The 56,267-nt window shown below is 63.4% G+C and carries 52 protein-coding genes, 2 tRNA genes and 1 pseudogene (2 of these 55 cut by a window edge); 19 read left to right on the top strand and 36 right to left on the bottom strand.

Translation table 11 applies throughout. The annotated features are described in order from the left end of the window. Together VIL88_RS08470 and VIL88_RS08475 are read left to right on the top strand one after the other, a co-directional pair. Positions 1-238: the 3' end of a class I SAM-dependent methyltransferase gene (locus VIL88_RS08470; protein ID WP_331987752.1), read on the top strand. It extends 359 nt beyond the left edge of the window; 238 of the gene's 597 nt are visible here — the last part of the coding sequence; its start codon lies off the left edge, out of view; it ends in the stop codon at positions 236-238. A 70-nt stretch (positions 239-308) separates the two neighbouring features. Beyond that, the gene (locus VIL88_RS08475; RefSeq protein ID WP_331987755.1) at positions 309-869 is read left to right on the top strand and encodes a dihydrofolate reductase family protein; all 561 of its coding nucleotides are present in this window, start codon (positions 309-311) and stop codon (positions 867-869) included. 55 nt (positions 870-924) lie between these two features. Here VIL88_RS08475 and VIL88_RS08480 read toward each other — a convergent pair whose 3' ends face one another. From VIL88_RS08480 to VIL88_RS08540, 13 genes are all read right to left on the bottom strand, one after another. Continuing rightward, positions 925-2,208, bottom strand: a complete 1,284-nt coding sequence (locus VIL88_RS08480; RefSeq protein ID WP_331987757.1) for a branched-chain amino acid ABC transporter permease — start codon at positions 2,206-2,208, stop codon at positions 925-927. Beyond that, entirely contained in the window at positions 2,205-3,209 is a 1,005-nt protein-coding gene (locus VIL88_RS08485; RefSeq protein WP_331987759.1) for a branched-chain amino acid ABC transporter permease, read from the bottom strand. The genes VIL88_RS08480 and VIL88_RS08485 overlap by 4 nt, the downstream gene beginning before the upstream one ends. A 3-nt stretch (positions 3,210-3,212) precedes the next feature. After that, positions 3,213-3,917 (bottom strand): ABC transporter ATP-binding protein, encoded by a 705-nt coding sequence (locus tag VIL88_RS08490; RefSeq protein WP_331987761.1) that lies wholly within the window; start codon positions 3,915-3,917, stop codon positions 3,213-3,215. Next, positions 3,917-4,687 carry an ABC transporter ATP-binding protein gene (locus VIL88_RS08495; protein ID WP_331987763.1) on the bottom strand — a complete coding sequence of 257 codons (771 nt, stop codon included), beginning with the start codon at positions 4,685-4,687 and terminating at the stop codon, positions 3,917-3,919. Before VIL88_RS08495 ends, VIL88_RS08490 begins: the two co-directional genes overlap by 1 nt. Before the next feature lie 107 nt (positions 4,688-4,794). After that, positions 4,795-5,157, bottom strand: coding sequence for a methylglyoxal synthase (locus VIL88_RS08500; RefSeq protein ID WP_331987765.1), 363 nt, complete (start codon positions 5,155-5,157; stop codon positions 4,795-4,797). 11 nt (positions 5,158-5,168) lie between these two features. Beyond that, positions 5,169-7,604 (bottom strand): methyl-accepting chemotaxis protein, encoded by a 2,436-nt coding sequence (locus VIL88_RS08505; protein WP_331987766.1) that lies wholly within the window; start codon positions 7,602-7,604, stop codon positions 5,169-5,171. 157 nt (positions 7,605-7,761) lie between these two features. Next, positions 7,762-9,795 (bottom strand): methyl-accepting chemotaxis protein, encoded by a 2,034-nt coding sequence (locus tag VIL88_RS08510; protein ID WP_331987768.1) that lies wholly within the window; start codon positions 9,793-9,795, stop codon positions 7,762-7,764. A gap of 329 nt (positions 9,796-10,124) precedes the next feature. Continuing rightward, positions 10,125-12,200, bottom strand: a complete 2,076-nt coding sequence (locus VIL88_RS08515) for a methyl-accepting chemotaxis protein (RefSeq protein WP_331987769.1) — start codon at positions 12,198-12,200, stop codon at positions 10,125-10,127. Positions 12,201-12,322: 122 nt separating this feature from the next. Continuing rightward, on the bottom strand, positions 12,323-14,824 hold the full coding sequence (locus VIL88_RS08520) for a methyl-accepting chemotaxis protein (protein ID WP_331987771.1): 2,502 nt from the start codon (positions 14,822-14,824) through the stop codon (positions 12,323-12,325). Between the two features lie 229 nt (positions 14,825-15,053). Then, a complete protein-coding gene (locus tag VIL88_RS08525; protein WP_300277500.1) occupies positions 15,054-15,443 on the bottom strand; it encodes a response regulator in 390 nt (129 codons plus the stop codon). Positions 15,444-15,557: 114 nt separating this feature from the next. Then, entirely contained in the window at positions 15,558-16,607 is a 1,050-nt protein-coding gene (locus VIL88_RS08530; RefSeq protein WP_331987775.1) for a chemotaxis response regulator protein-glutamate methylesterase, read from the bottom strand. After that, on the bottom strand, positions 16,604-17,449 hold the full coding sequence (locus tag VIL88_RS08535) for a protein-glutamate O-methyltransferase CheR (protein ID WP_331987777.1): 846 nt from the start codon (positions 17,447-17,449) through the stop codon (positions 16,604-16,606). The genes VIL88_RS08530 and VIL88_RS08535 overlap by 4 nt, the downstream gene beginning before the upstream one ends. Positions 17,450-17,589: 140 nt before the next feature. Beyond that, entirely contained in the window at positions 17,590-18,180 is a 591-nt protein-coding gene (locus tag VIL88_RS08540) for a hypothetical protein (protein ID WP_331987779.1), read from the bottom strand. A gap of 165 nt (positions 18,181-18,345) precedes the next feature. Between VIL88_RS08540 and VIL88_RS08545 the strand changes: the two genes are divergently transcribed. Further along, positions 18,346-18,699, top strand: a complete 354-nt coding sequence (locus VIL88_RS08545; RefSeq protein ID WP_331987781.1) for a hypothetical protein — start codon at positions 18,346-18,348, stop codon at positions 18,697-18,699. A 128-nt stretch (positions 18,700-18,827) separates the two neighbouring features. Here the strand turns inward: VIL88_RS08545 and VIL88_RS08550 are convergent, their stop codons facing one another. The 4 genes from VIL88_RS08550 to VIL88_RS08565 form a co-directional block, all read right to left on the bottom strand. Continuing rightward, on the bottom strand, positions 18,828-19,319 hold the full coding sequence (locus VIL88_RS08550) for a chemotaxis protein CheW (protein ID WP_331987782.1): 492 nt from the start codon (positions 19,317-19,319) through the stop codon (positions 18,828-18,830). A 77-nt stretch (positions 19,320-19,396) separates the two neighbouring features. After that, the gene (locus tag VIL88_RS08555; protein WP_331987784.1) at positions 19,397-21,757 is read right to left on the bottom strand and encodes a chemotaxis protein CheA; all 2,361 of its coding nucleotides are present in this window, start codon (positions 21,755-21,757) and stop codon (positions 19,397-19,399) included. Positions 21,758-21,794: 37 nt separating this feature from the next. Beyond that, on the bottom strand, positions 21,795-22,163 hold the full coding sequence (locus tag VIL88_RS08560; RefSeq protein WP_331987786.1) for a response regulator: 369 nt from the start codon (positions 22,161-22,163) through the stop codon (positions 21,795-21,797). Further along, positions 22,160-22,450, bottom strand: coding sequence for an STAS domain-containing protein (locus VIL88_RS08565; RefSeq protein WP_331987788.1), 291 nt, complete (start codon positions 22,448-22,450; stop codon positions 22,160-22,162). Before VIL88_RS08565 ends, VIL88_RS08560 begins: the two co-directional genes overlap by 4 nt. Before the next feature lie 193 nt (positions 22,451-22,643). Between VIL88_RS08565 and VIL88_RS08570 the strand changes: the two genes are divergently transcribed. Further along, positions 22,644-23,960 carry an NAD(P)H-dependent oxidoreductase gene (locus VIL88_RS08570; protein ID WP_331987790.1) on the top strand — a complete coding sequence of 439 codons (1,317 nt, stop codon included), beginning with the start codon at positions 22,644-22,646 and terminating at the stop codon, positions 23,958-23,960. On the opposite strand, the gene VIL88_RS08575 is transcribed toward VIL88_RS08570, so the two are convergent. Continuing rightward, positions 23,951-24,472 carry an HPP family protein gene (locus VIL88_RS08575; protein WP_331987792.1) on the bottom strand — a complete coding sequence of 174 codons (522 nt, stop codon included), beginning with the start codon at positions 24,470-24,472 and terminating at the stop codon, positions 23,951-23,953. The two genes, VIL88_RS08570 and VIL88_RS08575, sit on opposite strands and share 10 nt — an antisense overlap. 252 nt (positions 24,473-24,724) lie before the next feature. Between VIL88_RS08575 and VIL88_RS08580 the strand changes: the two genes are divergently transcribed. Next, positions 24,725-25,534 (top strand): siderophore-interacting protein, encoded by an 810-nt coding sequence (locus VIL88_RS08580; protein WP_331987793.1) that lies wholly within the window; start codon positions 24,725-24,727, stop codon positions 25,532-25,534. A 42-nt stretch (positions 25,535-25,576) separates the two neighbouring features. Here the strand turns inward: VIL88_RS08580 and VIL88_RS08585 are convergent, their stop codons facing one another. Then, the gene (locus VIL88_RS08585; protein WP_331987795.1) at positions 25,577-26,548 is read right to left on the bottom strand and encodes a zinc-binding dehydrogenase; all 972 of its coding nucleotides are present in this window, start codon (positions 26,546-26,548) and stop codon (positions 25,577-25,579) included. A gap of 97 nt (positions 26,549-26,645) precedes the next feature. Between VIL88_RS08585 and VIL88_RS08590 the strand changes: the two genes are divergently transcribed. Together VIL88_RS08590 and VIL88_RS08595 are read left to right on the top strand one after the other, a co-directional pair. Beyond that, entirely contained in the window at positions 26,646-27,683 is a 1,038-nt protein-coding gene (locus VIL88_RS08590; protein WP_331987797.1) for an aldehyde reductase, read from the top strand. 51 nt (positions 27,684-27,734) lie between these two features. Continuing rightward, positions 27,735-27,810 (top strand) — tRNA-Ala (locus VIL88_RS08595). An 8-nt stretch (positions 27,811-27,818) separates the two neighbouring features. On the opposite strand, the gene VIL88_RS08600 is transcribed toward VIL88_RS08595, so the two are convergent. Further along, positions 27,819-28,583, bottom strand: a complete 765-nt coding sequence (locus tag VIL88_RS08600; RefSeq protein WP_331987799.1) for a FadR/GntR family transcriptional regulator — start codon at positions 28,581-28,583, stop codon at positions 27,819-27,821. 126 nt (positions 28,584-28,709) lie between these two features. Between VIL88_RS08600 and VIL88_RS08605 the strand changes: the two genes are divergently transcribed. Then, a complete protein-coding gene (locus VIL88_RS08605; RefSeq protein ID WP_331987801.1) occupies positions 28,710-30,095 on the top strand; it encodes a M20/M25/M40 family metallo-hydrolase in 1,386 nt (461 codons plus the stop codon). 43 nt (positions 30,096-30,138) lie between these two features. On the opposite strand, the gene VIL88_RS08610 is transcribed toward VIL88_RS08605, so the two are convergent. After that, positions 30,139-30,636, bottom strand: a complete 498-nt coding sequence (locus VIL88_RS08610) for a hypothetical protein (RefSeq protein ID WP_331987803.1) — start codon at positions 30,634-30,636, stop codon at positions 30,139-30,141. Between the two features lie 69 nt (positions 30,637-30,705). Continuing rightward, positions 30,706-31,653: a pseudouridine-5'-phosphate glycosidase gene (locus VIL88_RS08615; protein ID WP_331987805.1), complete on the bottom strand. Its 948-nt coding sequence runs from the start codon at positions 31,651-31,653 to the stop codon at positions 30,706-30,708. A gap of 410 nt (positions 31,654-32,063) precedes the next feature. Here VIL88_RS08615 and VIL88_RS08620 point away from each other — a divergent pair, with 410 nt between their 5' ends. The 5 genes from VIL88_RS08620 to purU all read left to right on the top strand — a co-directional run bounded on the left by VIL88_RS08620 (position 32,064) and on the right by purU (position 37,278). Then, positions 32,064-33,146, top strand: a complete 1,083-nt coding sequence (locus tag VIL88_RS08620) for a polyamine ABC transporter substrate-binding protein (RefSeq protein WP_331987806.1) — start codon at positions 32,064-32,066, stop codon at positions 33,144-33,146. 62 nt (positions 33,147-33,208) lie between these two features. Continuing rightward, the gene (locus tag VIL88_RS08625; RefSeq protein ID WP_331987809.1) at positions 33,209-34,357 is read left to right on the top strand and encodes an ABC transporter ATP-binding protein; all 1,149 of its coding nucleotides are present in this window, start codon (positions 33,209-33,211) and stop codon (positions 34,355-34,357) included. Then, complete coding sequence (locus tag VIL88_RS08630) at positions 34,354-35,307, top strand: ABC transporter permease subunit (protein ID WP_331987810.1); 954 nt, start codon at positions 34,354-34,356, stop codon at positions 35,305-35,307. Before VIL88_RS08625 ends, VIL88_RS08630 begins: the two co-directional genes overlap by 4 nt. A 1-nt stretch (position 35,308) precedes the next feature. Continuing rightward, entirely contained in the window at positions 35,309-36,118 is an 810-nt protein-coding gene (locus VIL88_RS08635; protein WP_331987812.1) for an ABC transporter permease subunit, read from the top strand. Between the two features lie 305 nt (positions 36,119-36,423). Continuing rightward, on the top strand, positions 36,424-37,278 hold the full coding sequence (purU, locus tag VIL88_RS08640; RefSeq protein ID WP_331987814.1) for a formyltetrahydrofolate deformylase: 855 nt from the start codon (positions 36,424-36,426) through the stop codon (positions 37,276-37,278). A 3-nt stretch (positions 37,279-37,281) separates the two neighbouring features. On the opposite strand, the gene VIL88_RS08645 is transcribed toward purU, so the two are convergent. The 5 genes and pseudogenes from VIL88_RS08645 to VIL88_RS08665 form a co-directional block, all read right to left on the bottom strand. Then, positions 37,282-37,710 carry an Rrf2 family transcriptional regulator gene (locus VIL88_RS08645; protein WP_331987816.1) on the bottom strand — a complete coding sequence of 143 codons (429 nt, stop codon included), beginning with the start codon at positions 37,708-37,710 and terminating at the stop codon, positions 37,282-37,284. A gap of 748 nt (positions 37,711-38,458) precedes the next feature. Continuing rightward, a pseudogene (locus tag VIL88_RS08650) lies at positions 38,459-40,279 on the bottom strand (cation:proton antiporter); the annotation flags it as partial. Positions 40,280-40,461: 182 nt separating this feature from the next. After that, on the bottom strand, positions 40,462-41,550 hold the full coding sequence (locus VIL88_RS08655; protein WP_331987818.1) for an ATP-dependent DNA helicase: 1,089 nt from the start codon (positions 41,548-41,550) through the stop codon (positions 40,462-40,464). Next, positions 41,550-42,233: a fumarylacetoacetate hydrolase family protein gene (locus tag VIL88_RS08660; protein WP_331987819.1), complete on the bottom strand. Its 684-nt coding sequence runs from the start codon at positions 42,231-42,233 to the stop codon at positions 41,550-41,552. Before VIL88_RS08660 ends, VIL88_RS08655 begins: the two co-directional genes overlap by 1 nt. Continuing rightward, a complete protein-coding gene (locus tag VIL88_RS08665; protein WP_331987821.1) occupies positions 42,226-43,287 on the bottom strand; it encodes an aldo/keto reductase in 1,062 nt (353 codons plus the stop codon). Before VIL88_RS08665 ends, VIL88_RS08660 begins: the two co-directional genes overlap by 8 nt. A gap of 99 nt (positions 43,288-43,386) precedes the next feature. Between VIL88_RS08665 and VIL88_RS08670 the strand changes: the two genes are divergently transcribed. Next, a complete protein-coding gene (locus tag VIL88_RS08670) occupies positions 43,387-44,268 on the top strand; it encodes an EamA family transporter (RefSeq protein ID WP_331987823.1) in 882 nt (293 codons plus the stop codon). A gap of 63 nt (positions 44,269-44,331) precedes the next feature. Next, positions 44,332-44,715, top strand: coding sequence for a YciI family protein (locus VIL88_RS08675; protein WP_331987825.1), 384 nt, complete (start codon positions 44,332-44,334; stop codon positions 44,713-44,715). Here VIL88_RS08675 and VIL88_RS08680 read toward each other — a convergent pair. From VIL88_RS08680 to VIL88_RS08710, 7 genes are all read right to left on the bottom strand, one after another. Continuing rightward, a complete protein-coding gene (locus VIL88_RS08680) occupies positions 44,681-45,412 on the bottom strand; it encodes a copper homeostasis protein CutC (protein ID WP_331987827.1) in 732 nt (243 codons plus the stop codon). The genes VIL88_RS08675 and VIL88_RS08680 overlap by 35 nt on opposite strands. Continuing rightward, positions 45,409-46,320 carry an ROK family protein gene (locus VIL88_RS08685; RefSeq protein WP_331987829.1) on the bottom strand — a complete coding sequence of 304 codons (912 nt, stop codon included), beginning with the start codon at positions 46,318-46,320 and terminating at the stop codon, positions 45,409-45,411. The genes VIL88_RS08680 and VIL88_RS08685 overlap by 4 nt, the downstream gene beginning before the upstream one ends. Positions 46,321-46,327: 7 nt before the next feature. Continuing rightward, a complete protein-coding gene (locus tag VIL88_RS08690; RefSeq protein ID WP_331987831.1) occupies positions 46,328-47,143 on the bottom strand; it encodes a bifunctional allantoicase/(S)-ureidoglycine aminohydrolase in 816 nt (271 codons plus the stop codon). Positions 47,144-47,170: 27 nt separating this feature from the next. Then, positions 47,171-48,589, bottom strand: a complete 1,419-nt coding sequence (puuE, locus tag VIL88_RS08695) for an allantoinase PuuE (RefSeq protein WP_331987832.1) — start codon at positions 48,587-48,589, stop codon at positions 47,171-47,173. A gap of 84 nt (positions 48,590-48,673) precedes the next feature. Then, positions 48,674-49,465 carry an ABC transporter ATP-binding protein gene (locus VIL88_RS08700; RefSeq protein WP_331987834.1) on the bottom strand — a complete coding sequence of 264 codons (792 nt, stop codon included), beginning with the start codon at positions 49,463-49,465 and terminating at the stop codon, positions 48,674-48,676. Beyond that, the gene (locus VIL88_RS08705; protein WP_331987835.1) at positions 49,455-50,489 is read right to left on the bottom strand and encodes an iron ABC transporter permease; all 1,035 of its coding nucleotides are present in this window, start codon (positions 50,487-50,489) and stop codon (positions 49,455-49,457) included. The genes VIL88_RS08700 and VIL88_RS08705 overlap by 11 nt, the downstream gene beginning before the upstream one ends. Beyond that, positions 50,486-51,514, bottom strand: coding sequence for an iron ABC transporter permease (locus VIL88_RS08710; RefSeq protein WP_331987836.1), 1,029 nt, complete (start codon positions 51,512-51,514; stop codon positions 50,486-50,488). The genes VIL88_RS08705 and VIL88_RS08710 overlap by 4 nt, the downstream gene beginning before the upstream one ends. An 87-nt stretch (positions 51,515-51,601) precedes the next feature. Here VIL88_RS08710 and VIL88_RS08715 point away from each other — a divergent pair, with 87 nt between their 5' ends. From VIL88_RS08715 to VIL88_RS08725, 3 genes are read left to right on the top strand one after another with little or no spacing between them, the layout of a single operon-like run. Continuing rightward, entirely contained in the window at positions 51,602-52,522 is a 921-nt protein-coding gene (locus VIL88_RS08715; protein WP_331987838.1) for an iron-siderophore ABC transporter substrate-binding protein, read from the top strand. 20 nt (positions 52,523-52,542) lie between these two features. Then, positions 52,543-53,460, top strand: a complete 918-nt coding sequence (locus VIL88_RS08720; RefSeq protein ID WP_331987839.1) for an iron-siderophore ABC transporter substrate-binding protein — start codon at positions 52,543-52,545, stop codon at positions 53,458-53,460. Next, positions 53,461-54,327, top strand: coding sequence for a sucrase ferredoxin (locus VIL88_RS08725; RefSeq protein WP_331987840.1), 867 nt, complete (start codon positions 53,461-53,463; stop codon positions 54,325-54,327). Positions 54,328-54,334: 7 nt separating this feature from the next. Here the strand turns inward: VIL88_RS08725 and VIL88_RS08730 are convergent, their stop codons facing one another. Both VIL88_RS08730 and VIL88_RS08735 read right to left on the bottom strand, forming a co-directional pair. Beyond that, positions 54,335-54,904, bottom strand: coding sequence for an alpha-ketoglutarate-dependent dioxygenase AlkB (locus VIL88_RS08730; RefSeq protein WP_331988651.1), 570 nt, complete (start codon positions 54,902-54,904; stop codon positions 54,335-54,337). A 380-nt stretch (positions 54,905-55,284) separates the two neighbouring features. Further along, positions 55,285-55,374: transfer RNA gene (locus tag VIL88_RS08735), tRNA-Ser, on the bottom strand. 205 nt (positions 55,375-55,579) lie between these two features. Here VIL88_RS08735 and VIL88_RS08740 point away from each other — a divergent pair. After that, on the top strand, positions 55,580-56,267 hold the 5' portion of the coding sequence (locus tag VIL88_RS08740; protein WP_331987842.1) for an MBL fold metallo-hydrolase. 86 nt of this gene lie beyond the right edge of the window; only the first 688 of its 774 coding nucleotides appear in the window; the start codon lies at positions 55,580-55,582; the stop codon falls past the right edge of the window.

Raw genomic sequence — 56,267 nt, forward strand, 5'->3', positions numbered from 1 at the left:
CATCTTCCGCGCCCTGCGTTCTGGCGGGCACCTGATGGCCAGCTTCAAGGCCGGAAGCAGCGAAGGGCGGGACACGTTCGGACGCTACTACAATTACCTCGATGAGGAGCAGCTTCGTACCCATGCGGCAGATGCAGGTGCCTGGAAGAGCATCGAAATCACCGAACAGGATGGATCGGGCTACGACAACCTGCCCACACGCTGGCTCTGGCTGCATGCGGTGAAACCAGAAGCCTAGCTGCCGCAGATTGCAAAACGCCGCTGTGCGGCTATGTTCATCTAGTTGCACAATGCAAGTGGAGGAATGTATGCGGCGGCTGCGGTATTCGATCAATGTAACGCTGGATGGGTGTTGCGATCATCAAGCGGTGAGTCCGGACGCGGAACTGCATCGGTTCTGGGGCGAAGCCATCAGCCAGGCCGATGCGCTGCTTTATGGCCGCGTGACCTACCAGATGATGGAGGCGGGCTGGCGTGAGGTGGCGCGGACCGGCCGTGCGCATGAGGGCATGCCCGATTGGGTCGTGCCCTTTGCCCAGGCCATCGACAAGGCGCGAAAATATGTGGTTTCCGACAGCCTTGCCGCTGCCGACTGGAACAGCGAGATCATCCGTGGCAAGGACCTGAGGGAGGCCGTCGAGGCGCTCAAGGCGGAGCCCGGCGGTTTAATCGCGACCGGCGGCGTCACCCTGCCCCTGGCTCTCAGCACGCTTGGGCTGATCGACGAGTATCAGTTCGTCATCCACCCTAACTTAGCCGGACACGGCCCGACGCTGCTGGCGGGCCTGCCGCAACCCGTCGACCTTCGGCTGGTCGACCGGCGCGAGTTCAACTCGGGTGCCGTGGCCATGCTTTACGAGCGCCGCTAACAAGAAGGCCCCGCGCATGAGCGCGGAGCCTTCGGTTCTTGTTGATTAAGGCAGGTCAGCCTTCGCGGCGCACCACTTCGGGAAGAAGCCCCTTGGGCGCATAGCGCAGGGCGATGGTTATCACGAGGCCAAGCACAAAGACGCGCATCTGGGCCGACCGGGACTCGATCTCCGGAATGGCGCCCCAGCCAACATTGCTGGACCAGTAGCTGACGAAGTCGAAGATCACCTTGGCCAGCGGCTCGGACACGACCCAGACCAGCCAGATCAGCACGGCGCCAAAGACGGCACCCCAGTTGTTGCCGGCACCGCCGACGATGATCATGACCCAGATCAGGAAGGTGTGGTTGATCGGCTGATAGCTCGAGGGATCGAATATCTGGGTGAAGCTGACCAGCATGGCGCCGCCGATGCCCATCAGCACCGAGCCGAAAACAAAGATCTCAAGCTGCCGCGAGGTCACGTTCTTGCCCATGGACGCGGCCGCGATGTGGTTGTCGCGGATGGCGCGCATCATGCGGCCCCAAGGGCCGGAATAGGCGCGCGATATCAACCAGAGCGCGATGGCTAGAACAGCCAGCGCCAGGAGGAGAAAGCCGCCACGCGCCAGAAGCAGTGACGAGAACCCATCATTGCCGGCGGCCTGGTATGCCTGCGGCAGCGGCGTAGGCCACGGAATGGGCGAGACGGTGAGCGTGCCGCGCGTCAGCCAGTCCATGTTCTTGATCAGCGCGCGGATAATCTCGGAGATGCCGATGGTGGCGATGGCGAGATAATCGGTGCGGAGGCCAAGCGCGATCTTGCCGACAATGAAGGCGACTGCCGCTGCAAGGAGGCCGCCAAAGAGCCAACCAAGCACCGGATGGGCACCAAGACCGCCGACAAAGCCGGCATTGGCTTCGATATAGGCGGCGGCCGGATCGATCTGCGAGCGATAGATGCAGTAGGCGACGAACCAGGCAAGGACCGTCACAAGGGTCTTCCAGCCGCCACGGACACCCAGGCGGTCGCTCTTGCGGGCGCCGTAGACGAGGAGCGCGCCGGCCGCAAAGGCGATCAGGGCGCGGCCCAGCATCCAAGGCCCATCGGAGCCCCAGAACTGCGGGTTGACCGGGTAGGAGATAAAGGTGACGGCAAAGCCACCCAGCATCAGGAAACCCATGATGCCGAAGTTGAAGAGCCCGCCATAGCCCCACTGGATGTTGAGCCCCAGCGCGATCAGCGAATAGGCCGCCGCTTCCACGAGGCGCGAGGAGGTAAAGGGCAGGCCCATGGCCCAGCCGACCACGAGGATCAGGACGAAGAGGCCGGCAAACAGCGTGAGAGAACGCCGGATCATGACGAAGCTCCCTTGAAGATTCCGGTCGGCCGCACAAGGAGCACGACGACAAGGATGACGAAGGCGACGGTGAGCTTGTATTCGGTGGGCACCAGCGACAGCGTCGCCGGCAGTTGTGCCCATTCCGGCAGGACGCCGTTGAGTGGCCGCAGCAGCATGGTCCAGTTAAAGACCGCTAGCGATTCCGCAAAACCAATCAACAGACCGCCGGCGATGGCACCATAGGCCTGGCCGAGACCGCCGACGATGGCGGCGGCAAAGATCGGGATGATGATGTTGAAGGCCAGATCAGGCTTCAGCGTCACGTCCAAAGCCAGCATCGTGCCGGCCATGCAGGCGAGCGCGCCGGCAACGATCCAGGTCACCCGTACCACAAGGGCGGTGTTGATGCCGGAAACCTGGGCCAGGTCGGCATTGTCGGCCATGGCACGCATGGCCTTGCCCAGACGCGACCGCGTCAGGAAGAAGTGGAGCGCAAGGACGCTGATCACGGTGACGACGATCATCAGCAGCTGCGGTTCGGTGATCACCAGCGGGCGGGTGGATCCCAGGAAGGCCGTGTCGATACGAAACACGTCCTTGGTTTCGGTTTCAAAGAACGACCAGGTGCCCGCGCCGAAGAACAGGCGGATCAGGCCCTGCACCATCAGCGTGACGCCGATGGAGGCGATCAGCAGAATGACTGGCCGCGCGCCGCGTTTGCGCAGCGGAGCATAAAAGCCCTTGTCGATGCCGAGGGCGAAGACGGCCGACAGCACCATGGCGATGGGCAGGACCACAAAGCCTGTAGGAATGGGCGTGACGATGCCCCACTGCGTGAACAGCATGGCGAGGAGAAACGCGAAGAACGCGCCGGAGGTCATAAGCTCGGAATGGGCGAAGTGGGCAAAGCGCAGGATGCCGAAGATCAGCGTAATGCCCACGGCACCCAGCGCGTAGATGCAGCCCAGCACGGCGCCTGCGATGACCACCTGGTTGAAGAAGAAGATGAGTTCGGTCACAGCTTAGCCCCCGAGGAAACTTTTGGCGACTTCGGGATCGGCGATGAGTTCGGGACCCGTGCCGGTGAAGCGGTTCTGGCCCTGTGCAAGCACGAAGCCCTTGGAGGCGAAAGCCAGCGCCTGGCGGGCGTTCTGCTCCACCATGAGGATGCCGACGCCCTCGCCATTGACGCGGACGATCGTCTCGAAGATTTCGATCACGTAGCGCGGTGAGAGGCCGGCCGAAGGTTCGTCGAGCAGAAGGAGCTTGGGCTTGCTCATCAGCGCGCGGCCCATGGCCACCATCTGCCGCTGTCCGCCAGAGAGCTCGCCCGCCGGCTGCCGGCGTTTTTCGGCCAGCACCGGGAACATCTCGTAGACCCACTGCATGGTCTCGGTGAAATCGTCGCGCCGGGTGAAGGCCCCCATTTCGAGGTTTTCCTCAACACTCATCGAGGTGAAGACGTTTTTCTCCTGCGGGACAAAGCTCAGGCCCTTGGGCACGAGCGTATCAGGGAGAGAGTTGGCGACGTTCTCGCCCAGGAATTCCACCGTGCCGCCGGTAACCTTGAGCAGGCCGAAAATGGCCTTGAGCGTGGTCGACTTGCCGGCACCATTCGGGCCGACGATGACGCCGATATCGCTCTGCTCGATGGCCATGTTGACGCCATTGAGGATGGGCGCGCCGCCATAACCGCCGACGACGTGTTTGAGTTCAAGCAAAGCCATTAGGCAACTTCCACGGGCGTGCCGAAATAGGCTTCGACGATTGCGGGATTGGCGCGGATCTCTTCCATCGGGCCTTCGGCGATCTTTTCGCCCTGCGCCATGACGATGACCGGGTCGCACAAGCGGCCGATCAGGTCCATGTCATGTTCGATCACGAAGAAGGTGTAGCCCAGTTCGCGGTTCATGCGCTCGATATTGCCGGCGAGGTCGTTGAGCAGCGTCTTGTTGACGCCGGCGGCGACCTCGTCGAGCAGCACGACCTTGGCATCGACCATCATGGTGCGGCCCAGTTCGAGCAGCTTCTTCTGCCCGCCCGAAAGGTTGCCCGCCAGTTCGTTGCGCACATGGCCAAGCTTGAGGAAGTCGATGACGTCGAGTGCCTTCTTGCGCACCTCGGTCTCGCGCGCCTTGACGCGGCCGGGGCGGAACCAGGCGTTGACGAGATCTTCGCCCGGCTGGTCGCCCGGCACCATCATCAGGTTTTCCAGCGCCGTCATGTTGGAGAATTCATGGGCGATCTGGAAGGTGCGCAGCATGCCGGTGCGAAACAGCTGATGCGGCTTGAGGCCCGTGACATCGGCCCCATCGAAGATCACCGCGCCTTCATCGGGCACGATATTGCCGGCGACGATGTTGAACAAGGTGGACTTGCCCGCGCCGTTGGGGCCGATCAGCCCGGTGACCGAGCCACGCCGCACCGAGAGCGAGCAGTTGTTGACGGCGGTGAGTCCGCCAAAGCGTTTGCTGACGTTGCGAACGTCAATAACCAAGTCAGGGGACACCCAAACCGACCTATTTTCCTGATGCCTTCATCTGCCGTTCATATACCCGGCTATTTTGCGGCATCTGCTCATAAGGTGACGCTAGGGTCAACGCCTCACAGGAAGGCCAACACCGCATCGGCTGTGGATTTATTGTTGGCACAGGGCACATCATAGAGCGTGGCGAGCCGCGTCAGCGCCTTGACGTCCACGTCATGCGGCTGTGCCGAAAGCGGATCAATGAAGAAAATCAAGACGTCGAGCTTGCCCTCGGCGATCATGGCGCCTAGTTGCTGGTCGCCGCCCAGCGGCCCGCTTTTGAGCAAGTTCACATTCATGCCAGTGGCGGCAATGACGCGGCTGCCGGTCGTGCCGGTGCCCCACAATTCGTGCTGGCTGAGCTTGTGCTTGTGGTGCACCGCCCATTGGCAGAGGTCGTCCTTTTTGTCGTCGTGCGCCACCAGACTAATACGGGCCATGCTGTTTCTCCTCAGCTTGCCTTGCGCAGGCGGATCGGGTCCTGCGTTTGGGAACCTTCGGCGGTTTCCTTACGGCTGCGTGGCGACCCGCTGTCGAGCGTGAACATGCCGATCAGCCGGTCCAGTTCGCCAGCCTGAACCTCGGTCTGCTCGATGGCGGCATTGGTCTCTTCCACCAGCGCTGCATTGTGCTGGGTCATCTCGTCCATCTGGCGGACGGCGACATTGACCTCCTCGATGGCTGAGGCCTGGCCGCGGCTGGCTTGCGCCATGTGGTCAAGCGTCTCGGCATTGGCACGGATCGCCTGCTGTACCTTTTCGAGCCTTTGCGCCGCCTCGGCAACCAGCTTGCTGCCGCCGCGCACTTCGCCGGCACTCTGCTCGATTAGCACCTTGACGTCGGCCGACGCCGAGGCGGCAGATTGTGCCAGGCGCCGGACTTCCACGGCCACCACGGCAAAGCCCTTGCCGGCATCGCCGGCGCGCGCGGCTTCCACCGAGGCATTGAGGGCGAGAAGATTGGTCTGGAAGGCGATGTCGTCGATGAGACCGATAATGTTGGAGATCTTGGCCGAGGAGGCGCTGATGCGATCCATGGCGGCCGTTGCATCGACCATGACGGCGCCGCTGGCTTCCGCTTCGAGCGAAACGGCGCGCGCCTTTTCCCGTGCATCAACAGCCTGGCTGGCGTTTTCCACCACGGTGCGGCTGAGCTGTTCCATGGCGGCACTGGTTTCCTCGATGGTCGCCGCCTGCCTGGTGGTGCGCTCCGAAAGATCATTGGCGCCTGAGAGGATTTCACCCGTTGCGGTCTTGAGGGCGCCCGAGGTGCCGCGCAGTTGCACGACCAGCTCCCCGAGCTGTTCCGCTACGCCATTGGTGCTGTCCTTGAGCCGGGCAAAGGCGCCCCGGTAGTCGCCGGTTACCCGCTGGCTGAGATCGGCCTGCGCCATTGCGGCAAGGACACTGCCGGTTTCCCCAAGTCCACGATCCACCGTCGCCACGAGGTCGTTGACGTCGCCCGCCAGCTGCCGCAGCTCGGGCTCGTCTAGATCGGTCGACACACGCCGGCTGAAGTCACCAGCAATCGCTGCCCCCACCACCGCGCCAATATCGCGTTGCAGCTCCTGCACCACGCCGACGCGCGAGGCGCGCTCCTCGCTCATGTCGAGTTCAGCCGCGCGGAGATCGCGCATCTTGAGGGCGTTGCCGCGGAACACTTCCACGGCCTCGGCCATATAGCCAAGCTCGTCGGCGCGCTCGAGCCCAGGAACGGCGATATCAAGCTTGTCGCCAGCGATGGCGGCCATGGCATCAGTCAGGCGCGACACCGGCCGTGTGATGGTACGGGCGATGACGATGCTGGCAAGGGCGGCGAGAGCCAGAAGGACAAGGCCAATGATCAGCATGGTGTTGCGTAGACCGTTGGACGGCGCAAAGATTGCGTCTTCGGTTTCCAGCGCCACCACGGCCCAGTCGACTCCGCCAAAGGTTAGGGGCTCCGCGGCTGCAACCAAAGCAGTGCCATTGCGATCCTGCATTGCGGCAATGGCCGGGCTGCCTCCGAGTGCGGCCGATACCGCTTCACCGTCAAGCGACAGGCTAAGGACATCGTCTTCAGCCGTGTCGGGTGAGTCGTTGCGGGCAAGGCCGTCTTGCCCAACCAGGAAAGTTTGGCCGCTTTCGCCCAGCCCTTGGACGCGATTGAGCACATCGCCCAAGCGGGCGGTCGGCAGTTGGAAAGCAAGGACGCCGATCAGGAAGCCCTGATCATAGACAGGCGCTGCGATGAAGCTGGCGGGTGCGCCGGCGCTCGGGCCATAAGGCGCGAAGTCGGAGAGGAAAACCTGCCCCTCTTCCGCGGCCATGGCGGAACGCACGACCTTGCCCAGGTCTGTGCCAGCCCAGGGACCGCCGTCCTCGCCGAAATTGGTGGCGAAGTCGGCTTCCTTGAACACCGTGTAGACGTTGTTGAAGTCGGTATCGAACAGGAAGATGTCGTAGTAACCGCGCTTGTTGAGCAGGTCGCGGAAATCGGCGTGAAGCGCGCGGTGATGGAGATCATAGACCGGCAGCTTGTCGGACGTATCGAGCAGCAGCCGTTCACCGGCCGGGTGTGGATTGTCGGTGATATAGGCCGTCTGCAGCAAGTCGGTGGGGTCACCCTGGCCCGACAGCGAGCGCAAAGCGCCGGAGAAGAGATCGATGTTGGCGGCGATCTCGGCGCGCCCGGCAAACAGCGTCAGATCTTCGGCCACCTCGTTGAGATAGGCCTCGATCGAAGATTTCGCGTTGGCCGCAGCGGCCGTGAGCCGCTGTTCGGCCTGGCTGGTGACAATGCTGCTGCTCGCCACAAAGGCTGCAATGGCAAGACTTGCGCCGGTAACCAGGGCAATGGCCACGACCATTGCGGGGAGTTTGAAGGCGAGTTTGAGCTGGCTGGCCATGAGCGACTTCCGGAGTTGGACAATACTGCCTTGGCAGGCATGTCCGCTCTCCTCCTCGCGGCCATGACGCATCATCGAAGATGAACGAATGTGGTTAAGGAACCACTCTCATCCCGAAGCGCCGGATGCGGCCCGCCGGAGCGGGCCGCATGCGTTCTTAGAACTCGCTCCAGTCGGTGGAGATGGCAGCGTTGCCCTGGCTGAGATAGGCCTGCGCGGCGCGCTTGACGGTGGCTGGACGCGGTGCGGCTTGGCGCGGTGCGGCTTGCGGCACCACATGCACGGCGGGCTTGTGATCGTCGGTGTGGAACACGGTGACGATCTCGTCCAGCGCGGTTGCCTGCGCTTCGGTCTGTTCGATCGAGGCGTTGATCTCCTCGACCAGCGCCGCATTGTGCTGGGTCATCTCGTCCATGGTTCGGACGGCGACATTGACCTCCTCGATGGCCGAAGCCTGCTCATGGCTCTCGCGGGCAATGCCGTCCATCAGCTGGTTGTTGGAACGGGCAGCCTCGAGCATGGCGGCAAGGCGTGCCGCGGCATCGGACACCAGCCGCGAGCCCTGGCCGACTTCAGTGGCCGACTGCTCGATCAGCACCTTGACGTCGGCGGAAGCCGAAGCGGCCGACTGGGCCAGGCGCCGCACTTCCACGGCCACCACGGCAAAGCCCTTACCCGCGTCGCCAGCACGCGCTGCTTCCACGGAGGCGTTGAGCGCCAGGAGGTTGGTCTGGAACGCGATGTCGTCGATGAGGCCGATGATGTTGGAGATCTTGCCCGAGCTGGCCTCGATGGCGACCATGGCCTCGTTGGCCTTTTCCATTACCTGGCCGCCTTCTTCGGCGGTGCGGGTGACTTCGGCGGCATTGACGCTGGCATCCTTGGCACGCTGGGCATTTTGCAGCACGGTGGAGGCGAGCTGCTCCATGGCAGCCGAGGTTTCCTCGATTGTGGCAGCCTGCTTGGTAGTGCGTTCGCTGAGGTCGTTGGCGCCAGCGAGGATTTCCCCCGTGGCGGTACGCAGCGAACGCGAGGTGCCGCGCAGCTGGTTGACGACTTCTGTCAGCTTGTCGCCAACTGCGTTGGTGTCGGCCTTGAGGCGAGCGAAGGCCCCCTGATACTCGCCTTCCATGCGCTTGGTGAGGTCGGTATTGGCCAGGGCGGTCAATACGCGGCCGGTTTCGTCGAGGCCGCGGTCCACGGTCGACACGAGGCTATTGACGCTGCCGGCGAGATTGTTGAGCTCGGGATCGGGGAACTCGGTTTCCACACGGCGGGTGAAGTCGCCGGCAATGGCGGCATCCACCACCTGCCCGAAGGCATCCTGCAACTCACTCATCATCTGCTGGCGGTTTCGCTGGTCGGCGATGATGCGAGCGGCTTCCGCCTCGGTCATCTGGCTGACCTTGAGCCCGTTTTCGCGGAACACTTCCACGGAACGCGCCATGTCGCCGATTTCATCGTGCCGGTCGGTACCCTGCGGCACCACGTCGAAGTCGTTCTGGGCAATGCGCACCATGTCACTGTTGAGCTTGCTGATGGGCTTGCTGATGGAGCGGGCGATAAACACGCCGATCAGCAGCAGCAGCAAGGTGACGCCGAAAGCGATAGCGCCGCTGATCATGGCGGCCTTGCCGAAGATAGCATCGACCTGGGTCAGCAGAACGCCCGATGCAATGGTCCAGCCCCAGGGCTCGAAAGCCTGAGCATAGCTGATCTTGTCGAAATAACCGCCATCGGGCGACTTGAAGAGGTAGCTGACAAAGGTCGAGCCATTGGCCTTGGCGTTGGTCACCATCTCCTTGATGTAAAGCTTGCCGCGGCCGTCTTCTTCAATGGAGCGGTCATTGCCCTGCTTTTCCGGCTTGGTCGGATGCATCAGCATGACCATGTCGAAGGTGTCGATGAAAATGTATTCCCCGCCCTGGTAGCGCAAGCCGCGCAAGGATTCGAGCGTCAGCGACTTGGCCTGTTCTTCGGTGAACTCGCCGGCCTGGGAGCGATCATAGTAATTCTGCGCAATACTGGTGGCTGCCTGCACCACGCTCTGCAACTCAGTGCGCTTGAACTGGTCGAGGTTCTCCCGCAGCGTATAGAGCTGGTAGGCCAGCACGCTGGCAAAGCCGACGGCGAAGATGAAGATCAGGGCATAAAGGCGCCGGCCAATACTGCCGGTGAAGAACTTAGTCACGATAGGCTCCAGGTGACGTTCCGAGTGGACGGGCAGGCAGGCGGGAGCCGGCGGCCAAGCAATGCGAGGCCGGGTACCACGACTGGTAAGCACGGATTGATTGGGCGCATGGCAGCTCCGTTCGGCCGCGCTTCCCAAGGCGTGGCCACGTGTTTCTACTTGCGTCCGGAAAAAAGCATTGGCTGATGCTGGTTAATGCGGCGTAAAATGGTAAGGCGCTGACAGCAAAAATAAAAAGAGCGCCGTAGCGCTCTTTGGTTTTGCTTCATAGATGAGGATTTTGATTCACCGGCCACGCATCTTTTGCTGAAAAGACTCGTCTCCAGTGATCAGAACTCGTTCCAGTCCTCGGCCACGGCAGCATTGCCATGGGTGGCGAGCCGTGGCGACGCCGCAGCCAGGCGCCGTTGCAGACCGCGTGCGCCTGCCGTTTCGGCACTGGCCGCAACGTGCCGCTGCGGCGAGGCATGATCGGAGAGGCGGAACACGTCGACAATGCGGTCGAGCTCGGTAGCTTGTGCCTCTGTCTGCTCGATCGCCGCATTGGTCTCTTCCACCAGCGCTGCATTGTGCTGGGTCATCTCGTCCATGGTGCGCACGGCGGTGGACACTTCATCGATAGCCGAAGCCTGTTCGCGGCTGTCATTGGCGATGGATTCGAGCAGGCTGTTGTTGCCACGGACGGCATCCAGCATCACGCGGAGCTTGCCGGCGGCATCGTCCACCAGCCTTGAGCCGGCCGTTACCTCGTTGGCAGACTGCTCGATCAGCACCTTGACCTCGCTCGAGGCCTGCGCGGCCGATTGAGCCAGGCGTCGCACTTCCACGGCAACCACCGCAAAACCCTTGCCGGCGTCGCCCGCACGGGCGGCTTCGACCGATGCATTGAGGGCAAGGAGGTTGGTCTGGAAGGCGATGTCGTCGATCATGCCGATAATATTGGAGATCTTGCCCGAGGACTGGGTGATGCGCTCCATCGCGGCGGTCGCCGCATCCATCACCTGCCCGCCCTCTTCGGCCGTGCGGGTGACGGCCATGGCGTTGGCGCTCGCATCCTTGGCCCGCTGGGCATTCTGCATCACGGTGGACGCCAGTTGCTCCATGGCGGCCGAGGTTTCCTCGATGGTCGCCGCCTGCTTGGTGGTCCGTTCCGAAAGGTCGTTGGCACCCGAGAGGATTTCGCCCGTCGCCGTCTTGAGCGAGCCTGACGTGTGGCGGAGCTGACCGATCACTTCCGTGAGCTTGTCGGCCACGGCATTGACGTCATGCTTCAACCGCGCAAAGGCGCCTTCATAGTCGCCTTCCATGCGCTGCGTCAGGTCGGTATCGGCCATGGCGCTGAGCACGTCGCCGATTTCTGTCACGCCGCGGTTGAAGGTCGAAACGAGATTGTTGACGCTGCCGGCGAGGGCGTTGAGTTCGGGATCGGGGAACTCGACGGCGACCTGCCGGGTAAAGTCGCCAGCGACCGCTGCGTCGACCACCGCACCGAAAGCACCCTGCAACTCGCGCATCATCGCCTGGCGGTTTTCCTGGTCGGCAATGATGCGCGCGGCCTCGGCCTCGGTCATCTGGCTGACGCGTAAGCCGTTCTCGCGGAACACTTCCACCGCCCGCGCCATGCCGCCCACTTCATTGCCGAGCGCTGTATAGGGCACCACCGTCTCGTAATTGCCTTCGGCGATAGCCTCCATCGACGAGGCCAGTTTGGGAATGGGGCGGGTGATGGCGCGCGAGAGGGCAAAACCAATAAGGCCGAGCACCACAACGACGGCGCCACCCACCATCAGGATCAGCCCCAAGACCTCGGTTGCTTCGGCTTCGATGACAGCCATGGGCGTACCGACAAAGATGGCGCCCATGATCTCGCCGCTCATCTTCTCAATGGGCTGGAAGGCACCGAAATATTGCACGCCGGCGATCGGCAATTGGCCCATAAAGGGATTGCCTTCGAGAAGCGGGGCATAGGCTGGGCTGGAGGCATCGAGCATCAGGTCGGCAAGGCGGGTGCCGTCTTCGGCCGCAAGGCTCGTGGTCTTGCCTTGAAAGGTCTGACTGGCCGCGTCCAGAACATAGACCGTCGCGTCCTGCTGCGTCACGCGGGTCACGGAGTCGATGATTTCGGTATCGTAGAAAGGTGGGACGGCCCAGCTTTGGAACGCATCCATCGTGCCCTCCTCTGTCCAGTTCAGGACTGAGCCGGAAATGCGCCGCTCAAGGATGGTCGCCGCCACTGCCAGGTTGGTTTCCTGCTGCAACGCGCTGTCGGCGATCGAGTCAGAATGAAGATTGAGGTAGATGGCGCCAGACACGGCGCCGATCGAGCCGATGATGGACACGAAGACAAGGCCAGCAATGGCCGTTGTCATCCTGATATTGCCGAACAGAGCCGCGAGCTTGCGCATGGTGATCCTCCCAATAGCCCAGCGCGTACTCCTCACGCGCCACCAACATCGAGAGAATTTACAACAGCGCGGTTAACCGACCGTTGCCCATGTTTTGTGCAGCACGGCTGCCCGCGGGCGGATCAGAAGGCGTTCCACTCCCGGTCCACCGCCGCGTTGCCATGGCTGAGATAGGTCTGGGCGACTGACTTGAGCTTGCCCTCGATCCCGCCGGCGGCCGCCAGGCGCGCCGGCCCCTCGGCGGGGGCCTTCTGCGCTTGCCCTTCACCAATGGTGAAGATGTCCACGATCCGGTCGAGCTCGGTCGCCTGCGCTTCGGTCTGCTCGATGGCGGCGTTGATCTCTTCCACCAGGGCCGCGTTGTGTTGGGTCATCTCGTCCATCTGCCGCACGGCGGCGTTGACCTCTTCGATGGCGCCGGCCTGCTCGCGACTGTCGCGCGCAATGCCGCTCATGAGCTCGTTGGAGGCACGGGCTGCGGTGACCATGGCGCTGAGCTTGGCCGCGGCATCCATGACCAGGCGCGAACCGCCCTTCACCTCGCCCGCCGACTGCTCGATCAGCGCCTTGACGTCTGCAGAAGCATTGGCCGCCGATTGTGCCAGCCGCCGCACTTCCACCGCCACGACGGCAAAGCCCTTGCCGGCGTCGCCAGCGCGAGCGGCTTCCACGGACGCGTTGAGCGCCAGGAGGTTGGTCTGGAAGGCAATGTCGTCAATAAGACCGATGATGTTGGAAATCTTGCCCGAGGACTGGGTGATCCGCTCCATGGCTTCGGTGGCATGTTGCATCACCTGGCCGCCCTCTTCGGCCGTCTTGGTGACGGTGGACGCAACGCCGCTGGCTTCGCGGGCCCGCTTGGCGTTCTGCATTACTGTGGATGCCAGCTGCTCCATGGCGGCGGAGGTTTCTTCGATGGTTGCCGCCTGCTTGGTGGTGCGTTCCGACAAGTCGTTAGCGCCAGAGAGGATCTCGCCAGTCGCTGTCTTGAGCATGCCCGACGTATCCTTGAGCTGCCAGACGATGTCGCTGAGCTTTTCAGCCACCGCATTGGTGTCGGCTTGAAGCTTGGCGAAAGCGCCGTGGAACTCGCCCTCCATGCGCATGCTGAGGTCGGTGTCGGCCAGCGAGGCCAGCACTGCGCCCGTTTCGCTGACGCCGCGATCTACCGTTTCCACCAGGTTGTTGACGGAACGGGCAAGGCGGTTGAGTTCATCATCGGCGAACTCGGTATCGACACGGCGGCTGAAGTCGCCGGCAATGGCCGCATCGACGACAGCGCCAAAGGCACGCTGCAGTTCCTGCATCATGGCGGCGCGTTCGCCCTGGCTGCGGATGATCTGGGCGGCTTCCGCCTCGGTCATCTCGGCGACCTTGAGCGCGTTCTCGCGGAACACCTCGACGGCACGGGCCATGGCGCCGAGCTCGTCCCGGCCATCGGCGCCCTGCACCTCGACGTCGAGATCGCCGTCGGCCAGCTGCTCCATGGTCGCGGTGAGGCGGCTGATGGGCCGGCTGACCGAGCGGGCAAAGAAATAGCCAACGACCGCGGCCAGCGCGAGGAGCACGCCACCCACGAGGAGCGTCATGTTGCGCATGTCCACGACGGCGGCATAGGCCTCCTGCTCGGGCTGGACCGCCGCCACGGCCCACGTGACGCCGTCGACGGTTACCGGACCCGCACGCACCACCATGGGTGCTCCGCGGTAATCGGTGCTGCGGCCTTCCGCTGTCTGCCCGGCAAGGGCACCGGTCAGCACGTCGGAAGTCAGCGTCGTTGCCAAGACGTCGGCCGCTTCCGTCTGTGGGGATTCCGTGCGCAGGAGCCCATCGGCTCCGACAACGACCACTTCGCCCGTCTGGCCCAGGCCCGAAAGTCCCGCCACCTTGGCACTTAGTGCATCGCTCGAGATCGAAAGCACCATGACGCCGGTATTTTCGTCCTTGTCGAAGACCGGCATGGCCATGAAGCTTTGTGCAGCGCCACTGGGCGAGTAGACTGAGTAATCGACAAAGGCTGCCTCGCCATCGGCCAGCTCCTTGGCGCGGGCGAAGGCCTGGCCGAGGCTGCTGGCGGCGGCGGCCGGATCGGTCACGACATTGGTGGCAAAGTCGGGATTCTTGGCAACGGAATAGACCACGTCGCCGGCGGCGCTGATCAGGAGAACGTCGGAATAGCCGCGTTCCAGCATCAGTGTCCGGAAACCGGGATGAAAGCGCTTATGTGGCGCGTCATAGGTCGCGCCCTTGCCATTGGCGCTGTCTAGGGTATAGCGGGCAGCTGGATCGGGGTTTTCAGTGACATAGGCGGTTTGCAGCTGCAGGGCAGCGCGTTCCTTGAGCCCCATGCGCAGTTCATCGAGCGAGCGCGTCAGGTTCTTCATCGCCGTGACGGTGTCGGAACGCTGCACGAAGAGGCGCAGGTCGACCTCGGAACTCTTGAAATATTCGCTAACCATGGCTTCAGCCGTATTCAGCGAAGCCTGCATGGATTGATTGCGCTGCGCCTGCACGGTGTTGAGCCCGATCAGGTAGCTCGAAACACCGACACCTGCGCTGACCAGCAAGGCCGAGCCAACAAGCGCCAGCGGCAGCTTCTGCGCAATCTTCATCTGAAATGCCATTGGGGTCCTCCAACCCGTATCGAGTGCTGAAGACATCTCCTGATGTCGTGAAAGCGCCGCGCTTTTCAGCGCGGCCCAGCACTCGCCCTCCCAAGCCGCCAGCCTTGACCAGCGTGCAAACGATACATCTGCGGGATTAATCACTTCTTACGCCAAGCGGCTGCCAAGGCGGCCACAAAACAAAAGAGCCACCCGAAGGTGGCTCTTTGGATACGCGATCTTTACGCCCTTAGCTCAGGGCGCCGATCACCGCCTCGATGCGCTTCTTCATGGTCGACGCGTCGAAGGGCTTGATGATGTAGTTGTTGACCCCAAAGGAGATGGCCTCCTTGACCTGCTCCTTGTCGGAACGGCCGGTGGCCATGATGAACGGCATGGCCTGGGTACGCGGATGCTTCCGGATCACCTTGAGCAGGGTCAGCCCGTCGATGTCTTCCATGTTCCAGTCGGAAATGATCAGGTCGACATTGGCCTTCTCAAGCTTGCCCAAAGCATCGCGGCCACTCTTGGCCTCGATGATGTCCTTGAAGCCGAGTTGGGTCAGGATGTACTTGCAGATGCCGCGCATCGACTGCTGGTCGTCAACCACGAGAACGCTTAGGGCGCTGGCTTTTGGCATGGTCTTCTTTTCACCTTCTGAGCCCGGGGCTTAGCCCCTCATCTGGGGAAAACTCTAGGCAACAAGCGTTACAATTCTATCAATCCGCCGCAGCACATTGCGCCGGTCTGAAGCTCAGGCGGCTGACTTGAGCCGCGTCAGCGCCTGCGCCAGGCGACCGGCAATGGCTTCGACGGGCGCCTGTTCGATGACCGCGCCTTCCTCAAAAGCGACGCGCGGCATGCCGTAGACAAGCGAGGAAGCCTGGCTCTGACCTACCGTGTAGGCACCGGCGTCGCGCATCATCTTGAGCCCGCGCGCACCGTCGCGCCCCATCCCGGTCAGGATGGCACCGACTGCCATGGCACCGACAGTTTTGGCCACAGATTCAAACAGGACGTCGACGCTGGGACGGTGGCCACTGGCCAGTTCGTCATGCGCCAGGCGCGCCTTGAGCTGACCCGAAGAGCGCTCGACCCGCAGATGGTAGTCGCCCTTGGCGACATAGGCGTGGCCGGGCAGCAGCGGCATGCGGTCCTCGGCCTCGACGACGGTCAGGCCACACACTTCATCGAGCCGAGCGGCAAACCGGCTGGTAAAGCCCGGTGGCATGTGTTGCGCAATGACGATCGGTGGACAATCGGCCGGCATCTGGCTCAGCACGGCCCGGATCGCCTCGACACCGCCGGTCGAGGCCCCAATGGCGATCAGCGACCCGGCCGGTGCAGCGGCGGATTTGAGGGCGACCTTGGGCGGCTCGGCGCGACCCACGGCACGGCCTCGCACATCGGAGCGGGCAGCGGCGCGGATCTTGTCGCGCAGGTTGGCACCAAAGGCGTCGAGCCCGCCCTCGAGATCGGCGCTGGGCTTGGCGACGAAGTCGACGGCACCCAGTTCAAGCGCCAATAGCGTTTCACTCGCACCCTTCTTGGTCAGCGTCGAAACCATGACGACAGGGGTCGGCCGCAGGCGCATCAGCTTTTCGAGGAAAGCCAGGCCGTTCATGTTAGGCATTTCGATGTCGAGCGTGACGACGTCGGGATTGAGTTCCTTGATCTTCTCGCGCGCGGCGATCGGATCGGTGGCGGTACCCACGACATCGATATCCCCGTCGCGCGAGAGCATGCGCGTCAGGACCTCTCGGATCAACGCCGAGTCGTCGACGATCAGGACCTTGATGCTCATGCTGCTGCTCGTTTGTTCACTTGCTTGATCTGGTAGATAGTCTTGCCCACGAGGCGGAACCCTTCGCCGCCCGAGCCAAGATTTTCCGAATGGCCGATGTAGAGGAATGCCTCGGGGGCGAGGAGCTTGCCCAGCCGGCTGAAGACCTGCCCCTGGGTGGGCTTGTCGAAGTAGATTGCCACGTTGCGGCAGAAGATGGCATCGAACGGCCCCTTCATCGGCCAGTTTGGCTCGATGAGGTTGAGCGGCTTGAACGACACCAGTTCCCGCACCGCTGCGGGGATGCGGATGCTGCCGCTGCCGGCGCGTTCCAGCAGCCGCGCGCGTTCGGCGCTGAGGCCGTTCAGCTCATTTTCCGGGTAGACACCGCCGGCGGCCTTGGCCAGCACAGCCGTGTCGATATCGGTTGCAAGGATCTTGAAGTCCCAGCGCTTGAGTTCGGGCAAGGCAGCAAGAAGGTCCATGCCGATCGTATAGGGCTCCTGCCCCGTTGAGCAACCGGCCGACCAGATGCGCAACCGGGTGCCGCGTGGCTTGCTGGCGATCAGGCCCGCGACGTGGGAGCGCAGATGCTCGAAATGGTGATCTTCGCGATAAAAGCGCGTGAGATTGGTGGTCAGCGCGTTGACGAAGTCCTGGCCGTCGCTGGCGCTGCCGTTCCGCTCCAGGTAGTCGACATAGGCATCGAAACTGGGAAGGCCCAGGGCCCGCACGATCTTGCTGAGCCGGGAGACGACGAGGGTGCGTTTTGCATCGCTTAGCGAGATGCCGGCCACTTGGTAGACCCGGCTCTTGATCCGCGCGAATTCGCGGTCGCTAAGGGAGATTTCTCCCTGTTCCATGAACTATTCCCCGATGCAGCAACTGGCTCTGTGCAATTGGCTTCAGCGCCAATCGTTTCGTTCAGGTGCAGGGCACCATAGCCTCTGCATTGCTTAGATTGCGTAAATGACTGGGAGCCCAGCAAACATTTGGAAGATGACTAGAACAGTTCGATATCGTCGACCGGCGCCGGCACGACCACACGGCGCTTGGCGAACGCGGCTTCTTCCTGCGCGACATTTGCGCCCACATCGCTGTCGAGCCGTTTCACGAATGCCCGCCCTGAATGCGGCTTGAACAGGACACGGCGGGCATAGGTGCCGCCAAGGTCCTCGCTGGCGGCAACATAGCCTTCGTCGGCCAGGAACTGGCGCACGAACTCGATGTTCTTGCGGCCCACGTCATCGAGCGAAGAGTTGATCTTGCCGCCGCCAAAGACCTTGATCTCGAGATTGGCCTTTTTGCCGGTGCCCTTGCTCAGCACCTTGTTGATCAGCTGTTCCATGGCAAAGGCACCATAGCGGGCCGAGGCGCCGTAGCGGTCCTTGGCTGAGCCCGATTGCTCGGCGAGGAGGAAGTGATTCATGCCGCCGACATTGGCCACGCGATCGCGCACGCAGGCCGAGATGCACGAGCCCAGGACCGTGGAATAGGTGAGGTCGGTATCGCCGGATACATGGCAGTCGCCCTGATGCACGGTGGTCACCACCCCACGATCGAACTCGGGTGGTAAAGAATTCGGCAGGCCCATCGTTAGTCTTGCACCTCAGCGCGGTAACTCTCTGAGGATACACGAAAACTCGTTAGCCAATTGCTAACCACGCAGAACGTGGGCGCCGCTTGGCCACACGGAGGCAAGAAGAGCTTTAGAATTAACCGCTAAAGTGCGGTGATCAGGGTTAGGATTTTTTAGTCTATGTCACTGCAGAAACTCGCGAGAGAACTCGATGAGACGGCGCGCCAGACATCATCGATGCTAGAAGGCATCACCGAGGCGCTACAATTGTTGGCCGAGCGGAACCTCAGCAAGGATCCCACGGTGCGCGAAGCAGTGCAGATGATCGTGACGGCCCTGCAGGGCCAGGACCGGATCGAGCAGCGCTGCCACAACATGGCACTGGCGGTTCGCCAGTTTGCGCTCCTGCCCCATTCGGCGCCCGACAGTGTCTACGATGAGATCTGGTCGAGCCTTACGCTCGACGAACTTCGCGTCCCTTCCCTGTCCGGCATTGCGCAGCATCAGAGCCACGGCGACGTGGACCTGTTCTGACAGGTTAAGCTGAGCTTCAACGAAAGGCGCTGCGAGGCGCCTTTTTTATTTCCCTGGTCGTTTTGGCACCACTGGACAAAAAAAGGGCGCCTTGCGGCGCCCCTTGTTCAGAGAACTGGTGCGATCGGCTAGCCGTCCATCTTGGCGCCGCTGACCACCGCATGGAGGTCGATCAGCCCGACCATGCGGCTGTCATGGGTGACGATGCCGTTGAGAAGTTCGGTATCGATGGAATTGCCTTCCGGCACGTTGTGGATGTCATCGCGCGACACCGTGAGGATGTCGCTGACGGCGTCGACCAGGATGCCGACCCATTTGTCGCCGACGCTCATTACCACCACGACGTGGTTCTTGGTGGGCGAAGTCTGGCCGTCGCCGAAGCGGGCACGCAGGTCAAAGATCGGCACGATGGTGCCGCGGAGATTGATCACGCCGCGCACGAACTCGCGCGTATTGGGCAGCGGAGTGGCACCGTTCCAGGCGCGGATTTCGCGCACCGTGGTGATCTCAACCCCATAGGTCTGCTCACCGATCGAAAATGCGATCAACTGCAGTGAATTGTGTGCGGCGAGGGCCGACTTGTCCGCCGCCATGTCGTCCCGCAAACCGAGCGCTTCCATCTTTCTGTGCCTTTCTGCCGCCCTTCTGGTCGGCTACGCAAAACTAGGCCGCTGTGGCGGCAACTTCCGATCGGCCGTCAGGCCGCATTCTTGTGAACGATGGTGGACTTAAGCCCCTGCACGTCCACGATCAGCGCGACATTGCCGTCGCCCAGGATCGTGCCGCCGGCAATGCCTTCGACTTGCTCGAAGTTTTCCTCGAGGCTCTTGATGACCACCTGCTGCTGGCCGATGATGTCGTCGACCACCAGCGCCACCTTGTGGCTGCCTTCGCTTTCGCAGAGCACCACGAAGCGCTCGTCGGCGGCCTTGGTCGAATGCATGGCGAAGCGCTGGGCCACATCGATGACCTGCACATATTCGCCCCGCACCTGCAGCACTTGTCCGCCTGACGGCACGCGCTCGAAGGTTGCGCCCGAACACTGCATGGTTTCGACGATGGAGGAGAGCGGCACCACATAAGGCGAATCGCCGACCTTGACGAGCATGACGTCGAGCACGGCCAGCGTCAGCGGCAGGCGCAGGGTCATGCGGGTACCCTTGCCGGTCCAGCTGCGCACATGCACCGAACCGCCGATCTTCTTGATGTTGGACAGGACCACGTCCATGCCAACGCCACGTCCGGAAATGTCGCTGACCTCCGATGCGGTCGAAAAGCCCGGCGCGAAGATCAGCTGGTCGATCTGCTCGTCGGTAGGATTGACGTCAGGCGCAACAACGCCCTTGTCGCGCGCCACCTGCAGCACGCGTTCACGGTTGATGCCGCCGCCATCATCTTCGACGATGATCAGGATATTGCCACCGGCCTGTTCGGCTGAGAGACGTACCGTGCCTACTTCAGGCTTGCCGGCAGCGAGGCGCTTTTCGGGCGACTCGATGCCGTGGTCGGCCGAGTTGCGGATCATGTGGGTCAGCGGATCGCTCAGCTGTTCGATCACCGTCTTGTCGATTTCGGTGTTTTCGCCAATCGTTTCGAGCTTAATCTTCTTGCCGGTCTTGCTGGCCAGCTCGCGCACCAGGCGCGGCATGCGCGAGAACACCGACTTTACGGGCTGGGCGCGGATGGCCATGACCGAGTCCTGAAGGCCACGCGTGGTCTGTGCCAGCACTTCGAGGCCACGCACCAGCTCGGTATAGCGGGCACGAAGGTTTTCATCCATCTGCTGGGTCAGCATGGACTGGGTGATCACGAGCTCGCTGACCATGTTAACCACGCGGTCGACCTTGTCGAGATCGACGCGGATCGACTGGACGCCGACGCTATGCTTGCCGCCATGGTCCTCGCCTTCGGCAGCAGCGGTATTGGCTGGAGCCGCGCGCACCGGGGCGGCTGCAGCAACGGGAGCCGGCTTTGGCGCAGGGACGATGCTTGCCGCCAGATCGGCAAAGCTGAGCGCCGGCGGTTCGTCAAAGGTGTCCTGCGCATCAGCTGCGATCGGCTCAGGTTCCGCGGCAACAATAGGTGGTGCGGTTTCGGGATCGCGCTTGAAGGCAAGCAGATCCGACACTTCGTCGTCGGCAAGCTGCAAGAGATCAACCGGTGCTTCGGCTTTAGGCTCAGGCAAGCGGGCCGGAGCGGCCGGCTCCACCACCAGCGCGGGAGCCGGAATCTCGAAGGGCGCAGTGAGGCCCAATTGGGCAATGGCAATGTCGCAGTCGCCGTCGACGAATTCAAACACTTCCCGGATCGCCGCTTCGGTCAGCGATGGGGAAACCAGCGTGATTTCCCAGGAGCAATAGACGGCAAAGGGTTCGAAGTCGGACAGCGGCGGAATGTCTTCAACGATGGCCCGCACGCTCATTTCGCCCAGAGCGGCCAGTTCGCGGAACAGCAGCAGCGGGTCGTTGGCGCGCGCGTAAAGCGCCCGGTGGGGGGTGAAGCGGACTTCCCAATGGCCGGGCTCGGGCTGCATGGGCAGCGTCTCGAAGGCGTCGTCGGCGTCCGCTTCCGGCACGTCCTCCGACGCTTCGAGGTTCACCATGACCGGGACGAAGTCGATGTCGAACTCTTCCATCGGCTCGCCGCTGGCCTCGTCATCGGAGCCGGCGCGTTCGCCGCGGGCGAGCGCATCGAACCGTTCCTTTTCTTCCATGCCGTAGTCGGCAGGCAGGGCCTCGCCGGTCTGGGCGGCCTTGACGTGGTCGGCGACGATGTCGTTGGCCCGAATGCACAGCGTCACCACGTCATCGGTCATCTCGATGCGGCCATCGCGGACATAGTCGAGCAGCGTCTCATAGGCATGGGCGAACCCAACCAGGGCTGAAAAGCCGAAGGCTCCCGCACCGCCCTTGACCGAATGGATGGCCCGGAAGACGGCATTGAGCCGGTCGGCATCGCGCTCACCCGCTTCGATGGCGGCAAACTGCTCTTCCAGTTCCGTCAGAAGCTCGGAACATTCGTCGAAATAGGTGGCCTTGAAATCGTCGAGATCGCTCATGCGAAAACGCCCAACCCTTCTGGGTTTTTAGAAAAGTCTAGTGCACGACGCGGTGGATGACCGAAATCAGCTTTTCCGGATCGAACGGCTTGACGATCCAGCCGGTGCCGCCGGCGGCCTTGCCCTGGTCGCGCTTGTCCTGCGACGTCTCGGTCGTCAGGATCAGGATGGGCAGGCTCTGGTGCTGTCCAGTCGCCCGCACGTGCTTGATGAACTCGATACCATCCATAACAGGCATGTTGATGTCGGTGATCACCACATCGACCTGTTCCTGCTTGAGCACATCAAGACCCTGCTGCCCGTCTTCGGCCTGCAGCACCTCGAAACCGGCATTGCTCAACGTATGATGCAACATGGCGAGGATAGTCCTCGAATCGTCCACCGTTAGAACCCGCAAAGTCCTCATCCTCTCATCATTCCCGAAAACTGGGTGTCCAGGCCCAGTCGCTCGATCGCGGACAGCATTGCCGCGCTCGGCCCCTCGATCAAAAACTCGTTCTGATTTTTCCGGGCGGTCTCGGCCGCGCTGATCAGCATGAACAGTGCATTGGTCGACACGCGCTCCACGCCGCTTGCGTCCACTGTCACCGCGCCGTCTTCGATGGCATCGATCAGCCCATCGCGGATGCCGTCGAGGGCATCGAGGTCGATGATTGATGGCAATGCGACTGATTTCTTGGTCTTGCTGACCATGACGCGTGCGAACCCCTGGAAAATCTCCAAACACAGTTTCGCCCAGATCGGTTTAAGAAGTGCTAACCTTGATCGGCTTTCACGACCGCGTGGGGAACCTTTTATCCAGTGACAGCAACGATCTGCCTTCAGGCCACTTGCTCACAGAGCGACCGGGAGGTAACCCGGCCAGACAACCTCGATCGGACCGCCCATGACCTCTTCCATAACCCTGACCGGCATCGCCCGCGACCTGGCTGCCCGCGCCGAGACCGGCAAGCCGATCCGGGTAGGAGTCATCGGTTCGGGCGAGATGGGCACCGATCTCGTGACGCAGATGTCGCTGATGGGCGGCATCGAACTCTCGGCCATTGCAACGCGCCGCCCCCATACGGCGCTGGATGCGATGAAAATCGCCTATGGCGACGACAGCCGCGGCAAGGCTGCCGACACGCCCGCCCAGGCCTTGGCAGCCATCGAGGCGGGCAAGATCGCCATCACGTCGGCTGAGACGCTGGTCACCACCGACAGTATTGATGTGGTGATTGACGCGACCGGCAAGCCCGGCGTTGCCGCCGATTACGATCTCACCGCCATGGAGCATGGCAAGCATGTGGTGATGATGAACGTGGAAGCCGACGTCACCATCGGACCGTTCCTCAAGGCGCAGGCCGACCGGTTGGGCGTGGTCTATTCGGTTGGCGCCGGCGACGAGCCGTCATCCTGCATGGAGCTGATCGAGTTCGTTTCGGCGCTTGGCCTGCCGATCGTTGCTGCCGGCAAGGGCAAGAACAATCCGCTGCGCCATGATGCCGTACCCGACGAATATCGGGAGGAAGCCAGCCGCCGCAATATGAACCCCCGTATGCTGGTGGAGTTCGTTGACGGCTCCAAGACGGCGGTCGAGATGACCGCCATCGCCAATGCCACCGGGCTCCTGCCCGACGTACCGGGCATGCATGGTCCCAAGGCGGACCGCGACGACATGGCCAAGGTGCTGATCCCCAGGGAAGATGGCGGCATTCTCAACCGCATGGGCGTCGTCGACTACACGATCGGCAAGGGCGTGGCGCCTGGTGTCTTCGTTATCGTCAAGGCCGAGCATCCGCGCATCATCGAGCGCATGGATGACCTCCATATCGGCCACGGCCCCTACTATAGCTTCTTCCGCCCCTACCACCTGACGAGCCTTGAAGTGCCGCTCACCTGCGCGCGCATCATGCTCTATGGCAAACCCGACATGGTGCCGCTGGCAAGACCCGTCGCTGAGGTCTGCGCCGTCGCCAAGCGCGACCTGAGGCCGGGCGAGACGCTCGATGCCATCGGCGAGACCTGCTATCGCAGCTATGCCATGAGCGCCGTCGACAGCCGGGCGTCCATAGCCCTTCCCGTAGGCCTGTTGGAAGGCGGCAGGGTCACGGCACCGGTAAGAAAGGGCGAGCTGCTGACCGCGCACAACAGCCAGCCGGATACCTCAACCCGCCTTTACGCCCTGCGGCAGCAGCAGGACCGGATGCTGGGCTATTCCTGATCGATCTCCTGCTCGATCGGCAGGGGATAGCGGTGGCGCGGCGGCAATCGATGCAGCACCACTCCCAGCAGCACCAGCATCAGGCACGCCAGAAAAAGCACCACAAAGAGCGTCAGGGGATCGACGGGTCCAGGATAGGCGAGGAGTGGCACGGCTGCGGCTGGGGGATGGGTTACCCGCAGCACCAGCATCAGCACCATGGTCAGACCCACGCCCAGTGTCGCCATCCACCAGGGCTCGGGACCCAAGGACAGCGATGCAGCGGCAACAATGGCGCCAATCAAGTAGCCGGCAAAGATGTTGATTGGCTGCGCACCGGGAGCATCAGGCTGCCCGAAGATCAGCAGGGCTGTGGGACCGAGCGGCCCCAACAGCATGGGCAGACCGGTCGCCGCGCCCAATGCTCCGATCAGCGTCACGCTGGCCGTGGTGGCCGTCGCCGACTTGGCGTGAACCCGCCAGTCCCGCCGTGGTTCGTGGCGCACCAAAAAGCGGGTAACAAGCGGATGCATGACGGTCCTGAGTCGAAGGGCCCGTCTCTATAGGCTGATTGCTGACCGAGTTGAAGGCACGGAGCTTAACTTTTGTGCAGCTTTGTCCACCCCGCCCAAGGCGAAGCTACGTCCGCTCGCCTATTGATCGAGCATCAGTCTGCAGCCCGCTAGGGGCGCGCAGATCGATGAAGAGGACAGCAACGCCCTCGGCCCCTTGATCCTTTGGAGCCTCTGCTCTAATTCCTGACCGAAGTATTCAGGAATAAAGCCATGAATGACATCACCGATCCTCGCGCCCCCCAGCGTGTCCGGCACGAGACCCGCATGCGCCTCCTCGAGGTGGTTTCGGTCACCGACATTACCCCTCTGATGCGCCGCTTCCGCCTCTCGGGCGACATGGCCGGCTTCGCCTCGCCCGGGCACGCCGATCACATCAAGGCCTTCTTCTTTCCGGCCGGCGTGGAACCCAAAGTGGTCCCCATCGGGGAGAAGGGCGCCGAGTTCGCGCCAGGCGAACGGCCGGAAATGCGGGACTATACCCCGCGCTACTGGAGCGTCGCCGACGGGTGGATCGACCTCGACTTCGTGCTGCATGGCGATGGCCCCGCCTCCACTTGGGCGGCAGAGGCCAAGGTGGGAGACAAGCTAGTGATCGGCGGCCCGCGCGGTTCGCTCGTGGTTCCCGCCGCCTTCGACTGGTATTTTTTGGCCGGCGACGAGACTGCCCTCCCGGCCATTGGGCGCCGGATTGAGGAACTGCCGGCCGGCAGCAAGGTCGTTGCGGTAATCGAGGTGGACAGCCCCGCCGAGGAACAGCGCTTCGACACGAAGGCGGACCTGTCGCTGACCTATGTCCATCGCAACGGCCAGGCGGCCGGCACAACCAACCTGCTGCTGGATGCAATCCGGACCATGCAGTTTCCCGCAGGCGAGGCCTATAGTTATATCGCTGGGGAAAGCACCATGAGCAAAGCTGTCCGCGCCCACTTAGCGGACGAGCGCGGCTTCAACCCCGAATATGTCAAGGCAGCTGGCTATTGGCTCCTTGGCGTGGCAGACGCCGACGAACCCCACCATTGAGTGGGGTTTGCTCTAGGGGCATTGACGGGGATGCAGGCCGCTTCAAGCGCCCTTGATCACTACCTTGCCCGAGCGGCCGGGCTCAACGCTAGCCGCGACGGCCTCGCGCACCTGTTCCAGGGGGAATACGCGCTCGACACTTAGCTTGAGCTTGCCGCTCGCCGCATCGCTCACCAGTTCGCCAATCATCCGCCCGATCGCTTCCGCGCTGGCGCGAGGCTTGGCGCCCCAGAAGCCGCGAACACTGGCTCGCTTGAACAGGATCATGTCGGATGAGAGGGTGATCTTGCGCCCCGACAGGTTGCCGAAGGAGATGATTTCGGCACCGTCGGCCGCCACGCTGAGCAAGGCCTCCGGACCGTCGCCACCGATCGAGTCGAGCCCGCGCACGATGGGAGCACCACCCGTGAGGGACTTCACCGCCTCACGCCAGTTCTCACTGGCAGTGGAGACAGTATTGTCGAAGCCCAGGGCTTTCATCTCTTCGACGGCCTCGTCGCGGCGCACCAGGTTGACCACGTGGATGCCCGCCGCCTGCGCGAACTGATTGAGCAGTTTGCCCACGGCACCATTGGCGGCGTTCTGGATGATCCAGTCGCCCGCCTGCACATGAAGGTCCGCCAGGAGCATCTTGGCGCTGAGGGGCATGGAGACCAGCTGGCATGCGGTCTCGTCGTCGACCCCTGCCGGAACGGGAACAAGGCGCGCTGCATCGGCGAGATAATATTCCGCCCAGGCTTCGTTGGCACCGCCCATCACCCGCTGCCCGACGGCTAGGTTGCTGACGCCAGCACCCAGCGCATCGACGATGCCAAGAGCTTCGGTGCCCGGCACCGCCGGCAGCGTCGGCTTGACGCCATAGACGCCCTTGATGGTCATCAGGTCATGGTTGTGGATGGGCGACAGGACCAGCCTGACCCGCACCTGTCCCGCGCCCGGTTCGGGCCGGTCACGGTCGATCACCTCCAGGACCTGGTTGGCGTCGCCGAACTGGGAATAGCTGACACTGCGCATCGAACACCTCTGAAAATCTTGAGCTTGCGATGTGGGTCTCCGCTGCCGACATTGCAACGCTCCATGGCGTCGCGTCTTGTTCAGGGCAGACGCATGCATGACCCAGTTGAAAAGGCACACGATGACCGACCGCGTTCTTGTCACGGGCATATCCGGCTTCCTTGGCGGCCATGTGGCCCTGCAGTTGCTCAATGCCGGCTACAGTGTTCGCGGCAGCGTGCGGAAGCTCGAGCGGGCGGGAAAGGTCCGCCAGACGCTGGCCGGCGCGGGCGTCGACACGGCGCGCCTCGATTTCGTGGCACTCGACCTGCTCAGCGACGCGGGATGGAACGAGGCCATGGAAGGGGTGCGCTTCCTCCAGCACACGGCGTCGCCTTTCGTGCTAGCGACCCCGCGCGATCCGGATGAATTGATCCAGCCGGCCGTCGAGGGCACACGGCGCGCCGTGTCGGCAGCGCTGGCGGCGGGTATCGAGCGGATCGTGCTGACCTCGTCCATTGCGGCCATACAATATGGCCACGACAGCTACGAGCGTCTGCTGACCGAGGCGGACTGGACCGACGTCGAGAACCCAAACACCGGTGCCTATGCCCGGTCCAAGACCCTGGCCGAGCGCGAGGCCTGGCGCCTTGTGGAGGCGGCGGGACACCGTGACAGGCTTGCCGTTATCAACCCCGCGGCAATCTTTGGCCCCCTGCTTGACGAGGATCCGGGAACGTCGGCCACGGTCATCGGCATGCTCTTGGGCGGCAAGCTGCCCGCCCTGCCCCGCCTCCATCTTTCGGGCGTGGATGTGCGCGATGTCGCCGCCATGCACCTCATGGCCATGACCGACCCCCAGGCGTCCGGCCAGCGCACCATCGCCTCGGCAGGGACCTTTTCACTCAAGGAGATTGCCGACATGCTGCGCCCCGCCTTCCCCAAGCGCCGCATGCCGCGGGCGGAGATCCCGAACTGGATCGTCGACGCTGCAGCATTGCTGATCCCGCCGCTGCGCGCCAACAAGGCCGAACTCGGCCCCGCCAAGCGGCTCGATGGCAGCCGCGGCGCCGCACTGCTCGGGCGTCCGCTGATCCCAGTGGCAGAGGCTGCGGTCGCCACCGGACACAGCCTCGTCCACCACGAACTTGTCTAGCAGCCCCCTTGATGCCGAACGCAGAAGCGTTCATATCACCAGGGTCGGAACGGGGCTGTAGCTCAGTTGGGAGAGCGCGTCGTTCGCAATGACGAGGTCAGCGGTTCGATCCCGCTCAGCTCCACCATTCCGATTCTATTGTGTTTGGAGTCGCTCAGCAGAACGGGCGAAACCGTCGGTGATGACGGTGCGCATGGCGTTGCGGGCGGCGAGGGAATCGCCGTCGTGGATGGCTGCGGCGATGGCCTTATGGGCTGCGGCCGTGTGGGCGAGCTTGGCGGGGTTGCTGACAGGCGAGCTGATGGTGAAAACCGCTGTGAGCGCCACCTCCACCAATGTGCTGATCGAGGCCATGAAGGGATTGTTGGCAGCCTCTGCCACTGCCCGGTGAAAGGCCAGGTCGGCGCGGGCGAACTCTTCGGCAGTCGTCGCGCGGCCCATCACTTCTGCCAAGGAAACAAGGCGCTCCGCCTGCTCCGGGCTGCGCCGTTCGGCCGCCAGCGCGGCGGATTCAAGCTCGATACCGATGCGCACCTCGGCGACGCTGCGGAGGAAGTCGACATCCGGGCCTGCCTCGAAATGCCAGGCGAGGACATCGCCATCAAAAAGATTCCAGCGCGTCTGTGGCAGGACCTTGGTGCCGATACGGGCACGAGCCTCGATCATCCCCTTGGCAGCCAAGGTTTTCAGGGCTTCGCGCAGCACGGTGCGGGAGACCGAGAAGCGGGCGAGAAGCTCGGTGTCGGAAGGCAGGACCGTGCCCTCGGGGTAGTCGCCCCTCACGATCGCAACTCCGAGCTGCCACAGCACGAGGGAGTGGAGGTTGCGCGACGGCACGCGGCCGGCAATCGAGGCGATCAGTTCGACCGTGTTGCTGTCCTGCCCGTGTCTGCTGGCCATGTTCGCCCCTCAAAAGCCCTGCAAACCTAAGCATGTCAGGAAAAGTATTACAATATTGGACTGTGTCCGGCGCTGGACAGGGAGACGAGCATTGGCGAGGGTGGCGGCAAAAAGGAATCATGCCGGATGACCTCCCAACTCGACGATGTGCTTGCCCATGTAGACGCTGGGCTCGAGCAGAGCCTTGAGCGCCTCTACGCGCTTTTGCGTATCAAATCCATCTCCACCGACCCCGCTTATGCCGCCGAATGTGAGCGCGCGGCGCGCTGGATTGTTGACGAATTGCTAACCATAGGTTTCGACGCCTCGGCCCGTCCGACCCCTGGACATCCCGTCGTCGTCGCGCATGGTCCGGAGCAGAACGGACCGCATGTGCTGTTCTATGCTCATTATGACGTGCAGCCGGTCGACCCGGTCGAACTCTGGCATTCTGATCCGTTCGAGCCGCAGCTCAAGACCGACGCCAATGGCCGCAAGATCATCGTGGCGCGGGGGGCGTCGGACGACAAGGGCCAGATGATGACCTTTATCGAGGCGTGCCGCGCCTGGCAGGCGGTCACAGGCGCGCTGCCGGTCAAGGTCTCGCTGATGCTGGAGGGCGAGGAGGAGTCGGGCGGCAAGAACCTGCCGCCCTTCATGGAGGCCAACAGGGACGAGCTCAGCGCCGACATTGCCCTGGTCTGCGACACCGATATGTGGGACCGGCAGACCCCCTCGATCACCACCATGCTGCGCGGGCTTGTTGCCGAGGAAATAGAGATCACCTGCGCCAACAAGGATCTTCATTCGGGCATGTTCGGCAACGCCGCACGCAACCCGAACCAGGTCCTGGCCGAGATCATTGCAAGCCTGCGTGCACCGGATGGCTCGGTGACGCTGCCCGGCTTCTATGACGATGTGGCCGAAATAAGCCCGGCGCTAAAGGCGCAGTGGGAGGGCCTGGGCTTTGACGAACAGGCTTTCCTTGGCGAAGCCGGGCTGTCCGTCCCGGCTGGCGAACAGTCGCGTTCGGTGCTGGAAATGCTCTGGGCCCGCCCGACCTGCGAAATCAACGGCATGATCGGCGGCTATACCGGCGACGGCTTCAAAACCGTAATTCCGGCCAAGGCCAGTGCCAAGATCAGCTTCCGCCTGGTGTCGGGCATGCAGCCGGACAAGATCCGGGCGGCCTTCCGCGCGCATGTGCAGTCGATGATTCCCGCCGACTGTTCGGTGACCTTCCACGCCCATGGCGGCTCACCGGCCATTACCGTGCCAGACGATGGGGTTCACCTGCGCCAGGCGCTTGCCGGCCTTTCCGGCGAATGGGGCAAGCAGGCGGTGATCACCGGTTCGGGCGGCTCCATCCCGGTGGCCGGCGACTTCAAGCGCATCCTGGGGCTCGACACGCTGCTGATCGGCTTTGCCCATGTGGATGATCAGATCCACTCGCCCAACGAGAAGTACGATTTCGATAGCTTCCACCGCGGCATTCGCAGCTGGGTGCGGGTGCTCGCGGCGCTAGCGCAATAGCAACTGCAGCGTCGCCACCGCCAATGCAGTGGCGGCGAGAATGCTACTTGTGCTTGATCTTGCCTTGGGGCGCAGCCTCTGGCGCTTCAGCCTGGGCATGGAGATTGTCCATCAGCACCCGCCACTCCGCATAAGCCTTTTCCTGGTCGGGCAATGGTTCGCGCGAACCGCCATGCTCCACCAGTTCGGTCAAGATCTCTTCCACCGCCGGCCCTTCCTCGGCGCAGGTGGTGGGTTCATCCAGCGCGGCAAAGGCCGGATCATAGAAGAGATTGTCGAAGTCGTTGGTGCCGAGCTTGAGCTCGCCATAGGCAAGAAGGTCAGCTGAATCGGTCAGAAGCGACCACTCGGCGTCAGTGACCTCGAACCCCGGGCAGTTGGACGAGACCACATTGGCCAGCACCAGTTGGTAGAGGAAATCCTCGCCGATCTCGCCGCCGAAGTAACTCATGTCGGGCAGTTGCACATAGACCTTGCCGTCTGCCAGGGCGGGCGCGGCAAGGCAGAGGGAAGCGGCGAAAACGACTGGAGCGATCTTCATTGCGTGGTTCCTCCTTGAAGCGACGAGCCTTGCAGCGGCGTTAGCCGAAATTGCGGCCGCACCGACCGGTCAGACCCGGCGGGTAACCGGCTTTGCCGCCTGCCGTGCGGCCAGGGCCACGGCGATGCCGGCGGCGACGCGCGCATTGTTTTCCACGAGAGCGATATTGGCGACCAGCGACTTGCCCTCGGTGAGCTCAAAGATGCGCTGCAGGAGGAACGGCGTTAGCGCCTTGCGCGACACGCCTTCCGCCTCCGCCCCGCGGATGGCCTCGGCAATACGGGTCTCGATGGCTGCGGGGTCGAGCGCATCGGCCTCGGGAATGGGATTGGCCACCAGGACGCCGCCCAGGCCAAGGTCCGCCTGCATGGCAACGACCTTGGCGATGTCCGCCACATCGTCGAAGCGATGGTCGACCTTGTGGCCGCTCTGGCGTGCCCAAAAGGCGGGGAAGTCGTCGGTGCCATGGCCCAAGACCGGCACACCCTTGGTTTCCAGCACTTCCAGCGTTTTGGCGATATCGAGGATGGACTTGGCACCGGCACAGACCACGCAGACGGGAGTGCGACCGAGTTCCTCGAGGTCGGCGGAAATGTCGAACGTTTCCTCGGCACCTCGATGGACGCCACCAATACCGCCCGTGGCAAAGACATGGATGCCGGCCAGCGCCGCGATCTGCATCGTGGTGGCTACGGTGGTGCCGGCAATTTCGCCCTTGACCAGCAGGGACGAGACGTCGCGCCGGCTGGCCTTGGCCGCCGTGCCGCCAGTCTGCGCCAGCCGTTCGAGATCTTCGCCCGAGACACCGACGCAGAAGCGACCATCCATGATGGCGATGGTGGCCGGCACCGCGCCGGCGTCGCGGATAACCTTTTCGACATTCATGGCCATCTGCAGGTTCTGCGGATAGGGCATGCCGTGGGTGATGATGGTGGATTCCAGCGCCACGACCGGCTTCCCGTCTGCCAGCGCCTTCTTCACTTCCGGGCTGATGGAGAGGTAGGCTTTGGCGCTCATCGGATCACTCGCGGCTAGGTGGAACGGGAGGCCGACCGGCCTGCGACGGCAGCGTTTTGCGCTTTGTCGCCGCGGGGCGTCAACCCCGAAGAAAACTTCGCGCGAAACGCTTGTTCGGCTGGGGATTTGGCTCTAGGTTGCCCGTCTAAATTCAGGGTGGAAAGGGCACTCCGCTGCAGATCAAAACCGTTGATCGCTCCGGCGATCGATACGCGCCTCGCCCCGAGGATTTGTCAGCCGACCTGCCAGGCGCTTCCGAGCGCTCTCTTTTCGTAACACCGAGTCAGCGCCGCCCTTGTGCGGAAAAGCAAACATAAACGTCTTTGGCCAACCGTTTGCGCCCAGGCGCATTGATCTAACGCGCCATGCGCGGCATCACCATCCAAGAACGATCGACAGGAGCCCATCAGATGAAGCAATCGCTCGCCCTTGCCATCGGCGCCCTCCTGGTTGCCAGCCCGGCGCTGGCCCAGGAAGAAGCCGTGCTCAACGTTTACAACTGGTCCGACTATATCGCCGAAGACACCATCGCCAACTTCACGGCGGAAACCGGCATCCAGGTCAACTACGACGTCTATGACAACAACGAGATCGTCGATGCCAAGCTCCTGGCCGGCAGCGCCGGCTATGACATCGTGGTTCCCTCGGGCAATTTCCTCGAGCGCCAGATCCAGGCCGGCCTGATCCTGCCGCTCGACAAGAGCAAGCTGACCAACCTTGGCAATCTCGATCCCGCCGCGCTCGAAACGGCTGCAGTCGTGGATCCCGACAACGCCCATGGCGTTCCCTATATGCTCAACACCATCGGCCTCGGCTACAACAAGGCCAAGGTCGCCGAAGCTTTGGGCACCGACACGCCGCCCACCAGCTGGGATCTCCTGTTCGACCCCGAAACTGTGGGCAAGTTGGCCTCGTGCGGCGTTGCCGTGATGGATAGCCCGTCCGAAGTGGTCGGCACCGCTCTCCACTATCTCGGCCTCGATCCGAACTCGGAAAGCGAAGAAGACCTCGCCAAGGCTGAGGAACTTCTGAATTCCGTCAAGCCCTCGATCCGCTACTTCCACTCCTCGCAATATATCGACGACCTCGGTAACGGCGAGATCTGCCTTGCCATGGGTTATTCGGGCGACATGTTCATCGCCGCCGATGCGGCCGCGGAAGGCACCGAGATCGGCTACTTGATCCCCGAGGAAGGCGCGCCCACGCTCTATGACTTCCTGGCCATTCCCGCCGATGCACCGCATCCGGACAATGCCCACAAGTTCATCAACTACATCCTGCAGCCGCAGGTCGTGGCCGACATCACCAACACGGTTTTCTACGCCAATCCGAACCCGGCTTCGCTCGAATTCGTTGACGAGGAAGTCAAATCCAATCCGAGCATCTACCCCTCTGCCGAAACCCTGGCCAACGCCTTCACCATGAAGGCGCACAGCCCCGAATTCGAAGAGGTCTTGACCCGAACCTGGACCCGCATCAAAACCGGCCAGTAATCGTATCGAGGGGCGGCACCAGCCGCCCCTTCAATCATCCAGAGCCGCCTTCAAGAGTCGCCATGGCCAAGAAACCGCAGATTGCCGCCGATACCCGTCCATGGCGCGACCCGGAAGCCAAACCGTTCGTGCGCATCAAGAACGTCACCAAGAAGTTCGGTGACGTCTGGGCGGTCAATGACGTGTCGCTCGACATCTACAAAAGCGAGCTCTTCTGCCTTCTGGGCGGCTCGGGCTCGGGCAAGTCGACCCTCCTGCGCATGCTCGCCGGCTTCGAACAGCCCACCTCGGGTACGATCGAGATCGACGGGCAGGACATGACGGCCGTCGCGCCCTATCATCGCCCGGTCAACATGATGTTCCAGTCCTATGCGCTGTTTCCGCATATGAATGTGGAGCAGAACATTGCCTATGGCCTCAAGCGCGATCACCTGAGCAAGGGCGAAATCGCCGACCGCGTCGCTGAGCTGCTGAGCCTCGTCAAGCTGCAGGATTATGGTGGGCGCAAGCCGCACCAGCTGTCGGGCGGCCAGCGGCAGCGCGTGGCACTGGCCCGCGCTCTCGCCAAGCGGCCCAAGCTGCTGCTGCTCGATGAACCCCTCGGCGCGCTCGACAAGAAGCTGCGCGAAGAGACGCAGTTCGAGCTGGTCAAAATCCAGGAAACGCTGGGCGTCACCTTCATCGTCGTCACCCACGACCAAGAAGAGGCCATGACGCTGGCGACCCGTATCGGCGTGATGAACCAGGGTGAAATCGCCATGATCGGCGAACCCACCGACATCTACGAATTCCCCAATTCCAAGTTCGTTGCCAACTTCATCGGCTCGGCCAACATGGTTGAAGGCGTGGTCACCGAGGACGAGCCGGGGCATGTACGCATCCGCTCGGCAGAACTGGGCTGCGACATCTATGTCGGTCACGGCGTCGATTGCGCACCCGACCAGATCTTGTGGTGGGCCATTCGCCCCGAAAAGATGCATCTCTCACGCGAAAAGCCGGAACATGCCTTCGACGCCAATGTGACGCGCGGCATGGTGGAAGACATCGGCTATCTGGGTGACATGAGCGTCTATCAGGTTGTGCTGGAAAGCGGCAAACGCCTGCGCGTCACGCAGACCAACACCGTGCGCGGCAATCCCGACGCCATCACTTGGGACGAAGAGGTCTACGTTTCCTGGGGCGACACTTCCGGCTCGGTGCTGACAGTATGACCACGAGCCACGAACCCACCTATCCCCCGCCGCGCCGGCTTCGGCCGTGGAACGCGGTCGAGCGCGGCCTCGCCAAGGTTGGCATCTCCGGCAAGGCGCTGGTGCTGATTGCGCCGGTGGCTTGGCTGGTGATCTTTTTTCTCGTGCCCCTGGCCGTGGTCTTTGGCATTTCGCTGGCCACCAAGCAGTTCGGCCGGCCGCCCTATTCGCCGCTGCTGACCACCGAGGAAGGCACAGTGCAGCTGACGCTGCATCTCAACAACTACATCCGCCTCTTCAGCGACAGCCTCTATGTGGCAGCTTACCTGAGCTCCATTCGCATCGCCGCCATCGCCACGCTGTTCACGCTTCTGATCGGCTACCCTATGGCCTATGCCATCGCGCGGGCGCCCGATCCCTGGCGCAACGTCTTGCTGATGCTGGTGGTGCTGCCCTTCTTCACCTCCTTCCTCCTGCGCATCTACGCCCTGACCGGCTTCATGCGCGGCAATGGGCTGATCAACCAATTCCTGGGGCTGTTCGGCATCGAGCCCTTGGTGATGATGCAGACCGATTTCGCTGTCTATGTCGGGCTGATCTACTCTTACCTGCCCTTCATGATCCTGCCGCTCTACACCACGCTGGTGAAGCTCGATTCCTCGCTGATCGAGGCCTCCGCCGACCTTGGTTCGCGCCCCTGGCAGACCTTCCTCTCGGTGACGCTGCCGCTGTCCCTGCCGGGGATCCTGGCGGGATCGCTCCTGGTCTTCATCCCGGCGGTGGGCGAGTTCGTTATTCCCGCGCTTCTCGGCGGTCCCGAGACGCTGATGATCGGCCGCGTCCTTTGGGACGAGTTCTTCAGCGCCACCAACTGGCCGCGTGCGGCATCCGTCGCCGTAGCCATGCTGGCCGTTGTCGTGGTGCCGATCATGCTGCTGCAAAAGGCGCAGGGCGCCGTGGTGGAGAAGTAACATGCGACGCGGCTGGTTTCTTCCAATCACGGCAGCCCTGGGCTTCTCGTTTCTCTACGCGCCCATCATTTCCATGGTGGTGTTCTCGTTCAACGAGAACAATCTCGTCACCGTCTGGTCGGGCTTTTCGACCAAGTGGTATGGCGCGCTGCTCAACGACCCGCAGATGCTGTCGGCGGCATGGTTGAGCCTCCACATCGCCGCGATCAGCGCCAGCATCGCCCTGGTGCTGGGGACGCTCGCCGCCGTGGCGCTGGTGCGCTTCCGCAGGTTCCGCGGCCGCACGCTGTTCTCGGGCATGGTTTCGGCACCCATGGTCATGCCCGACGTGATTACCGGCCTGTCGCTCCTCCTGCTCTTTGTGGCGATGGAAGGCGCGCTGGGCTGGCCGGCGGGGCGAGGCATGGTGACCATCATCATCGCCCATTCCACCTTTGCCATGGCCTATATCTGCGTCGTGGTGCAATCGCGGCTCGCCGACTTCGACCGCAGCGTCGAGGAGGCCGCCATGGACCTGGGCGCCTCACCCTTGCGCACCTTTTTCGACATCACCCTGCCCATCATCGCGCCCGCGCTGGTGTCGGGCTGGCTCCTGGGCTTTACGCTGTCGCTCGATGACCTCGTCATCGCCAGCTTCGTTTCCGGCCCCGGCTCCTCGACCCTGCCCATGGTGATCTTCTCCAAGGTTCGGCTCGGCGTCTCCCCCGACGTCAATGCGCTGGCCACCATCATCATCGGCATCGTCGCCGTGGGGGTGGTAATCGCCACCCTGCTGCAGCTGCGCAACCGGCCCCATAAGGGCCGCGCCTGAGGGTTCAAGGGGCCCGGGCGCCAATAAAGCGTGATTGGACATGGGCCGGGATCGGCGTCATTGTCCCGTCATGTTCAACTTATGCAAAGGAGGTGATCCAGTGTCTCATGAGATTTTGGCTATCGAGGCTGGTCTGGGTTTTGGTGTGAAGGTCGGGAGTGATCTCACCTAAGCACACCTCCTGGGTCCCTCGGGGCCGATAGACTCAAGGAAGGGCCGCTCGCCATGAGTGGCCCTTTTCTGTTTTGCTTGACGGATGGCACCAAGCCATTGATACCGCTGCCCGAGCAATCCGGGAGCAGCCTATGTCGTCGGCCAATTTTGTTCTTACTCTCTCCTGCGCCGACCGGCCGGGCATCGTCGCTGCCATCACCACCGAACTGGCGGCGCTCAATGCCAATATCGCCGAGAGCAACCAGTTCTGGGATCGGGAAACCGGCCGCTTCTTCATGCGCCTTGCGTTTGCAGCGCCCGAAGGCGTGACGCGCGACCGCATCGAGAGCGCGCTCAAGGCGCCGATCGCCCGCTTCGATATGCAGACGGCGCTGAGCGACGAGACACGGCGCAAGCGCATCGTGATCCTGGTGTCCAAGTTCGATCACACGCTGCTGCACCTCCTCTACCAAATCCGCGTCGGCTGGCTGGATGCCGAAGTGGCGGCGGTGATTTCCAACCACCAGGACGCGCGCAAGATCGCCGAGGATGCCGGCATCCCCTTCCACCACCTGCCCGTCAGCAAGGACACCAAGGCCGAGCAGGAAGCGCAGATCCTCGAGATCGTTCGCGCTTCGGGCGCCGACCTCGTCGTCCTCGCGCGCTACATGCAGGTGCTGTCTGACCAGCTCTCGACCCGGCTCTTCGGCCAGGTGATCAACATCCACCACTCGTTCCTGCCCAGCTTCAAGGGCGCCAAGCCCTATCACCAGGCCCACGAGCGCGGGGTCAAGATCATCGGGGCGACGGCGCATTACGTCACGCCGGACCTCGATGAGGGCCCGATCATCGAGCAGGAAACGGCGCGCGTGACCCATGCCATGAGCCCGGACGACCTGGTGGCAGCCGGGCGCGACATCGAGTCCCGCGTCCTCGCACGCGCGGTGAAGCTGCACCTCGAAAGCCGGGTCATGCTCAACGGCAAGAAGACGGTAGTGTTCGGCTAGCCGTCAGACCGGCAGGTCTTCGAGCCGCAGGGAGTCGGCGAGGCTGGTCTGGTCGAGCACCGCGCGCGTGGCGAGCGTCACCCGCTCGAACACATGGCGGATTTCGCAGGCGGCCTCCTCGCGGCAGTCCTCGCACTTCCGGTAGGCGATCTTGCTGAGGCAGGGCAGCGGCGCGATCGGTCCGTCGATCAGGCGCAGCACTTCACCGAACATGATCTCTTCGGGTGCCTTGACCAGCACATAGCCACCAGCCCGGCCGCGCCGGCTATCGACATAGCCCGCCCGCTTGAGCTCGAGCAGGATCTGCTCCAGGAACTTCTTGGGGATCGACTGCTGCCGCGAGATTTCGCCGATCATCATCGACTGCTCGCGCCCGCTCCGGGCCAGCGACACCAGTGCCCGCAAGGCATATTTGGCTTTTTGCGAGATCATCGCACTCGATCACTCCGGCCGCCGGTCCAGGGAGCGGCAGGCCACTCTATGCACCGGAGGCCGGATGGCCTGCAAGCACTTAGACCTTGGGTTCGGGCACAACCGGAGGCACGACGGGCTTCTCGTCCTCCTCAGCCGGAGCCGGGGGCGGCGGCAGGATGATGACCTCATCGGCCGCAGCGGTGGGAGGCTCTTCATCCGTACCTTCGGCAGTCCCGGAAGGCGCCGCGTCAGCTTCGGTTTCCGAGCCTGACGCTGGTTCTGCCTCCGTCTCGGGAGAAGCTGTGACAACTTCATCGATTTCGGCAGGCGCCTCGCCCACGGCGGGAGTCGTCGCTACGGTTTCGAGATCCTGCGCCGGGTCCCCGGGCGGCAGAACCTCCCCTGTGGCGGGTGCACCTTCGACAGCATCAATCACCACAGGCTCGACGATTGCCTCCGGCTCTGAACGATCCTCTTCCTCCGCCGACACCGACGCGAGTGCGGCTTCGGTTGAGGGAGTAAGCTCGTTACGGGGTTCAGCCTCGACCACGGGAGCCGCTTCGTCGGTGGACACCTCGACAACTGCTGGAACGTCGCTGCTCGCTTCCTCCGGCTTTTCTTCAGCCGGGGCCAGTGTCGTTTCCGTGACGACCGTTCCAGCGCCGGCCACGGCGGCTGTGGTCACTGCCACGTCCGGCTGCGGCATTGCTGCCACCTTTTCGAGGAGGTTCTCGCCCACCGGCAGCTTGATCTCGGGCATGTCGGCCGGCACTGCGTCGGGCTGCTCGCCCGCGGCATAGGCCAGCATGCCCATGCCGATTTCCCGCTCGCCGCGGATCACGATGTTGGCGCCGAGCCCACGAACATGGGCGTCTTCCTCTTCGGAATAGGCGCGGGCGATGATGCGGATCAACGGATTGAGCTTGCGGCCGCTCTCGCAGACCGAACCGGCTTCAAACCCGTTGGAGATGGCGACGACGAGAGAGCGCGCCTGCGCCAGGTTGGCCAGTTGCAGAACGCGGATGCTGGCGGCATTGCCGAACAGGACTTCGAAGCCCGCCTCGCGCGCCGCCCGCACGTCATGATCGGAGTCCTCGATGACGAGGAGCGGCATGCCCTGCGCCTTGAGCCCGTCAGCGACGATGCGGCCAACCTGGCCGTAGCCCACAAGCACAGTGTGACCGGTGAGCATAGTGGGCCTATTGGTGTCGTCGTCGTCTCCGCCATGAGCGCCACTGTCGATGGCACCTTCACCAGGTGCATCGGTGGTGAGCGGCCCCTGGGCTGCCGCACTGGCTTCGCCCGGCTCAACACGCGCGGTCCGCGCCGCTTCCTCGCCGCGTCGCTGCGCAACCCGCGCTTCGAAGCGTGGCTTCAGCAGATCCAGGGCCCAGAAGACAACGGGATTGAGGACGATGGAAATCAGCGCACCGGCAAGGATCAGGTCCTGCCCCTCCGGCGGCAGGATGGCCAGGGCGACACCCATGCTGGCGAGAATGAACGAAAATTCGCCGATTTGCGCCAGCGAGGCCGAAATCGTCAGCGCGGTCGAGATCGGGCGCTTGAACAGCAGGACGATGGCAAAGGCCGCCAGCGACTTGCCGACGATGATGATGAACACTGTCGCAATCACCGGCAGGGGATTGGTGAGAATGATGGTGGGGTCGAACAGCATGCCGACCGAAACAAAGAACAGCACCGCAAAGGCGTCGCGCAGCGGTAGCGTTTCCTGCGCGGCGCGATGCGAGAGCTCGCTCTCCGACAGGATCATGCCGGCAAAGAAAGCACCGAGCGCCAGCGACACGCCAAAGAGCACAGCCGAGCCGAGGGCGACACCCAGCGCGATGGCGAGCACCGCCAACCGGAACAGTTCGCGCGAACCGGTGTGTGCGGTAGCATGGAGGGCCCAGGGGATCAGCCGGCGGCCCACGATCAGCATGAAGCCGACAAAGGCGGCGACCTTGACGATGGTCAGGCCCAGCACGCCCCAGATGCCCACTTCTCCGCCGACAATGCGCTCGACAAACGAAACGAAGGGGTCGTGGACCCCGGTATCGGTGCCATTGAGGCTCGCCACTGCCGGGATCAGCACCAGGGCCAGCACCATGGCCAAGTCTTCAACGATCAGCCAGCCGACGGCGATGCGGCCGCGCTCTGTCTCAATGAGGCGTCTGTCCTGCAGCGCCTTGAGCAGAACCACGGTGGAGGCGACCGAAAGCGCCAGGCCGAACAGGAGGCCAGCGCCGACGCTCCAGCCCATGAGGAGTCCAAGTCCCAGGCCCAGGAGCGTAGCAAACCCGATCTGCACAAGCGCGCCGGGAATAGCGAGGGCGCGAACGCTCATCAGGTCCTTGAGCGAGAAGTGGAGGCCCACGCCGAACATCAGAAGAATGACGCCGATCTCCGCCAGCTCGGCGCCCAGTGCCTGATCGGCGACGAAGCCGGGTGTATTGGGGCCGACCAGCACGCCTGCGAAGAGGTAGCCAACCAACGGCGGCAAGCGCAGGCGATTGGCGATCATCCCAAATATATAGGCCAGCACCAAACCCGCGACGATCGTTGTGATCAGGGGGGTATCGTGGTGCATGTTGCCTCCGTTTTGGGTTCGCCTGGTGTGTCTGGATAATCTCGACTAGCAAGATGAGGTAAGCCGAGCCGATCCGCAAGCCGCGCACGCAGCGGAAAGATCAGCAATTTGGCCAAGTTGGGCCGCAGACTTAATGAACAAAGGCAGTTCGACTGCGGCTTTGTTATGACCGGAGACGGTGTTTAGGAGACGACCGTGATCTTCTCGGCGGCGCGCGTGATACCCGTATAGAGCCAGCGCGCCCGCTCCTCGCGGAACACGAAGCTCTCGTCGAACAGGTAGACATTGTCCCATTGGGAGCCCTGCGCCTTGTGGACGGTCAGGCAATAGCCAAAGGTGAATTCGTCGAACTGGCGGCGCTCGGGCCAGCTCATGGCGTCCTCTTCCCCGGAAAAGAACGCCTTGTGGGTGAGAACCTTGGCCTCGCCCTTGCCCTCGTCCGCTCCAAGCATCAGCGACCACTTGCCATTGGTGCGACGCGTGGCCTCGGTGACGATCCAGATCTGCCCGTTGAGCAGCTTCTTGCGCGGATTGTTCCTGAGGCAGACCATGCGGTCGCCCAGCACCGGCTCGTGGAAAGGCAGGCCTTTGAGCTCGCGCAGGCGATCGTTGTACTGGAGGCGCGTCTTGTTGCGGCCCACCAGCACCTGGTCGGCCTCGAGCACTGCGTTGCGATCCACATTGTCCCGGCTGACCACGACGGAGTCGCCATAGGTGCCGCGCTCGAGAAAGCCGCCCTCGCGCACCTGCATGGAGAGGTGAATGATCGGATTGTCCGCCGCCTGCCGGTGGATTTCGGTCAGCATGATGTCGGGTTCGTCAGCCGTGAAGAAGCCCGCGCCCTGCACCGGCGGCAGCTGGAACGGATCGCCCAGAACCAGGACCTTGACGCCAAAGCTCAGCAGGTCCTTGCCCAGCTGCTCGTCGACCATCGACACCTCGTCGATGACAATCAGGTCGGCATCGGCTGCTGGGCTCTCGTCGTCGAGCACGAAGCGCGGTTCGCCGTCATTCTCGCTGACCAGGGTGTAGATCAGCGAATGGATGGTCTGGGCGCCCTTGCAGCCGCGCTTGCGCATGACCAAGGCCGCCTTGCCTGTAAAGGCGGCGTATTTGACCGAGCGGATATCCTGCGCAAGATGCACGGCCAGCGTCGACTTGCCGGTGCCGGCCCAGCCGAACAGGCGAAACACCTGTGGCCCGTTCTTGTCCTTGAGCCAGGCCGAAACAGCCTTGAGGGCAGCATCCTGCTGGGGCGACCAGGCGGGCATCAGATCACCTGCGTCCTGACGGTGCCCACGCCTTCGATCGCCCCTTCGAGCACGTCCCCGCGCAACACGGCGCTCACCCCCGCCGGCGTGCCGGTCATGAGGAGGTCGCCGGCCCGCAGGGTCACGAATTGGCTGAGATAGCTGATGGCTTCGGGCACCGACCAAATCTGCTCGGCAAGGTCACCCGACTGCCTCACCGTGCCGTTGACGGCAAGGGTGATTTTCCCCTTAGCCGGATGGCCGATCTGGCTGGCCGGCTCGATGGCGCCTATGGGAGCAGAATGGTCGAAGGCCTTGGCCATTTCCCAGGGACGGCTTGCCTTCTTGGCAATGGCCTGCAGGTCGCGGCGGGTCATGTCGAGGCCCGCCGCATAGCCATAGACGTGGTCCAGCGCCGCCTCGCGTGGGATGTCACTGCCGTCTTTGCCAATGGCGACGACCAGTTCGATCTCGTGGTGGAGGTCGGCCGTCTGGGGCGGGTAAGGCATGGCGGCGCCACCGACGAGCACCGTATCGGCGGGCTTGGCGAAAAAGAACGGCGGCTCGCGCACGTCGTTGCCCAGCTCCTTGATGTGCTCTTCATAGTTGCGGCCGACGCAATAGATGCGCCGCACCGCAAACAGCCCGCCCCGCGCGATGGGCACGGTGACGGGCGCAACAGGCTCAAACAGGACCTCAGCCACGCTTGGATTCCTCGGCATAGGGCGCGATCAGGTCCTGGTCGATCGGACTAAGCCGGTCCCGCGCCGTGAACGACTGATGCCAATAGGGGTAGAGCAGCGGCGGCTGGCTGACCTTGTCGAGACGCAGACGCTCCTCTGCACTGAGCTTGAGTTCGGCGGCCTTGAGGTTGTCTTGGAACTGTTCGTCGCTGCGGCCGCCGATGATGACGGAGGTTACACCCGGGCGGCCAAGCAGCCAGGCCAGCGCCACCTGGGCACCCGAAACGCCGCGCGCCTCGGCAATGGCCACCACTTCATCGATGATGTCGTAGAGCTTGTCCCAGTTGTAGACCGGTGGCTCGCGGAAGCCGCCGACATGACGCCCGCTATCCGGCCCGCCATTGCGGCGATACTTGCCCGACAGCAGCCCACCGGCCAGCGGCGACCAGATCAGCATGCCCAGGCCCTGGTCCTGCCCAATGGGCACCAGCTCGTATTCGGCTTCGCGCGAATGGAGCGTGTAGTGGATCTGCTGAGAGACGAAGCGCTCGCCCTGCCGTTCCCTGGCGGCGGCCAGCGCCTTGGAAATATGCCAGCCTGAATAGTTGGAGCAGCCGATATAGCGCACATGGCCATGGCGGACGAGCGTATCGAGCGCCTCCATGGTCTCCTCGATGGGCGTCATGCCGTCCCATTCATGCACCTGGTAGAGGTCGATGTGATCGGTCTTGAGGCGGCGGAGGCTGGCATGGCACTGCTCGATGATGTGGTGGCGCGATAGCCCGACCTGGTTGGGGCCGTCACCCATTTTGAAGCGCACCTTGGTGGCAACCAGCGTTCGGTCGCGGCGTCCATTCTCGCTCAGTGCCACCCCGATCATCTCTTCGGAGACGCCGGCATTGTAGACATTGGCGGTATCAAGGAGGTTGATTCCGGCATCGAGGCACATGTCGATCTGCCGCGTCGCCGCCGCCTGACCGGTATTGCCCACCTTTTCCGAGCCGCCGAAGGTCATGGTTCCCATGGTCAGGGTCGACACCCTGAGGCCCGACCGTCCCAAAAACCGATATTCCATCGCCATTCCTCCTTTGTTCTCGTGCGATAGGGCTAAAGGGCAATCGGGATGTGGTCAATGGACCGGATGGAGAAACGCTGCTAGATCAGGCACCTCACCTTGAAAGCCTTGCCTGTGCGGCCGCAGTCCCTTGTTTTTTCCGTCGCGCTCGTCGTCTTGGGCATGGCTTTCACGCAGACCGGCGCCTCCTTTGCCAAGGGGCTCTTTCCCGCCGTCGGCGCAGCCGGCGCCACGACGCTCCGCCTGACGCTTGCCGCTGCCGTCTTGCTGCTGCTCTTCCAGCCCTGGCGGAAGAGGCTCGACCCGGCGCAGTGGCGCATGGTCATCGCCTATGGCGCGGCCATGGGGGCGATGAACCTCTTCTTTTATGCAGCCCTGGCTACCGTTCCCCTAGGTGTGGCGGTCGCATTGGAATTCACCGGCCCTCTTGCCGTCGCGCTGGCCGGCGCGCGGCGGTGGCTCGATTTCGGCTGGATCGTTCTGGCAGTCGCCGGCTTTGCCATGCTTCTGCCGCTGGGGCAGTCGGGTGGCGATATCGGCCTACCCGGCGTCTTGTTTGCGCTGGCGGCCGGTGCCTGCTGGGCCGGCTATATCATCTTCGGACAGCGGGCGAGCACCGGCGGCGGCCCGCATATCACCGCTCTGGGCGTCTCGATCGCTGCGCTGATCGCCATGCCCTTCGGGGTGGCAACCGCCGGTACGGCGCTCTTGGATTCTGCCATTCTTCCCGTGGCGCTGGGCGTGGCGCTCCTATCGAGTGCTATCCCCTATGCGCTTGATATCGTGGCACTGCCCAATATCCCCTCGCGCCTTTTCGGCATCCTGATGAGCGGGCAGCCGGCGCTCGCCGCGCTGTCCGGTTTGGTCATCCTCCACGAAGGCCTGTCGCCGTGGCAGCTCGCTGGCATCGGCGCCATCATCGTGGCTTCGGTGGGCGCAACCATCACCATTGCCCGCAACACCCCGCCGCCGGTGGCATAAACCCCCTTCACCAATGACGCGCCTTTGCGCATAGTCGCGGGCGTTTGCGGGGAGGAGAGGCCAGTGCTTTACGCCGTTTTGTGCTACAATGATGAAAATGCCATCGCCACCTGGAGCAAGGAGGAGGATGACGCCTGCCTTGCGCGCCTCGCCATGGTTGAGGATGGCATGAAGGCTAAGGGGCGGCTGGGCCCGGTCGCTCGGCTGATGCCGACCACGGCAGCCAAGACCCTGCGCAAGACCAGCGGCGAACCGCTGGTGATCGACGGGCCCTTCGCCGAGACCAAGGAGCAGTTCCTGGGCTTTTTCGTTGCCGACTGCGAGACGCTGGACGAGGCCATCGCCTTCGCCAAGGATCTCGCCAAGGCCAATCCGGGGCCCGGCGCCTATGAGATCCGTCCGCTCTCCATCTTCAAGCCGAGCGCGATTGCGGCAACAGCGCCTTGAGAGCCGCGACCTTGCTGGTGCTGGTCCTGCGGCGCGCCGGGCTGACAAAGCCGAGGCGTGCTGCGGCAGGGCTGGCGGCCGGTGCCGGCCCGGAGCAGGAACCGTGAAGCGCTCCGAGGGCGACGCGTGACAGCAGTTGCGGCGCCGTTGTGTCATTGACCCCTGCCCCAGCCATGATGGTGAGGCGGCCCGCGGCGACATGGTGCGCATGCGCGATGGTGTCGATGCCCTCGAGCGCGGTCAGTGCGCCGCCCGACGTCAGGATGGTGTCGAAGCCGAGCACAACTGCCTGTTCCACAGCCTCGGCCATGTCGGGGACGAGATCAACCGCACGATGGAGCGTCGTCCCAAGCCCCCGTGCCGCCTCCATCAGGCGGCGGATCAGATCGCGGTCGAGCCGACCGTCGGGCAGGCTTGCGCCAAGGACCACGCCTTCAAGGCCCGCGGCGCGCATTGCGGCGATATCGCCCAACATGGTTTGAACATCAGCCTCATCGAACACGAAGTCACCCGGGCGCGGACGGATCATGGCGCGCACGGGAACCGACGACCCGGCGGCCAGCGCGATCAGGCCGGGGCTGGGCGTCAGCCCGCCCTGCTCCAGCGCTGAGCAAAGCTCGATGCGATCCGCCCCACCGGCAATCGCCGCGGCAAGCCCTGCAGCATCGTCCACGCACACTTCGAGCAGCATCGTCATTGTCCCTGCGAAAAGGCGAGGCTGGCGGCACCGACCAGGCCCGCGTCGGCGGTCAGTTTCGCCGGCACCAGGAGGGAACGATCTGTCTTGCGCAGGATCTGCGCGCGCACCGCTTCGTCGAGGCGCCCAATCAGCTCGGCGCTGTTGCTGAGGCCGCCACCGATCGGGATGATGTCCGGCCCGATGATGTTGACCACCAGAGCGAGCGGCTGCGCTACCAGCTCCACATAGAGGTCGACGGTCTCGGCCGCCGCGGCGTCACCGCTGTTCCAGGACTGGATGATGTCAAGGCTGCTGCGCTCGGTACCATGCAGCGTGCGGTGCAGTCGTTCCAGACCCCGTGCGCCCCCGATTGTGTCGACGCAGCCAGAACGGCCGCAGCCACACGGAAAATGCGCCAGATGGTATGGCGGCACGCTGACCTCCGTCGCCACGGCTGTGCCATGCCCCCATTCGCCTGACCATCCGCCGGCGCCGCGATGCAACTTGCCGTCGGCCACCAGGGCACCGCCGACACCGGTGCCCAGAATTGCGCCGAACACCACGCGCTGGCCCTGCCCGGCACCGGCATAGGCTTCGGCAAGCACGAAGCAATCGGCATCATTGGCAACAAGCACCGGCCGCGACAACCGCGCCGACAGGTCGGAAGCGAGCGTCCGGCCATCGATACAGGGAATATTGGCCACCGTGGCGACGCCGGTGTCGGGGTCAATGACGCCCGTAACCGAGATCGAAACGGCCGCTCCTTCGGGAGCGTCACCAGCCGCAACCTGATTGGCAATCACCGCGGCAAAGGCATCGAAGTCATCGAGCGGGGTTGCCACCCGGCCGAGATGCGTCAACCGGTCGGGCGCCGTGGCTGTGGCGGCCTTGATGGCCGAGCCACCAATATCAAAGCAGGTGATCATGCTGGGCTCAGAGATCGAGCTTCATGTGGCGGTTGACGTCCTTGTAGAGCAGGTAGCGGAAGCGCTCCGGACCGGCATAGCAGGCTTGAGGGCAGAAGGCGCGCAGCCACATGAAGTCCCCCGCCTCCACCTCGACCCAGTCGCGGTTGAGCCGGTAGACGGCCTTGCCCTCGAGCACATAAAGGCCATGCTCCATCACATGGGTTTCTTCGAAGGGAATGACCGCACCGGGTTCGAGCGTGACGATGTTGACATGCATGTCGTGCCGGAGGTCCGTGGGCTCGACGAAGCGCGTCGTGCCCCAGCGGTCGCTGGTGCCCGGCATCCAGCGGATCGGCTGATGCTGCTCGTTGGTCACGAAGGCCGTGGGCATGTTGATGCCATCCACCGCCTCGTAGCGCTTGCGCACCCAGTGGAAGCGCACCGGTTCAGCGCCCCTGTTGACCAGCGTCCAATGGCAGCCGGGCGGCAGGAAGGCGTAGCCGCCCTCGGTGAGCTCATGCACCTTTCCCTCGATGGTCAGCGCCATCGCGCCTGCCACCACGAACAGCACGCCTTCCGCCTGCCCATTCGGTTCGGGCTGCTCGCTGCCGCCACCGGCCAGGACTTCCACAATGTATTGCGAGAAGGTCTCGGCGAAACCCGACAGGGGACGCGCGATGACCCAGCAGCGCGTGTCGCGCCAATGCGGCAGGTAAGAGGTGACGATGTCGCGCATCACCCCGCGCGGCAGGAAGGCATAAGCCTCGGTGAAAACGGCCCGCTGAGTATGAAGCGCGGACTGCGGCGGCAATCCGGCACTGGGTGTGGCGTAGCTGGTCATGGGTCAGATCACAAAAGGATGCGGGGCTTACGGCAGGAACGCCTGGAGGCGCAGCAGGGCGATACGTTCCACCTGTGCGGCAGCGGTGGCAAGCTCGGCCTCGGAAGAATTATTGAGCCGGCGCTCAAAGGCTTGGAGGATCGACGCCTTGGTGTTGTCGCGAACGGCAATGATGAAGGGGAAGCCGAACTTTTGCACATAGGCGCCATTGAGCGCGGTGAAGCGATCCCGCTCGGCATCGGTCAGCGTATCGAGGCCTGCGGAAGCCTGTTCAGCAGTGGAAGCCTCGGTCAGCCGCCGCGCCGCCGCCAGCTTGCCGGCAAGATCGGGATGGGCGCGCAGCACGGCAAGCCGTTCTTCCGCAGTGGCCATGCGGAACTGGCTGCGCAGGGCAAAGTGGAGGCCCACCGCCGTGTCATTGGCCGGGCCGAGTTCACCCTCCCAGGCCCGCTCGGCGATCCAGGGCGAGTGCTCGAAGATCGATCCATAGCGGGTGACAAAGTCATCCCTGGCCAGTTCGGACGGACGCACGGAAGGCGCCTGATAGGGGTGCTCGGCGGCCCAGTGCTGGGCGATCTGCAATCGTGTCGGCACCCAGACCTTGTCGAAAGACTTGATGTAGTCGACGAAGCGTTTGAGACCCTGGAAGCGGCCTGGCTGCCCGACGAGGCGGCAATGAAGCCCTACCGACATCATCTTGGCCGCGCCCCTTTCCCCTTCGGCATAGAGGCAGTCGAAGCTGTCCTTGAGGAACTGGAAATATTCCTCGCCCGTATCGAAGCCGGGCGCAGTGACAAAGCGCATGTCGTTGGCCGAGAGCGTATAGGGGATAATCAGCTGCGGCTTGCCGCCCGACACGCGCCAATAGGGCAGATCATCGTCATAGGTATCCGAAACATAGGCGAAGTTGCCCGTTTCGCTCACTAGGTCCACCGTGTTGAGCGAGGATCGGCCCGTATACCAGCCGCGCGGCGGCTCGCCTGTCGCCACGGTATGAAGCCGTATGGCCTCGCGGATCTGCTCGCGCTCAACTTCGGGCGGCATGTCCTTGTGCTGCACCCATTTGAGACCATGGCTGGCGATTTCCCAGCCCGCCTCCTGCATGGCCATAACCTGGGCCGGCGCCCGCATCAGCGCCGTGGCCACGCCATAGATGGTGACGGGCAATCCGGCGTCCGTGAACAGCCGATGCAGCCGCCAGAAGCCGGCGCGTGCGCCATATTCATACATGGACTCCACATTGGCGTGGCGCTGGTCCGGCCAGGGCTGCGCGCCCAGCACGTCGACAAGAAAAGCTTCCGACGCCGCGTCGCCGTGAAGGATGTTGTTCTCGCCGCCCTCTTCGTAGTTGAGCACGAATTGGACCGCCACATGGGCGCCGCCCGGCCAGTTGGCATCGGGAGGGTTGGCGCCATAGCCATGCATGTCGCGGGGGTAGCGGCGCATCATCGATCCTTCAGCCGGCACAGACGGCTGAGTTTGTGGTCTGCTGCTGCGCAAGGGTCAAGGGGGCGCAGCGCGACCGCGCGCTCAGCGGGTCCGCAGGGGGATGCAGAGCGGCCGTCCGTAGGCCGGATCGGTGATCACCATGGCGTCGACATCGAACACCTGCGCAATCAGCGCCTCGGTCATCAGCTCCTCGGGACGTCCACTGGCAGCCACGACCCCATTGCGCAGGAACACCAGCTGGTCGGCGTAGCGGGCGGCCAAGTTGAGATCGTGCAGCACAAGCACGACCGTGCGTCCATGGTCGCTGTTGAGCTGGCGCACGAGGTCAAGGCAATCGAGCTGGTGCGACATGTCGAGGTGATTGACCGGCTCGTCGAGGCAGACGATGTCGGTTTCCTGCGCCAGCACCATGGCAATCCAGACGCGCTGCAACTGCCCGCCCGACAGCGAGCCCAGATGCCGGTGGCGCAGATGGGACACGCCTGTTCCCGCCATGGCGCGCTCGAGTGCCTCCGTGTCCGCGAGACTCCAGGGCCGCAGCATGGTCTGGTGAGGGTAGCGCCCAAGGCGAACCAGTTCTTCCACAGTCATGTCGTCGGGGGCCGAAGGGCTCTGCGCCAGGAGCCCGATCTGTCGGGCGAGGAGTCGTTCGCCCAGTTGCGCGATATCGCCTTCTTCGAGGAGGATGCGGCCACCGCTCGGTTTATGAAGGCGTCGAATGGCGCGCAGCAAAGTCGACTTGCCGCAGCCATTGGGACCGGCCAGAACGGTGATCTTGCCGCGCGGAATGTCGAGCGACAGCGCGTCGAGGATGGTGGTGCTGCCATAGCCCAGCGACAGCGTATCTACGGCGATCGCCGCTTTATCCGTCATGGCGTTGCCTGCTCATCAAAAGGAAAAGGAAATAGGGCGCGCCGATCACCGCCGTCACCGTACCGGCGGGCACTTCAACTGGGCTGAACAGCACGCGCACGATGAGGTCGGCGCCCACCAGCATGGCAGCGCCAAGCAGGAAACTGCCCAGGAGGCCCGCATAGACATTGCGGCCCACCACCAGCCGCGCCAGATGCGGCGCCATCAGCCCGATAAAGCCAACGCCGCCCACAAAGGCCACGGACACCGCCGTCAGTCCCGCAGCCAGCGCAAAGATGGCGACGCGGAAAATTGGCAGGTCGAGGCCAACGCTGCGCGCCGAAACCTCGTCTAAATCGGCAGGCGGCAGGCGCCGGGCGGCGAAGAAGGTCAGGACCAGCAGCGGCAGCAACATGAGCAGCGTGACCTGGATCTCGCTCCAGTTGATCTCGTTGACCGCGCCGGCGATCCAGCGCGCCGCCTGGCTTGTCCGGTAGATCGGCCCGATCAGCATCATGACCATGACCAGTGCCTTGAACACGGCGGCGACCGCGATGCCGAACAGCAGCAGGCGCACGGCGGAAGTCGACTGCCGGCCACTGAGAAAGAACACCATGCCGATGCCCAGCACCGCACCCACCATCGCCGCCAGCGGCTGGTAGGCAATGGACGTGACCAGCGCATTGGACTCGTTGGAGAGGGCGGCAAGAAAGATGACGACCCCGAGCGCCGCGCCATCGATCACGCCAAGCACGCCGGGCGAAGCCAGGGCGTTGCGGGTGATCTTTTGCAGCAGGAAGCCGGCAACTGCCATACCGCCGCCAGCTAGCGCGGCGATCACGACGCGCGGCAGGCGTAGCTGCAGGACGATCAGCCGCTCGGTCTTTTCTCCTGCGCCCAGAATGACGGACACCACCTGCTCGAGCGGTATCCAGGTGGAACCCAGGGCCACGCCGCAGGCGCCCAGCAACAGGAAGGCACCGCACAGCAGGGCCAGGGCGAGCGGGGCGCGTGCCTGTGACAACTGGCTGGGCAATCCGGTCATGCCGCCCTCCGGCGCAGGAGCACGACCAGGACAATGCCGCCGACAACAGCCGTGATCGCCCCGACCGGCGCCTCGAGCGGGAAGATCACGAAGCGCGCGGCAACATCGGCCAGGGTGGCATAGATCGCGCCCAGCAAGGCCGCCGCAACGATCTGCCGGCCGTGCCGGAGGCCGACCAGCTTGCGCGCGGCATGGGGCACGACAAGGCCGATGAAGCTGACCGGCCCAGCCATGGCCACCGAGGCACCGGTCAGGAGCGAAACGGACAGAAAGCAGCCGATCCGCACCAGCGTCACCGGCACGCCAAGGCCGGAGGCCGTGTCGTCATCAGCCTGCATGGCGTCCAAGGGTCGGGCCAGCACGAGAGCAAGGAGCGTGCCCGCTGCAATGATCGGCGCGCCGTTGAGCGCGAGGTTCATCGGCCGGTCCACGAAGGAGCCGGCCAGCCAGAACAGCAGGTTCTGCAGCTGGGCCTCGTTGTTGGTGAGGATGATCTGGACGATCGACTGCCCGAGCCCGGCAATGGTCACCCCGATCAGGACGATTCGGATCGGCGACAGGCCTCCGGCACCGATCGCCAGCGCGAAAACGAGGATGCTCGTCACCAGAGCACCCATGGCTGCCGTGAGCGACAGGCCCACCAGAGAACTGACGCCGAACACGGCACTGGCGACCACCACTGCTAGCGAAGCGCCGGCATTGAGGCCCAGCGTGTCGGGCGAGGCGATGCGGTTGCGCGACAGCGTCTGCACCTGGACGCCTGCTATGGCCAGCCCAGCGCCCACCAGGGGCGCAATCACCGCGCGCGGCAGGCGCAGCGTGGTGATCACTGTTGCGGCCTCGGAAGCGTCGAAGTCGGTCAGTGCCTGCCACACCATCGCGAGGGAATAGACGCGGTAACCTGTCGTGAGGCTCAGCACCATCGCAGCAGCAAGCAGGATGGCGAGGCAAAGATAGAGCATCCCGGCCGGCAACGGGCGCGACAGCGGCATCGAACTGGATGGAGCCTGGAGCAGGATGGCCACTCGCAAAGATGATCGGGAAAGTCATGTTGACTTCTGCGTGAAGCCAAGATCATTTTATGAGCTCTTCTGTCAAGTTCGAGTCAAAAGATGAAGCTCCTCCGCCGTTCCGTTCTGGCCAGCCTTGCGCTCGCCGCCCTGGTGTCCGCCCTGCCGGTTTCGGCCCGGGAAATCACCCATGCCATGGGCGTGACGGATGTGCCGGACAATCCGCAGCGCATTGTTGTCCTGACCAATGAAGGCACCGAGGCGCTGCTGGCCGTTGGCGTGACACCGATTGGTGCGGTGCGCTCCTGGCTGGGCGACCCGTGGTATGATCATATCGCCGAGCAGATGGCCGACGTGACGGTGGTGGGCGAGGAATCCGCCATCAATCTCGAAGCCATCGCCGCACTCGAGCCCGACCTGATCGTGGGCAACAAGACGCGCCAGGAAAAGATCTACGAGCAGCTTTCCGCCATCGCGCCTACGGTGATGTCCGAGCGCCTCCGTGGCGACTGGAAGATCAACATGGCCCTTTATACCGATGCCGCCGGCAAGGGCGAAGAGGGCAAGGCGGCGCTGGCCGATTTCGACGCCCGCATCGACCGCATCGCCGAAGCGGCCGGTCCGCTGCTGGAAGAAGAAATCTCGCTCGGCCGCTTCATGGCCTCTCTGACACGCATCTACTACAAGGACACTTTCGCCGGCCTGATCCTCAGCGAAATCGGCTTCAAGCGTCCGGCCGTGCAGGACAAGGCCGAATTTGCCGACGACGTTGGCAAGGAGCGCATCCCCGACTTCGACGGCGACCGCCTGTTCTACTTCGTCTATGAGACCGGCGACGGCGCCGCCCAGAGCCAGGCCAATGACTGGACCAGCGATCCCCTGTGGCAGAACCTGCCCGTGGTGAAGGCCGGCAAGGCCTATGCTGTGGACGATGCCATCTGGAACACGGCAGGCGGCATTCTTGCAGCCAACCTCCTGCTCGACGATCTCGAAAAGATCTACGAACTCCCCTCCACTCGCTGATCCGCTTCGAGAGACCTCCTATGACCAAGCTCCTGCTTGCTGCTGCAGCCCTTTCGCTCGCCATTTCGACGCCGTTGGCGGCGCGCGAAATCACCCATGCCATGGGCGTCACCGAAGTTCCCGACGCGCCCAAGCGCGTCGCCATCCTCACCAATGAAGGCACCGAGGCACTGCTCCATCTCGGCGTGGTGCCGGTGGGCGCGGCGCAATCCTGGGCCGGCGACCCGTTCTACCCCCATATCGCTGATCAGCTCACCGACACCGTCTCGCTCGGAACCGAGACGGCCATCAACCTCGAAGTTCTGGCCGCGCTCGAACCCGATCTCATCATCGGCACCAAGGTTCGCCAGGAACAGGTCTATGAGCAGCTTTCCGCCATTGCTCCGACCGTGCTTTCGGAGACGATCGGATCGGAATGGCTGGAAAACTATGCCTTCTACGGCGAAGTGCTCGATTTGGGCGAGGAGGCCAGGGCCAAGGTGGATGCCTTCAAGGCGCGGGCAGCCGAGCTGGGCGCAGCCATCGGAGACGGAACCGAGGAAGAGATCTCGCTCGTCCGCTTCGCGCCGGGCCGTACGCGCATCTATTCCGATCATTCTTTCCCCGGAGTCGTGCTGGATCTGGTCGGCTTCGCACGGCCGGCTTTGCAGCAGAGCGAAGAAACTTTTGTCCAGATCGGCAAGGAACGCATTCCGGAAATGGGCGGCGATCGCATCTTCTATTTCGCGCCCGACGACGATCCGGCCGAGTCCGTCGCCAATCTCGACGAGTGGCTCAACGACCCGCTGTTCCTCCAGCTCGAAGCGGTCAAGAACGGCAAGGTCTCGCGGGTCGAGGAACTGGCCTGGAATCTCGGCGGCGGCATTTACAGTGCCTATATGATGCTCGATGACATCGCCGAAATCTATGGCGTGAGCCTGCCGCCTCAGGCCCAATAGATGCCCGTGCGCCGCTTCTGTACCGATCACGCGATGGACTGCGGGGAGCCCTTGGCGGGAACTGCAGCCCTGGCGGAGCGGCACCTGTTTATCCGCTGGCCCAAGGGTAGCTGGCGTCGGCCGCGCTTCGAGACAGCCGGTCTGGAGCCGCCACTGCGTGCAGCGATGAAAGCGGCTTCGGGCAACGGACGATATGTTGGCCTTGTCGACGTGGGCGATGAACAGCCGCTCGAGATTTTGTCTTTCCCGGACGCCACGGCGGTCCTGCCGCGCGATCAGGATCATGCGGCAGAGCTTGTCGCACGCTGGCATCAGGGAGAGGTATTGGAGGGCAGGCCCCTCCGGCGCACAATCCTCTGCTGCACCGACGCCAAGACCGATGCCTGCTGCGCGCGCTACGGCTTTCCCGTGTTCAAGGCACTGGCGGCAGCAGCTCCCGACTTTGGCATTGATGTCCTCCAATGTACTCACATCGGGGGGTGCCGTTTCGCCCCCTCCGTCATCGTCATGCCGGATCGCCAGCGCTACGGCAGGCTGACGCCCGCCTCGGCAACGGACTTCCTCGCGGCCATCGCGAAGCAAGACATCTACCTACCCGCCTACAAGGGCAACCCAGCCCTGAACGAACTGGAGCAAGCCGCGGAAGCTGCAGTCTGGCGCTGGGAAAATGGCGGAGCGCGACCCGCTGTTTTAGGCGATGGAGTGAACATGCTCGCGCCCGACCGGGCCAGCGTCACTGTGCGCGTCGCAGACCGCGAACTCACGGTGGCGGCCCAGCTGCAGGAGTTTGCCATCTACGGTAATTGCCGCGACATGGACGGGGAGGCCGAGCGGAAGAAACGCTGGGTCGCCTGGGTCGAGAGCTGAGGCGGCGTCACCTGTCCCGTAGCTCACGGAATGTGATGGAGAACCGCAGTTCCTCCACCGGAGGAATCGAATGCTCCCACTCCTGGCGGGCCGGTCCTGACAAGAGATAGGTCGAACCCGGTTCTGCCGTCAGCGACACCCGCTCCCACTTGGCGCCAACTTTACGCCTCAGCCGGAACGTGCAGGGCGAAAGCAGCGATACGCCGACAATGGCGCCAAACACCGCCTTGTCCCTGTGCCAGCCGATCGGGGCTCCGGGGCTATATTCGGTAACCAGGGCCTGCTGCAGCCGCTCGGGCTCCAGTCCGGCAAATTCGGCGGCAAGGGCGCGAACCGGTTCAAGGAAGGCGGGCATTGGCTCGGTTGGCTGCAAGCGCTCCGTCCCGAAATCATACCGCCAGCCAAACGAAACCACCCGCCGCTTGCCCTCAAAGCCATGAAAGTCAAACGCCTTGAACGGCAAGTCAGCGAAGTTGCGCAGCGTGTCGTGCTGAAGATCGGGAGGAATGACGCCAGCGCCGTAGCGGAAGCCCTCTGGGTACGAAGGTTTCACAGGTCCGAACAGGTCGTTCTGCATGGTCATGAACCATTATAGCGACCGCACAACTAACGGTCCACCAACAGCGAAAGCAGATGATTCGGGAACGCGGCGGAGCGAGAGGAACACCTTGCTGAGCAGCCCCGGGCAGCCGCTTCTTCCAGGCGAGCTCTTCTTTTCGGCAACCGTACCGGTAACTTGGACGAGCCGCGCACCCCCTGTAGCGCTACGGGTCTGAAGCTAACTCTTTCATGACCTTGCCCATCACCGGCTGGAACCGCTTAGCAATTACGCTGTGGAATGACAGGTCTGGGATCCAGCCAAGGATGCCATGCTGAAAGACACTCCTGCACCTCAGAGGCGTTCTGAAGTTCTTGATTTCGGGCGTTGAAGCGTGTCCGGCTACTTAGAAACGGAAGTGGCGGAGAGAGAGGGATTCGAACCCCCGATAGAGTTGCCCCTATGCCGCATTTCGAGTGCGGTGCATTCAACCACTCTGCCATCTCTCCGCGAGATCGATTGGGCACCCTGGGCGGGTGCGGCTGGTCGATACGGGCGGGCTTATGACATAGCATTCGGTGGGCTGCAACTCCCCTTGGCAATATGATGACAAAGGGTTGCACCGGATGCGCGCCACACTGGTCACGAAAGCGTGCACGGCGAACCGGGCGGGCGCAGCGGCGTTGCTTATGGATGTTGGAGAGGGAGACTCAAATGTTCAAACGACGTCACGTTATTGCCGGCATGGCCGCCCTGCCCTTGGTCGGAATGGCCGGAGTCAGCAATCCTGTTCTGGCGCAGGAGGCAGCGCTCGAAGGGGACAAAGTTCCAACCGACGATGGCGACATCGTCATCCACCCGGTGGACCATGCCAGCCTCCTGCTCGGCTTCGGCAACGAGGTGATCTATGTGGACCCCGTGGGTGGCGCCGCGCTTTACGAACGCCTGCCCGCGCCGACCGCGATCCTGATCACGCATGGCCATGGCGACCATTTCGACCTGCCAACGCTGGAAGCCATCGCCGGCTCGGCACCGATCCTCACCAGCCAGGAAGTGTTCGACAAGCTGCCCGAGGCGCTCAAGGCCAATGCCAGCGCCATCGCCAATGGCGAGGAGACCAGCCTCAACGGCATCGCCGTGCGGGCGATCGCCGCGCATAACATCACCGAGGACCGGATGCAGTACCATCCGGTGGGCGTCGGCAATGGCTACCTGCTGACCCTGGGCGGCAAGGTCGTATACGTCGCCGGCGACACCGAGCCGACAGAGGACATGCTGGGGCTGACCGCTGTGGAAGTCGCCTTCCTGCCCATGAACCTGCCCTATACGATGACGCCGGAGCAGGCGGTGGAAGCCATCAACGTCTTCAAGCCCCGCATCGTCTATCCCTATCACTATGGCG

Origin of the sequence: Devosia sp., assembly GCF_036563435.1 — a bacterium.
In the GTDB taxonomy this organism is placed as follows: Bacteria; Pseudomonadota; Alphaproteobacteria; order Rhizobiales; family Devosiaceae; genus Devosia.

Excerpts from the sequence above, each read along its gene's own strand:
- puuE (WP_331987832.1), bottom strand. The coding sequence starts at position 48,589 with ATGCGCCGCTACCCCCGCGACATGCATGGCTATGGCGCCAACCCTCCC.
- VIL88_RS08475 (WP_331987755.1), top strand. The coding sequence starts at position 309 with ATGCGGCGGCTGCGGTATTCGATCAATGTAACGCTGGATGGGTGTTGC.
- VIL88_RS08565 (WP_331987788.1), bottom strand. The coding sequence starts at position 22,450 with ATGGTCAGCAAGACCAAGAAATCAGTCGCATTGCCATCAATCATCGAC.
- VIL88_RS08550 (WP_331987782.1), bottom strand. The coding sequence starts at position 19,319 with ATGGAAGCGCTCGGTTTGCGGGACGACATGGCGGCGGACAAGTCGGCC.
- VIL88_RS08490 (WP_331987761.1), bottom strand. The coding sequence starts at position 3,917 with ATGGCTTTGCTTGAACTCAAACACGTCGTCGGCGGTTATGGCGGCGCG.
- VIL88_RS08730 (WP_331988651.1), bottom strand. The coding sequence starts at position 54,904 with ATGCAGAACGACCTGTTCGGACCTGTGAAACCTTCGTACCCAGAGGGC.
- VIL88_RS08635 (WP_331987812.1), top strand. The coding sequence starts at position 35,309 with ATGCGACGCGGCTGGTTTCTTCCAATCACGGCAGCCCTGGGCTTCTCG.
- VIL88_RS08585 (WP_331987795.1), bottom strand. The coding sequence starts at position 26,548 with ATGCGCAGTGTCAGCTATTCCCAGTTCGGCGACGCCAACCAGGTCCTG.
- VIL88_RS08700 (WP_331987834.1), bottom strand. The coding sequence starts at position 49,465 with ATGACGGATAAAGCGGCGATCGCCGTAGATACGCTGTCGCTGGGCTAT.
- VIL88_RS08645 (WP_331987816.1), bottom strand. The coding sequence starts at position 37,710 with ATGATCTCGCAAAAAGCCAAATATGCCTTGCGGGCACTGGTGTCGCTG.
- VIL88_RS08570 (WP_331987790.1), top strand. The coding sequence starts at position 22,644 with ATGACCTCTTCCATAACCCTGACCGGCATCGCCCGCGACCTGGCTGCC.
- VIL88_RS08525 (WP_300277500.1), bottom strand. The coding sequence starts at position 15,443 with ATGCCAAAAGCCAGCGCCCTAAGCGTTCTCGTGGTTGACGACCAGCAG.
- VIL88_RS08655 (WP_331987818.1), bottom strand. The coding sequence starts at position 41,550 with ATGCCCGCCTGGTCGCCCCAGCAGGATGCTGCCCTCAAGGCTGTTTCG.
- purU (WP_331987814.1), top strand. The coding sequence starts at position 36,424 with ATGTCGTCGGCCAATTTTGTTCTTACTCTCTCCTGCGCCGACCGGCCG.
- VIL88_RS08625 (WP_331987809.1), top strand. The coding sequence starts at position 33,209 with ATGGCCAAGAAACCGCAGATTGCCGCCGATACCCGTCCATGGCGCGAC.
- VIL88_RS08725 (WP_331987840.1), top strand. The coding sequence starts at position 53,461 with ATGCCCGTGCGCCGCTTCTGTACCGATCACGCGATGGACTGCGGGGAG.
- VIL88_RS08590 (WP_331987797.1), top strand. The coding sequence starts at position 26,646 with ATGACCCAGTTGAAAAGGCACACGATGACCGACCGCGTTCTTGTCACG.
- VIL88_RS08530 (WP_331987775.1), bottom strand. The coding sequence starts at position 16,607 with ATGAGCATCAAGGTCCTGATCGTCGACGACTCGGCGTTGATCCGAGAG.
- VIL88_RS08500 (WP_331987765.1), bottom strand. The coding sequence starts at position 5,157 with ATGGCCCGTATTAGTCTGGTGGCGCACGACGACAAAAAGGACGACCTC.
- VIL88_RS08630 (WP_331987810.1), top strand. The coding sequence starts at position 34,354 with ATGACCACGAGCCACGAACCCACCTATCCCCCGCCGCGCCGGCTTCGG.
- VIL88_RS08600 (WP_331987799.1), bottom strand. The coding sequence starts at position 28,583 with ATGGCCAGCAGACACGGGCAGGACAGCAACACGGTCGAACTGATCGCC.
- VIL88_RS08615 (WP_331987805.1), bottom strand. The coding sequence starts at position 31,653 with ATGAGCGCCAAAGCCTACCTCTCCATCAGCCCGGAAGTGAAGAAGGCG.
- VIL88_RS08575 (WP_331987792.1), bottom strand. The coding sequence starts at position 24,472 with ATGCATCCGCTTGTTACCCGCTTTTTGGTGCGCCACGAACCACGGCGG.
- VIL88_RS08605 (WP_331987801.1), top strand. The coding sequence starts at position 28,710 with ATGACCTCCCAACTCGACGATGTGCTTGCCCATGTAGACGCTGGGCTC.
- VIL88_RS08720 (WP_331987839.1), top strand. The coding sequence starts at position 52,543 with ATGACCAAGCTCCTGCTTGCTGCTGCAGCCCTTTCGCTCGCCATTTCG.
- VIL88_RS08580 (WP_331987793.1), top strand. The coding sequence starts at position 24,725 with ATGAATGACATCACCGATCCTCGCGCCCCCCAGCGTGTCCGGCACGAG.
- VIL88_RS08480 (WP_331987757.1), bottom strand. The coding sequence starts at position 2,208 with ATGATCCGGCGTTCTCTCACGCTGTTTGCCGGCCTCTTCGTCCTGATC.
- VIL88_RS08705 (WP_331987835.1), bottom strand. The coding sequence starts at position 50,489 with ATGACCGGATTGCCCAGCCAGTTGTCACAGGCACGCGCCCCGCTCGCC.
- VIL88_RS08620 (WP_331987806.1), top strand. The coding sequence starts at position 32,064 with ATGAAGCAATCGCTCGCCCTTGCCATCGGCGCCCTCCTGGTTGCCAGC.
- VIL88_RS08685 (WP_331987829.1), bottom strand. The coding sequence starts at position 46,320 with ATGATCACCTGCTTTGATATTGGTGGCTCGGCCATCAAGGCCGCCACA.
- VIL88_RS08680 (WP_331987827.1), bottom strand. The coding sequence starts at position 45,412 with ATGACGATGCTGCTCGAAGTGTGCGTGGACGATGCTGCAGGGCTTGCC.
- VIL88_RS08610 (WP_331987803.1), bottom strand. The coding sequence starts at position 30,636 with ATGAAGATCGCTCCAGTCGTTTTCGCCGCTTCCCTCTGCCTTGCCGCG.
- VIL88_RS08545 (WP_331987781.1), top strand. The coding sequence starts at position 18,346 with ATGTCACTGCAGAAACTCGCGAGAGAACTCGATGAGACGGCGCGCCAG.
- VIL88_RS08690 (WP_331987831.1), bottom strand. The coding sequence starts at position 47,143 with ATGACCAGCTACGCCACACCCAGTGCCGGATTGCCGCCGCAGTCCGCG.
- VIL88_RS08555 (WP_331987784.1), bottom strand. The coding sequence starts at position 21,757 with ATGAGCGATCTCGACGATTTCAAGGCCACCTATTTCGACGAATGTTCC.
- VIL88_RS08535 (WP_331987777.1), bottom strand. The coding sequence starts at position 17,449 with ATGGAACAGGGAGAAATCTCCCTTAGCGACCGCGAATTCGCGCGGATC.
- VIL88_RS08715 (WP_331987838.1), top strand. The coding sequence starts at position 51,602 with ATGAAGCTCCTCCGCCGTTCCGTTCTGGCCAGCCTTGCGCTCGCCGCC.
- VIL88_RS08505 (WP_331987766.1), bottom strand. The coding sequence starts at position 7,604 with ATGGCCAGCCAGCTCAAACTCGCCTTCAAACTCCCCGCAATGGTCGTG.
- VIL88_RS08560 (WP_331987786.1), bottom strand. The coding sequence starts at position 22,163 with ATGAGGACTTTGCGGGTTCTAACGGTGGACGATTCGAGGACTATCCTC.
- VIL88_RS08540 (WP_331987779.1), bottom strand. The coding sequence starts at position 18,180 with ATGGGCCTGCCGAATTCTTTACCACCCGAGTTCGATCGTGGGGTGGTG.
- VIL88_RS08520 (WP_331987771.1), bottom strand. The coding sequence starts at position 14,824 with ATGGCATTTCAGATGAAGATTGCGCAGAAGCTGCCGCTGGCGCTTGTT.
- VIL88_RS08665 (WP_331987821.1), bottom strand. The coding sequence starts at position 43,287 with ATGGAATATCGGTTTTTGGGACGGTCGGGCCTCAGGGTGTCGACCCTG.
- VIL88_RS08515 (WP_331987769.1), bottom strand. The coding sequence starts at position 12,200 with ATGCGCAAGCTCGCGGCTCTGTTCGGCAATATCAGGATGACAACGGCC.